The sequence below is a fragment of the Pseudomonas sp. MCal1 genome (assembly GCF_026341415.1).
Lineage (GTDB): Bacteria > Pseudomonadota > Gammaproteobacteria > Pseudomonadales > Pseudomonadaceae > Aquipseudomonas.
The window spans coordinates 223,694-281,064 of sequence record NZ_JAKUMP010000005.1 but is presented as its reverse complement, the minus strand read 5'-3'; the positions used below and the strand labels follow the sequence as shown (position 1 = coordinate 281,064).

Sequence of the window (57,371 nt, the reverse complement as noted above, 5' to 3'; positions counted from 1 at the left end):
TTCCAGCGCGCCGGCCTTTTTCAGCGCGGTTTCGATGGCAGGCAGGTTCGAGGCTTTCGAGACCAGGGTGCTGAACCACAACACCTTGTGCGCAAAGTTCGCACTTTCGGCGATCAGTTGCGTCACGAAGCGCGCCTCGCCACCTTCACACCACAGCTCGGCCGACTGACCGCCGAAGTTCAGCACCGGTAATTTGCGCTTCGGATCGGCCTTGCCCAGGGCCCGCCACTTACGCTCGCTGCCCTTGGTGGCTTCTTCCATCGACGCGTGGAATGGCGGGTTGCACATGGTCAGGTCAAAGCGCTCGCCGGGCTCCAGCAGGCCGATCAGGATGTGCTTGCGGTTTTCCTGCTGGCGCAGCTGGATGACCTTGTTCAGGTTGTTGGACTGGACGATGGCCCTGGCGGCGGCCACGGCGGTCGGATCGATCTCCGAGCCGAGGAAGTGCCAGCGGTATTCGCTATGACCGATCAGCGGATACACGCAGTTGGCGCCCATGCCGATATCCAGCACATTGACGATGGCTCCGCGCGGAACCACGCCATCGTTGTTGCTGGCCAGCAGGTCCGCCAAAAAGTGGATGTAGTCGGCACGGCCCGGCACCGGCGGGCACAGATAATCGGCCGGGATGTCCCAATGCTGGATACCGTAGAACGATTTGAGCAGCGCCCGGTTGAACACACGCACCGCATCGGGACTGGCGAAGTCGATGCTTTCCTTGCCGTACGGGTTGGTGATCACGAACTTCGCCAGTTCCGGCGTGGTCTTGATCAGCGCCGGGAAGTCGTAACGACCCTGATGGCGATTGCGCGGGTGCAGGCTGGCTTCTTTACGCGGTTCCACGGGCTTGGCCGGGGTGGCGGAGTCAGGCTTCTTGCGCGCAGGTTTCGGTGTACGTGGGGCGTTCATGGGCGTGGTCGATTCGGGTAGGGCTGAAAGTGGCGGCTATTGTCCCACAGGGCGCTGCGTTGTTGGCCGGAAAAGTGCCGGGCACAAAAAAGGGAGGCCGTTGCGGGCCTCCCTTTTTCAGTGCGATTTGCCGTTACAGGCTGGCAATCCGCGCGTGCTGCTCGGCCAGCTTGGCCAGAGCCTGTTCGGCTTCGGCCAGTTTGGCGCGTTCCTTCTCGATGACTTCGGCCGGGGCCTTGTCAACGAAACCGGCGTTGGACAGCTTGCCGCCAACGCGCTGGACTTCGCCCTGCAGACGCAGGATTTCCTTGTCCAGACGTGCAAGCTCGGCGTTCTTGTCGATCAGGCCGGCCATCGGCACCAGCACTTCCATCTCGCCAACCAGCGCGGTGGCAGACAGCGGCGCTTCTTCGCCGGCCGCCAGCACGGTGATCGATTCCAGACGCGCCAGCTTCTTCAGCAGCGCTTCGTTTTCGGTCAGGCGGCGCTGATCTTCGGCGGTGACGTTTTTCAGGTAGATCGGCAGCGGTTTGCCCGGGCCGATGTTCATTTCGCCACGGATGTTGCGCGTGCCGAGCATCAGGCCCTTGAGCCATTCGATGTCGTCTTCGGCCGCCGGATCGATGCGCTCTTCGTTGGCCACCGGCCAGGGTTGCAGCATGATCGTCTTGCCCTGAATGCCGGCCAGCGGCGCGATGCGCTGCCAGATTTCTTCAGTGATGAACGGCATGAACGGATGCGCCAGACGCAGCGCCACTTCCAGTACGCGAACCAGCGTGCGGCGGGTACCGCGCTGACGCTCGACCGGCGCGTTTTCGTCCCACAGCACAGGCTTGGACAGTTCCAGATACCAGTCGCAGTACTGGTTCCAGATGAACTCGTACAGCGCTTGCGCCGCCAGGTCGAAACGGAACTGATCCAGTTGACGGGTCACTTCGGCTTCGGTGCGTTGCAATTGCGAGATGATCCAGCGGTCTGCCAGCGACAGCTCGTAGGCTTCGCCGTTCTGGCCGCAGTCTTCGCCCTTGTCCAGAACATAACGCGCGGCGTTCCAGATCTTGTTGCAGAAGTTGCGATAGCCTTCGACGCGGCCCATATCGAACTTGATGTCGCGACCGGTGGAGGCCAGCGAGCAGAAGGTGAAGCGCAGGGCGTCGGTGCCATAGCTGGCGATGCCGTCGGCGAACTCTTCGCGGGTCTGCTTCTCGATCTTCTTCGCCAGCTTCGGCTGCATCAGGCCGGACGTGCGCTTCTGCACCAGGGTTTCCAGCTCGATGCCGTCGATGATGTCCAGCGGGTCCAGGACGTTGCCCTTGGACTTGGACATCTTCTGGCCCTGGCCATCACGCACCAGACCGTGTACGTAAACGGTCTTGAACGGAACCTGCGGCGTGCCGTCCTCGTTCTTGATCAGGTGCATCGTCAGCATGATCATCCGGGCGACCCAGAAGAAAATGATGTCGAAACCGGTGACCAGCACGTCGGTGGAGTGGAATTTTTTCAGGAACTCGGTCTTTTCCGGCCAGCCCAGGGTAGAGAAGGTCCACAGGCCCGAACTGAACCAGGTGTCGAGCACGTCGTTGTCCTGTTGCAGCGCAACGTCCGGGCCGAGGTTGTGCTTGGCGCGCACTTCGGCTTCGTCGCGACCAACGTAGACCTTGCCCGACTCGTCGTACCAGGCCGGAATCCGGTGGCCCCACCACAGCTGACGGCTGATGCACCAGTCCTGGATGTCGCGCATCCACGAGAAGTACATGTTTTCGTACTGCTTCGGCACGAACTGGATACGGCCGTCTTCAACGGCAGCAATCGCAGGCTCGGCCAGCGGTTTGGTGGACACGTACCACTGGTCGGTCAGCCACGGTTCGATGACGGTGCCGGAGCGGTCGCCTTTCGGCACTTTCAGGTTGTGATCGTCGACGCTGACCAGCAGGCCGGCCGCGTCGAACGCGGCCACGATCTGCTTGCGTGCCTCGAAACGTTCGAGGCCGGCGTACTCGGCCGGAATCTTGCCGTCGATGCTGTCGTTCAACGTACCGTCGAGGTTGAACACTTGCGCCGCCGGCAGCACGTTGGCGTTCTTGTCGAAGATGTTCAGCAGCGGCAGGTTGTGGCGCTTGCCGACTTCATAGTCGTTGAAATCGTGGGCCGGGGTGATTTTCACGCAGCCGGTGCCGAATTCAGGATCGCAGTAATCGTCGGCGATGATCGGAATGCGGCGGCCGACCAGCGGCAGCTCGACAAACTTGCCGATCAGGGCTTTGTAGCGCTCGTCGTTCGGGTTAACCGCGACGGCGGAGTCGCCGAGCATGGTTTCCGGACGGGTGGTCGCGACGATCAGGAAGTCGTTGCCTTCAGCGGTTTTCGCGCCGTCGGCCAGCGGGTACTTCAGGTTCCACAGGAAACCTTTCTCGTCATGGTTTTCCACTTCGAGGTCGGAAATCGCCGTGTGCAGCTTGGTGTCCCAGTTGACCAGGCGCTTGCCGCGGTAGATCAGACCGTCTTCGTGCAGGCGCACGAACGCTTCTTTAACGGCTTCGGAGAGGCCGTCATCCATGGTGAAGCGCTCGCGGCTCCAGTCCACGGACGAGCCGAGGCGGCGGATCTGACGGCTGATGTTGCCGCCGGACTGATCCTTCCACTCCCAGACTTTTTCGAGGAATTTCTCGCGGCCCAGATCGTGGCGATTCTGGCCCTGAGCTTCGAGTTGACGCTCCACCAGCATCTGCGTGGCGATACCGGCGTGGTCGGTGCCCGGCTGCCACAGGGTGTTGCGACCCTGCATGCGGCGGAAACGGATCAGGGCGTCCATGATCGCGTTGTTGAAACCGTGACCCATGTGCAGGCTGCCGGTGACGTTCGGCGGCGGGATCATGATGGTGTAGGAGTCGCCCGCGCCTTGCGGGGCGAAGTAGTTCTCGGACTCCCAGGTGTTGTACCAGGAAGTTTCAATGGCGTGCGGCTGGTAGGTCTTATCCATGCGCGGCGGGACCCTATTGGCATTTATTCAGGAAAAGCCGGGAAGTATAGCGGGGCATGGGGCGCAGGGCGAGCGGGGCGGGCCGGGTGGAGGGCTAAATGTGGGAGCTGGCTGACCAGCGATGGCGGCGCCGCGGTTTTTCAGGAAAGCCGCAGTGATGCTGTCGCTGGCCAGTCAGCTCCTACAGGAGATCGGGGGGATTATTCGTACTGGCCGAGAAGCCGTTCCATCCGCGCCTCGAGGCGACGTTTGATTTCGGTTTCGATGTGCGGTGCGAAATCGTCGATCACGTCCTGCATGATCAGTTGCGCGGCGGCGCGCAGTTCGCTGTCCAGGTGCAGGAGCGCGTCGGGACCTTTATCCACAGGTGCAGCGGCAGGCTGCGGGGCAGGCGTCGGCGGGGGTGCAGCTTCGGCGGCTTGCGGTGTGTTGTCGATCGAATCGAACAACATCGGAATCTGTTCCTGTTCGCCATCATCGACCGTGTCGGTCAGCAGCGGCGGTTGCAGGTTGTCATCACCGAGCAACTGGCGGATCGACTCGAGATCATCCAGCAGGTGCGCGGGTTTTTGCAGCGGTTTTGGAGTGTCCATCGGCGTACTCAGAGTCGCTGTAAACGGTGGTCTTGCAGAGGATAGCCCTGTTCGCGGTAGAAACGGAAACTCTCCCGCGCCGCAGTGCGAATCGTCGGATCTTCCACCACAACCTCCGCCACCCGGGCGAATTTGTTGGCGAAAGCCGGGACTTTCAGGTCGAGGTTGACCAGCAAGTCCGCGTACTGGCCGCAGTCATCGCCCCATCCCAACACGATCAAACCTTCCGGTTCGCTTTCAGCCGGGCCGTGAGGCACGAAGGTTTCGCCCTTGAACGCCCACAGCCGCGCATCGAGATCATCACGCTGGGCGGCATCGCTGCAATGCAGGTAGATGCGGTGGCCCATGCGCCACGCTTTCTCGGTGAGCTTGCAGGCAAAGTCCAGGCGAGCCGAAGGATCGGCGCTGGGCAGGATATAAAAGTCGACTTTGGTCATTGCGGTTCCTGAGCTGAAAGCGGCGCCTCTCAAGAAAGGCGCCGCCCGCAGTCATCGGTTTCAGGCTTTGGCGCGGTCCAGCAGGTATTGGGTCAGCAGTGGAACCGGACGGCCAGTGGCGCCCTTGTCCTTGCCGCCGCTGGTCCAGGCGGTGCCTGCAATGTCCAGGTGCGCCCAGTTCAGTTTTTTGGTGAAGCGCGACAGGAAGCAGGCGGCGGTGATGGTGCCGGCTTTCGGACCGCCGATGTTGGCGATGTCGGCGAACGGGCTGTCCAGTTGCTCCTGGTACTCATCGAACAGCGGCAGTTGCCAGGCGCGGTCGTCGGCAGCCTTGCCGGCGCTCAGCAGTTGCTCGATCAGCTCGTCGTTGTTGCCCAGCAGGCCTGACGTGTGGGCGCCCAGAGCAACGACGCAGGCACCGGTCAGGGTGGCGATGTCGATTACCGCTTGCGGCTTGAAGCGCTCGGAGTAGGTCAGGGCGTCGCACAGCACCAGACGGCCTTCGGCGTCGGTGTTGAGGATTTCCACGGTCTGGCCGCTCATGGTGGTGACGATGTCGCCCGGACGCGAAGCCGTGCCGCTCGGCATGTTCTCGGCGCAGGCGAGGATGCACACCAGGTTGATCGGCAGTTTCAGTTCCAGCACGGCGCGCAGGGTACCGAACACGCTGGCGGCGCCGCCCATGTCGTACTTCATCTCGTCCATGCCGGCGCCCGGCTTCAGGCTGATGCCGCCGGTGTCGAAGGTGATGCCTTTACCGACCAGCGCGTACGGCTTCTCGGATTTCTTGCCGCCGTTGTATTGCATGACGATCAGACGCGGCGGCTGGGCGCTGCCCTGGCCGACGGCGTAGAACGAACCCATGCCCAGCGCCTTGATCTTCTTCTCGTCGAGGACTTCGACTTTCAGATCCTTGAACTCTTTGCCGAGGTTCTTGGCCTGTTCGCCCAGGAAAGTCGGGTGGCAGATGTTCGGCGGCAGGTTGCCCAGGTTGCGGGTGAACGCCATGCCGTTGGCGATCGCAGTGGCGTGGTTCACGGCGCGCTGCACTTCGGCCTGAGCGGCCTTGATGGTCAGCAGGGTGATCTTCTTCAGGGCGCGCGGTTCGGCTTTCTGGCTCTTGAACTGGTCGAAGGTGTATTCGCCGTCGATCAGGGTTTCGGCCAGCAGTCGGGTCTTGCCGTAGCTGTCGCGGTTCTTGACGATGATTTCATCGAGCGCCAGCACGGCGTCGCTGCCACCCAGGCCTTTAAGCGTGTTGAGGATGCCGGCGACGATCTTGCGGAACGGACGGTCGCCCAGTTCTTCATCCTTGCCCACGCCGACCAGCAGCACGCGTTCGGCTTTCAGGTTCGGCAGGCTGTGCAGCAACAGGCTCTGACCGACCTTGCCGGCCAGGTCGCCACGCTTGAGCACGGCGCTGATGGCGCCGCCGCTCAGTTCGTCGACCTGCCTGGCGGCAACACCGAGTTTGCGGCCTTCGCCGATGGCAACCACCAGGGTGGCGGTTTTCAACGTTTCTGGGCTAACGCTTTTTACAACCAGTTCCATGTCCGGATCCCTGAATGAATGGTCAACACGCAGGCGTTCGACGTGTCCGCCGTCGCCTGCTTATAGAGAGAAGAGGCGCAGGCCAGTGCCTGCGACAGAGGCGGCAGTTTGAACCTCGCTCACCGCGCCTGACAACCCTCGGTTGTACGATCTTCAACGGATTGCATGCTTGCGTGAGTGTGTGCAGTGACAGGCGCCCTCAATCACAGGATAATGCCGCATCTTTTTTCGACGGCTCTGCCTTGCGGGCCCGTCGATACGTTTGCTTGTTTGGCCGCCTTAGCCTGACAACCCTGGAGTGTCTGGTTTGATCGTCTTCCGTTATCTGTCCCGCGAAGTCCTGTTGACCCTGAGTGCGGTAAGCGCCGTGCTGCTGGTCATCATCATGAGCGGTCGCTTCATCAAATACCTCGCCCAGGCCGCTGCGGGCCAGCTCGATCCGGGATCGCTGTTCCTGATCATGGGCTACCGTCTGCCGGGCTTCCTGCAACTGATCCTGCCGCTGGGCCTGTTTCTCGGGATCCTGCTGGCGTACGGCCGGTTGTACCTGGAAAGCGAAATGACCGTGCTCTCGGCCACCGGCATGAGTCAGCAGCGTCTGTTTCGCATGACCCTGTTCCCGGCCACCCTGGTGGCGCTGGTGGTGGCATGGCTGAGCCTGAGCCTGGCCCCGCAAGGCGCCAACCAGTTCCAGCTGCTGCTGAACAAGCAGGACGCCCTGACCGAGTTCGACACCCTCGAGCCCGGCCGTTTCCAGGCCCTGCGCGACGGTACGCGGGTGACCTACACCGAAACCCTGAGCGACGATCGGGTCAACCTCGGCAGCGTGTTCATCTCGCAGAAGAACCTCGGCGCCAACCAGAAGGATCGCGGCATTTCCGTGCTGGTGGCAGAAAAGGGCCGTCAGGAAGTGCGTCCCGACGGCAACCGCTACCTGATCCTCGACAACGGCTACCGCTACGACGGCAGCCCGGGTCAGGCCAACTACCGCGCCATCCACTACGAAACCTACGGCGTGCTGCTGCCCAAGCCGGATGTCAGCGAGGAAGTCACCGACCGTGACGCCATGCCGACCTCGTCTTTGCTGGGCAGCGACGACATCCGCTCGAAAACCGAATTGCAATGGCGCCTGTCGCTGCCGTTGCTGGTGTTCATCGTGACCCTGATGGCGGTGCCGCTGTCGCGGGTCAACCCGCGTCAGGGACGTTTCCTCAAGCTGCTGCCGGCGATTCTTCTTTATATGGCTTACCTGACCATCCTGATTGCCGCCCGCGGCGCCCTTGAAAAAGGCAAGATTCCACCGTCGCTCGGTTTGTGGTGGGTGCACGCGATCTTCCTGTTCATCGGCCTGGGCCTGTTGTACTGGGAACCTCTGCGCCTGAAGCTGGCCAGCCGTCGCAGCGCTGCGCTGGAGGTGGCCCGTGGTTAAACTCGACCGCTACATCGGCAGCAGCGTATTCATTGCGATCATCGCAGTGCTGGCGATCATTCTCGGCCTGGCGACCTTGTTCGCGTTCATCGACGAGATGGGCGACGTCAGTGACACCTACACCCTGGTCGATGTCCTGAGTTTCGTGCTCCTGACCGCGCCACGCCGCATGTACGACATGCTGCCGATGGCGGCGCTGATCGGCTGTCTGATCGGCCTCGGCAGTCTGGCGAGCAGCAGCGAACTGACGGTAATGCGCGCTGCCGGTGTGTCCATCGGGCGCATCGTCTGGGCGGTAATGAAACCGATGCTGGTGCTGATGCTGGCCGGTGTGCTGATCGGCGAGTACGTGGCGCCGGTCACCGAAAGCATGGCCCAGGCCAACCGTTCGCTGGCGCAAGGCAGCGGCGACGCGCAAAGCGCCAAGCACGGCATGTGGCACCGCCAGGGCGAGGAGTTCATTCACATCAACTCCGTACAGCCCAACGGTCGCCTGTATGGCGTGACTCGCTATCACTTTGACAAAGAGCGTCATCTGCTGAGCTCGAGCTTCGCCAAGCGCGCCGAGTTCGATACCGATCACTGGCAGCTGACCGACGTAACGACCACCAGATTCCACGAGCGCAGTACCGAAGTGGTCAATACACCGGTCGAGCGTTGGGATGTCTCGCTGAGCCCGCAATTGCTGAGCACTGTGGTGATGGCGCCGGAATCGCTGTCGATCACCGGCCTGTGGGGTTATATCCACTACCTGGCCGATCAGGGCCTGAGCAACGGTCGTTACTGGCTGGCATTTTGGGTCAAGGTGTTGCAGCCGCTGGTGACCGCTGCCCTGGTACTGATGGCGATCTCCTTCATCTTCGGTCCGTTGCGTTCGGTGACCCTCGGTCAGCGGGTATTCACCGGTGTGCTGGTGGGTTTCACCTTCCGCATCGTTCAGGATCTGCTGGGTCCATCCAGTCTGGTGTTCGGGTTCTCGCCGCTGTTCGCGGTGCTGGTGCCGGCTGGCGTATGTGCGCTGGCGGGTGTCTGGCTGTTGCGTCGAGCCGGTTGATGAACAAGGTTTCACCCGTGCTTTAGCCTTGGAAACGCCTCGGTCGTCAGATCGGGGCGTTTTTGCATGCAATCCGGGTGACAGGCGAACGTGACGCTTGCGCCGTGTATCAGGTACAATTCCCGGCTATTTTTCGGCGGGCCAAGCCTGCAGCCTTTTTGAGTGTTGATCCGTGAGTGATTTGAGTCATATCCGCAATTTCTCCATCATCGCCCACATTGACCATGGCAAGTCGACGCTGGCTGACCGTTTCATCCAGATGTGCGGCGGCCTGGCCGAGCGTGAAATGGAAGCCCAGGTCCTGGACTCCATGGAACTGGAGCGTGAGCGCGGGATCACCATCAAGGCCCACAGCGTCACCCTCTATTACAAGGCCAAAGACGGCATTACCTACCAGCTGAACTTCATTGACACCCCGGGCCACGTCGACTTCACCTACGAAGTCAGCCGTTCCCTGGCCGCGTGTGAAGGCGCGTTGCTGGTGGTCGATGCGGGGCAGGGTGTTGAAGCCCAGTCCGTGGCCAACTGCTACACCGCCATCGAGCAGGGCCTCGAGGTCATGCCGGTGCTGAACAAGATCGACCTGCCACAGGCCGAGCCCGACCGCGTCAAGGACGAGATCGAGAAGATCATCGGCATCGACGCCACCGACGCCGTCACCTGCAGCGCCAAGACCGGCCTGGGTGTCGACGAGGTTCTGGAGCGTCTGGTTACCACCATTCCTGCGCCGACCGGCAACATCGAAGATCCGCTGCAAGCGTTGATCATCGACTCCTGGTTCGACAACTACCTGGGCGTTGTCTCCCTGGTACGCGTGCGTCACGGCCGCGTGAAGAAGGGCGACAAGATCCTCGTCAAGTCCACCGGCAAGGTGCATCTGGTCGACAGCGTTGGCGTGTTCAACCCGAAACACACCGCCACCGCTGACCTGAAAGCCGGCGAAGTGGGCTTCATCATCGCCAGCATCAAGGACATTCACGGTGCGCCGGTCGGTGACACCCTGACCCTGAGCTCCACTCCGGACGTTCCGGTGCTGCCAGGCTTCAAACGTATCCAGCCGCAGGTTTACGCCGGTCTGTTCCCGGTCAGCTCCGACGACTTCGAGGACTTCCGCGAAGCGCTGCAGAAACTGACCCTGAACGACTCGTCGCTGCAATACACCCCGGAAAGCTCCGACGCACTGGGCTTCGGCTTCCGTTGCGGCTTCCTCGGCATGCTGCACATGGAGATCATCCAGGAGCGCCTGGAGCGCGAATACGACCTGGACCTGATCACCACGGCGCCAACCGTAATCTTCGAACTGGTGCTGAAAACCGGTGAAACGATTTACGTCGACAACCCGTCAAAGCTGCCGGATGTCTCGTCGATCGAAGACATGCGCGAGCCGATCGTGCGCGCCAACATCCTGGTACCGCAGGAGCACCTGGGCAACGTCATCACCCTGTGCATCGAAAAACGCGGCGTGCAGGTCGATATGCTGTTCCTCGGCAATCAGGTGCAGGTGACCTACGACCTGCCGATGAACGAAGTGGTCCTGGACTTCTTCGATCGTCTGAAATCCACCAGCCGCGGCTATGCTTCGCTGGACTACCATTTCGATCGCTACCAATCGGCTAATCTGGTGAAACTGGACGTGCTGATCAACGGCGACAAGGTCGACGCTCTGGCGCTGATCGTGCACCGTGACAATTCGCACTTCAAAGGTCGCCAGTTGACCGAGAAGATGAAAGAACTGATTCCTCGTCAGATGTTCGACGTGGCCATCCAGGCTGCCATTGGCGGTCAGATCGTCGCCCGGACAACCGTCAAGGCGCTCAGAAAGAACGTATTGGCCAAGTGCTACGGCGGCGACGTCAGCCGTAAGAAAAAACTGCTTGAGAAGCAGAAGGCCGGTAAGAAACGCATGAAACAGGTCGGCAACGTGGAAATCCCACAAGAAGCCTTCCTCGCCGTGCTCAGGTTGGAATAGTCAGGTCCTATGTCACTAAATTTCCCGCTGTTGCTGGTCATTGCCGTGTTCGTCTGCGGTCTGTTGGCGTTGCTCGATCTGTTGATCCTGGCACCGCGTCGGCGTGCTGCCATCGCCTCCTATCAGGGCAGCGTCAGCCAGCCTGATGTGATGGTGGTCGAGAAGCTGAACAAGGAACCGTTGCTGGTCGAGTACGGCAAGTCGTTCTTCCCGGTGCTGTTCATCGTGCTGGTGCTGCGTTCGTTTCTGGTGGAGCCGTTCCAGATTCCGTCCGGCTCGATGAAACCGACCCTGGACGTCGGCGACTTCATTCTGGTGAACAAGTTTTCCTACGGGATCCGTTTGCCGGTGATCGACAAGAAGATCATCGAAGTCGGTGATCCGCAGCGCGGCGATGTGATGGTATTCCGCTACCCGAGCGATCCGAACGTCAACTACATCAAGCGTGTAGTCGGCCTGCCGGGCGACACCGTGCGGTACACCGCCGACAAGCGTCTGTTCGTCAATGGCGAGTCGATTGCCGAGCAAATGGTCGGCTCCGAGCCGGGCACCCTCGGCAGTGCGGAACTCTACAAGGAAAAACTCGGCGCCGCCGAGCACCTGATCCGCAAGGAAATGAGCCGCTACCGCGCTACGCCGGACCATAGCTGGACCGTGCCGGCCGGGCACTACTTCATGATGGGCGACAACCGCGACAACTCGAACGACAGTCGCTACTGGGATGATCCAAACATTCCCAAGGATCTGCTGGGCATGGTTCCCGACCAGAACATCGTCGGCAAAGCCTTCGCGGTCTGGATGAGCTGGCCGGAACCGAAACTCAGCCACCTGCCGAACTTCTCGCGGGTCGGCCTGATCAAGTAAACAAACACGGCGCTGTTAACCACAGCGCCGAATGCATTTCTGGCGTCGGCACAACCGGCTCCAGGGCATGAAGCCACGATATTCAGGACGTCATTTTTGAACACAGCGTTAATTGTCCCAGGCCTGCACCGTATCCCGGCGATGGCGGTGGAATCCAGCCACGAACTCAGCGTGGGTAAACCGTGAGCGTTTCTCTAAGCCGTCTCGAGCGCCAGCTCGGTTACACCTTCAAGGACCAGGAACTGATGGTCCTGGCCCTCACGCACCGCAGCTTTGCCGGACGCAACAACGAGCGTCTGGAATTCCTCGGCGATGCGATCCTCAACTTTGTTGCCGGCGAAGCCCTGTTCGACCGTTTCCCGCTGGCTCGCGAAGGCCAGTTGTCGCGTTTGCGCGCACGGCTGGTAAAAGGTGAGACGCTGGCGGTGCTGGCCCGCGGTTTCGATCTGGGCGATTACCTGCGTCTGGGTTCCGGCGAGTTGAAGAGTGGCGGTTTCCGTCGCGAGTCGATTCTGGCCGACGCCCTGGAAGCACTGATCGGTGCAATCTACCTCGACGCCGGCATGGAAGTCGCCCGCGAGCGCGTACTGGCCTGGCTGGCCGGTGAGTTCGAAGGCCTGACGCTGGTCGATACCAACAAGGATCCGAAGACTCGCCTGCAGGAATTCCTGCAATCGCGCGGCTGTGAACTGCCGCGCTATGAAGTGGTGGATATCCAGGGCGAGCCGCACTGCCGTACCTTCTTCGTCGAGTGCGAAGTTGTCCTATTGAATGAAAAAAGCCGAGGTCAGGGTGTGAGCCGTCGTATTGCCGAACAGGTTGCGGCCGCCGCAGCACTGATTGCCCTGGGTGTGGAGAATGGCAATGACTGATACAAACGCAACGCGCTGTGGCTATGTTGCCATCGTCGGCCGTCCCAACGTGGGCAAGTCCACGCTGCTGAACCACATCCTCGGCCAGAAGCTGGCAATCACCTCGCGCAAGCCGCAGACCACTCGCCACAACATGCTCGGGATCAAGACCGAGGGCGACGTTCAGGCGATCTACGTCGACACCCCCGGCATGCACAAGGGTGGCGAAAAGGCCCTGAACCGCTACATGAACAAGACCGCTTCGGCGGCGTTGAAAGACGTCGACGTGGTGATCTTCGTAGTCGATCGCACCAAGTGGACCGAAGAAGATCAGATGGTTCTGGAGCGCGTGCAGTACGTGACCGGCCCGCTGATCGTCGCGCTGAACAAGACCGACCGCATCGAAGACAAGGCCGAGCTGATGCCGCATCTGTCGTGGTTGCAGGAACAGCTGCCGAACGCGCAGATCATTCCGATTTCGGCGCAACAAGGGCATAACCTCGATGCGCTGGAAAAGGTCATCGCCGACCATCTGCCGGAGAACGATCACTTCTTCCCGGAAGACCAGATCACCGACCGCAGCAGCCGCTTCCTCGCCGCCGAACTGGTGCGCGAGAAGATCATGCGCCAGCTCGGTGCCGAACTGCCGTACCAGATCACCGTGGAAATCGAAGAGTTCAAGCAGCAGGGCGCGACGCTGCACATCCATGCGTTGATTCTCGTCGAGCGTGACGGTCAGAAGAAAATCATCATTGGCGACAAGGGCGAGCGTATCAAGCGCATCGGCACCGAGGCGCGCAAGGACATGGAGCTGCTGTTCGACTCCAAGATCATGCTGAACCTGTGGGTCAAGGTGAAGGGCGGCTGGTCCGACGACGAGCGCGCGCTGCGTTCGCTGGGTTATGGCGATCTGTAAAGCAATACATCGATCCATTGTGGGAGCGAGCTTGCTCGCGAAGACGATGTAACATTCGGCATAGATGTTGACTGTTGCACCGCTTTCGCGAGCAAGCTCGCTCCCACATTGGTTTTGGGTGATGAGTAAACCGCGTTTCCCTCAACGAGAAGTCCATGTCTCAAGCGCCTCCCGCCCAACCCGCCTACGTCCTGCACTCCCGCGCCTACCGCGAAACCAGCGCCTTGGTGGACTTCCTCACGCCGCAAGGTCGGCTGCGGGCGGTATTGCGCAGTGCGCGGGGCAAGGCCGGAACACTGGCGCGGCCGTTCGTGCCGCTGGAAGTGGAGTTTCGCGGCAAGGGTGAGTTGAAGAACGTCGGGCGGATGGAAAGTGTCGGCAACGCAACGTGGATGGTCGGCGAGGCGTTATTCAGCGGCCTGTATCTCAACGAATTGTTGATTCGCCTGCTGCCCGCCGAAGACCCGCACCCGGCGGTGTTCGATCATTACGCTGCTACCTTGCTGGCTTTGGCTGAAGGCCGGCCACTGGAGCCACTGCTGCGATCCTTCGAATGGCGGCTGCTCGACGACCTTGGTTACGGTTTTTCCCTGAACACCGACATCAACGACCAACCCATCGCTGCGGATGGTCTCTACCGTTTGCAGGTGGATGCCGGACTCGAGCGGGTCTATCTGCTGCAACCCGGCCTGTTCAACGGCACCGAACTGCTGGCCATGGCCGAAGCCGACTGGTCGGCCCCCGGCGCGTTGTCCGCCGCCAAACGCTTGATGCGACAAGCGCTGGCCGTGCATCTGGGCGGTCGTCCTCTCGTCAGTCGCGAGCTGTTTCGCAAGCCCTGATATGCTGTGCGCCGAATCTTTCCATTCAGGAGCGCATCCGTGACCACCAGCAATCGCATTCTTCTTGGCGTGAACATCGACCACGTCGCCACCCTGCGTCAGGCCCGTGGTACGCGCTACCCGGATCCGGTCAAGGCTGCGCTGGACGCGGAAGAGGCGGGCGCCGACGGCATCACCGTGCACCTGCGCGAAGACCGTCGACACATTCAGGAGCGCGACGTCCTGCTGCTCAAGGACGTGCTGCAAACCCGCATGAACTTCGAAATGGGCGTCACCGAAGAAATGATGGCGTTCGCCGAACGCATTCGTCCGGCGCACATCTGCCTGGTGCCGGAAACTCGTCAGGAACTGACCACCGAAGGTGGTCTGGATGTGGCGGGGCAGGAGGAGCGAATCAGAGCGGCGGTCGAGCGTCTGTCGAAGATCGGCAGCGAAGTGTCGCTGTTCATCGACGCCGACGAGCGGCAGATCGCGGCGTCGAAGCGTGTCGGCGCACCGGCCATCGAACTGCACACCGGGCGGTATGCCGATGCTGAAACGCCAAGCGAAGTGGCGCAAGAACTCAAGCGTGTGGCGGATGGCGTGGCGTTCGGTCTGGCCCAGGGCCTGATCGTCAATGCCGGCCATGGCCTGCACTATCACAATGTCGAGGCCGTGGCCGCGATCAAGGGCATCAACGAGCTGAACATCGGCCATGCGTTGGTGGCACACGCGTTGTTCGTCGGCTTCAAGTCGGCGGTGTCGGAGATGAAAGCGCTGATTGTGGCGGCTGCCAAGCACTAAGTATCAACATAAATCCTGTGGGAGCGAGCTTGCTCGCGATAGCGGTGTATCAGGCAACGAATTTGTTGACTGACACTACGCATTCGCGAGCGAGCTCGCTCCCACTTTGGGTTCTTGGTGATGGTTAAAGCGGGGCGGGCTCTTGAGCGGGCTTCGACTTGTCGATCCCCGGCACATGCAGGTTGCCTTCGGCCACCTGATCGCCTTCAAGCTGCGGCTGGGTCACCCAGGTGAGGATGTCGTAGTAACGTCGGATGTTCGCCACGAAATGCACCGGTTCGCCGCCCCGGGCGTAGCCGTAGCGGGTCTTGCTGTACCACTGCTTCTGCGACAGTCGCGGCAGGATCTTTTTCACATCCAGCCACTTGTCCGGGTTCAACCCTTCCTTGGCCGCCAGTTTGCGCGCGTCATCCAGATGACCGCTGCCAACGTTGTAGGCCGCGAGGGCAAACCAGGTGCGATCCGGCTCCTGGATCGACTCGTCGAGCTGATCCTTCATGTAGGCCAGGTACTTGGCGCCACCCATGATGCTCTGCTTCGGATCGAGGCGGTTGGATACGCCCATGGCCTGGGCGGTGTTCTGGGTCAGCATCATCAGCCCGCGCACGCCGGTCTTCGACGTGACCGCCGGTTGCCACAGCGATTCCTGGTAACCGATGGCCGCGAGCAGGCGCCAGTCGACTTTTTCTTTCTTGGCGTAGGCCTTGAAGTGCTGTTCGTATTTGGGCAGCCGCTGCTGCAAATGTTGGGCGAAGGTGGTGGCACCCATGTAGCCGAGGACGTCGACGTGGCCGTAATAACGGTCTTTCAGACGTTGCAGGGTGCCGTTCTTCTGCACCTTGTCCAGATAACTGTTGATCTCGTTGAGCAGGCTGTTGTCTTCACCGGCGGCCACGGCCCAGCTCTGGCTGCGGGCGTCGCCGAGGTCGAAGGCCACGCGGATATTGGTGAAGTACACCTGGTTCATCGCCACTTCGTTGGAATCGACCAGGGTCAGGTCGATCTGACCTTCATCGACCATGCGCAGCAGGTCGACCACTTCAACGGCGTCGGATTCTTCGTATTGAATGGCAGGATATTTCTGTTTCAGCTCCGCCAGTTGTTCGGCGTGGGTGCTGCCCTTGAGCACCATGATCTTCTTGCCTACCAGATCGCTGGCGTCGGTGGGGCGCGACTGGCCGTTGCGGTAGATGATCTGCGGAGTGACTTCGAGGTAGGAGCGGGAGAAACGCACCTGTTTCTTGCGCTGTTCGCTGCTGACCAGACCGGCGGCCGCCAGCACCGGGCCGTTCGGCTTGCCGATCTGGTTGAACAGGTCGTCGAGGTTGTCGGCGGTTTCGATTTTAAGCTCTACCCCCAAATCGTCGGCGAAGCGCTTCACCAGCTCGTATTCGAAGCCGGTTTCACCGCTGCGATCCTGAAAGTAGGTGGCGGGGCTGTTTCGGGTGACCACCCGCAGCACGCCATCCTCCTTTACGCGCTCGAGTGTGTTGGGTTTATCAACACAGCCACTGAGCATCAGGAAGAGTCCGGTAGCGATCAGCCATTTGGCGTACCGCGGACGCAAAGCCGTTGGGGAAAACATGTGCGCAGTATACGCAAAGGACAACGGGCGCCATATCTCGACAGTTGCGGGGTTGTCTGCTAGGGATCACAAAACCGCTCGAAACCCCGCAGGGACGGGCCCGAAAGGCATTTTGTGACAGAAAAAATAACCGGCGTTCCTGCAGCCGTTAAATTTGACCCTCAAGGCAGGAACACCACTCGACATCCGAGTGCAACCGTGCGTAGCGTTTCGGGTGATGTTGAGGGCGGTTTAGGCTAGAATGCACGGCCTCAAAGCACACCCCTTCCCGAGGCTGTCCCGAAGATGTTGATCCTGCGCGGCGCTCCTGCCCTTTCTGCCTTTCGCCACAGCAAACTCCTTGAGCAACTGAGCCAGAAGGTTCCAGCTGTCAGTGGCCTGTATGCTGAATTCGCTCACTTCGCCGAAGTCACCGGCGTCCTGACCGGCGACGAACAGCAGGTGCTTGCGCGCCTTCTGAAGTACGGTCCAAGCGTTCCGGTACAAGAGCCGACCGGTCGTCTGTTCCTGGTGTTGCCGCGTTTCGGCACCATCTCGCCATGGTCGAGCAAGGCCAGCGATATCGCTCGCAACTGCGGCCTGAGCAAGATCCAGCGCCTGGAGCGCGGTATCGCGTTCTACGTGGCCGGTCAGTTCAGCGAAGCCGAAGCGCAGCAGATCGCCGACGTACTGCATGACCGCATGACCCAGATCGTTCTGGGCAACCTCGAACAGGCTGCCGGTCTGTTCAGCCACGCCGAGCCGAAGCCGCTGACCGCCATCGACATCCTCGGCGGTGGCCGCGCCGCGCTGGAAAAAGCCAACGTCGAGCTGGGCCTGGCCCTGGCCGAAGACGAGATCGACTACCTGGTCAACGCCTTCAACGGTCTCAAGCGCAATCCGCACGACATCGAACTGATGATGTTCGCCCAGGCCAACTCCGAGCACTGCCGCCACAAGATCTTCAACGCCAGTTGGGATATTGACGGCGAGAGCCAGGAAAAAAGCCTGTTCGGCATGATCAAGAACACCTATCAGATGCACAGCGAAGGCGTGCTGTCCGCTTACAAGGACAACGCTTCGGTGATCGTCGGCAACGTTGCCGGCCGCTTCTTCCCGGATCCGGAAACCCGCCAGTACGGCGCGGTGCAGGAGCCGGTGCACATCCTGATGAAGGTCGAAACCCACAACCACCCGACCGCGATCGCTCCGTTCCCGGGCGCGTCCACCGGTTCCGGTGGCGAGATCCGCGACGAAGGTGCAACCGGCCGTGGCGCCAAGCCGAAGGCCGGCCTGACCGGTTTCACCGTGTCGAACCTGCAGATCCCGGGCTTCGAACAGCCGTGGGAAGTGCCGTACGGCAAGCCTGAGCGCATCGTCAATGCGCTGGACATCATGATCGAAGGCCCGCTGGGTGGCGCTGCGTTCAACAACGAATTCGGTCGTCCGGCCCTGACCGGCTACTTCCGTACCTTCGAACAGTCGATCACCACTCCGCACGGTGATGAAGTGCGCGGTTACCACAAGCCGATCATGCTCGCTGGCGGCATGGGCAACATCCGTGAAGAGCACGTCAAGAAAGGCGAGATCGTCGTCGGATCCAAGCTGATCGTCCTCGGCGGCCCGGCGATGCTGATCGGTCTGGGCGGCGGCGCTGCGTCCTCCATGGCCACCGGCACCAGCTCGGCGGATCTGGATTTCGCTTCGGTTCAGCGTGAAAACCCTGAAATGGAACGTCGCTGCCAGGAAGTCATCGACCGTTGCTGGCAGCTGGGCGACAAGAACCCGATCAGCTTCATCCACGACGTGGGGGCTGGCGGTCTGTCCAACGCCTTCCCGGAACTGGTCAACGACGGCGACCGCGGTGGCCGTTTCGAACTGCGCAACATTCCAAACGACGAGCCGGGCATGGCCCCGCACGAAATCTGGTCCAACGAATCCCAGGAGCGTTACGTTCTGGCAGTCGGCCCGGCCGACTTCGAGCGCTTCAAGGCGATCTGTGAACGTGAGCGTTGCCCGTTCGCCGTCGTCGGTGAAGCCACCGCCGAGCCGCAACTGACCGTGACCGACAGCCACTTCGGCAACAACCCGGTGGACATGCCACTGGAAGTGTTGCTGGGCAAGGCACCGCGCATGCACCGTTCGGTGGTTCGCGAAGCCGAGCTGGGCGATGACTTCGATCCGTCGAACCTCGACATCGCCGATTCCATCGAGCGCGTCCTGCACCACCCGGCCGTGGCGAGCAAAAGCTTCCTGATCACCATCGGCGACCGCACCATTACCGGCCTCGTGGCCCGTGACCAGATGGTCGGCCCATGGCAGGTTCCGGTGGCTGACGTTGCCGTTACCGCCACCAGTTTCGACGTCTACACCGGCGAAGCGATGGCGATGGGCGAGCGCACTCCGCTGGCGCTGCTGGACGCTCCGGCGTCGGGTCGCATGGCCATCGGCGAAACCCTGACCAACATTGCCGCCTCGCGCATCAACAAGCTCTCCGACATCAAACTGTCGGCGAACTGGATGTCCGCTGCCGGCCACCCGGGTGAAGACGCGCGTCTGTATGACACCGTGAAAGCGGTCGGCATGGAGCTGTGCCCCGAGCTGGGCCTGACCATTCCGGTGGGCAAGGACTCCATGTCCATGGCCACCCGCTGGAACGACAACGGCGAAGACAAGACCGTCACCTCGCCGATGTCCCTGATCGTGACCGGTTTCGCGCCAGTGGCTGACATCCGTCAGACCCTGACCCCGGAACTGCGCATGGACAAGGGCACCACCGACCTGATCCTGATCGACCTCGGTCGGGGCCAGAACCGCATGGGCGCCTCGATCCTCGCTCAGGTTCACGGCAAGCTCGGCAAGCAGGCCCCGGACGTCGACGACGCCGAAGACCTGAAAGCCTTCTTCGCGGTGATCCAGGGCCTCAACGCCGACGGTCACCTGCTGGCATACCACGACCGTTCCGACGGTGGTCTGCTGACCTCCGTAGTGGAAATGGCCTTCGCCGGCCACTGCGGTCTGAGCCTGAACCTCGACAGCGTTGCTGAATCCTCGGCAGAAATCGCCGCCATCCTGTTCAACGAAGAACTGGGTGCCGTGATCCAGGTTCGCCAGGACGCCACTCCGAGCATCCTTGCGCAATTCAGCGCTGCCGGTCTGGGCGAATGCGTTTCCGTGATCGGTCAACCGATCAACAACGGCCAGATCAACATCACCTTCAACGGTGACACCGTGTTCGAAGGCCAGCGTCGTCTGCTGCAACGTCAGTGGGCCGAGACCAGCTACCAGATCCAGCGTCTGCGCGACAACGCCGACTGCGCCGAGCAAGAGTTCGATGCGCTGCTGGAAGAAGACAACCCGGGCCTGAGCGTCAAGCTGAGCTACGACGTCAACCAGGACATCGCCGCGCCTTACATCAAGAAAGGCATCCGCCCACAGGTCGCCGTACTGCGTGAGCAGGGCGTCAACGGTCAGGTGGAAATGGCAGCCGCGTTCGACCGCGCCGGTTTCAACGCGATCGACGTGCACATGAGCGACATTCTGGCCGGTCGCGTCGACCTGAACGAGTTCAAAGGTCTGGTGGCCTGCGGTGGCTTCTCCTACGGCGACGTTCTCGGCGCCGGTGAAGGCTGGGCCAAATCCGCGCTGTTCAACAGCCGTGCCCGCGATGCGTTCCAGGGCTTCTTCGAACGTAACGACAGCTTCACCCTCGGCGTGTGCAACGGTTGCCAGATGATGTCCAACCTGCACGAGCTGATCCCGGGCAGCGAGTTCTGGCCGCACTTCGTGCGCAACCGCTCCGAGCAGTTCGAAGCGCGCGTGGCGATGGTGCAAATCCAGGAATCGAACTCGATCTTCCTGCAGGGCATGGCCGGTTCGCGCATGCCGATCGCTATCGCTCACGGTGAAGGCCATGCCGAATTCGAAAGCGAAGAGGCCCTGCTTGAATCCGATCTGTCCGGTTGCGTGGCGATGCGTTTCGTCGACAACCACGGCAAGGTCACCGAAGCCTACCCGGCCAACCCGAACGGTTCGCCGCGCGGGATCACCGGCCTCACCAGCCGCGACGGTCGCGTGACGATCATGATGCCGCACCCGGAGCGTGTGTTCCGCGCCGTGCAGAACTCATGGCGTTCGGAAGACTGGAACGAAGACGCTCCTTGGATGCGCATGTTCCGTAACGCTCGTGTGTGGGTGAACTAAGGCCTGTGTACAAGCTTGCGTTTTTTGTTCCCGACAGCCATGTCGAGGTGGTCAAGGACGCCGTATTCGCGGCCGGTGGCGGGCGGATCGGTGACTATGACCACTGTGCCTGGCAGGTGCTTGGATCTGGTCAGTTTCGGCCTCTGGACGGCAGTCAGCCGTTCATTGGCGAGGCGGGGCAGGTTGAGCGGGTCGAGGAGTGGAAGGTTGAGCTTGTTGTTGGCGATGAGTTGATTCGCTCGGTAGTGGCGGCTCTTAAGTTGAGCCATCCCTACGAGACGCCGGCTTATGAAGTGTGGCGACTGGAGGATTTTTGATCCTCCTTGGCTGCTGAAACGGGAAACCCGCTGAGAGTGATTTCAGCGGGTTTTTTGGTTTTTTGGGTTTGGGTTTGGGGTTGGGGTTGGGATTGAGTGAATATCCGTTGCTGCGGTGACGGCTTCTTATGGTTTCGCCCTTACGGCGAGTCACTTTTTTCAAACGCCAAAAAAGTAACCAAAAACGCTGGGCCCCTGCGTTCGGCGCCTCGCTGTGGCTCGGCGTTCCTTCGTTCCGGGATTCATCCGGGGGCATCGCCTACGGTTTGCTTCGCTGCACCTCCTCTCGATGCATGCGGCTGCGCCGCACGGTCGCTGCGCTCCCACCCCCGGATAAATCCCTCCACTCAGCCTGCCGATGGGGCCAAAAGATCAAGAGCCTTACTCGAGCTAACGCTCATCGTGTTGAGTGGTGGACCTAAACCTTCGCACTCACCTCACTCCGATTAACCAACCCCTCCAACGCCGCACTCAAACTCTGCGCCCGCTCACCCACCAGCAAGTGCCATACGCCATCTTCCAGTGCGCTCACACCCAGACATCCAAGCTCTTTCAATCGGCTTTCCGACAGCGCCTTGCCATCGGCCAGTTGCAGGCGAATCCGGCTCATGGCGATGCAGTCCAGTTGCAGCACGTTGTCGCTGCCGCCCAGAGCAGTCAGCCATTGCTGGGCCTGGGGTGTGGAGACTGTGACGGGCTCGCTGGTTTCAACGACGTCGACAGGGGCAGTCATTACGGTTCGGCCCAATGCGGGCATTGCCAGACGGATTTCGTCGGCAATGCTGTCGGCCATCGGCCCGACAACCACCTGCAAGCTCCCGCCCTTGCCCGGACGCACAACGGCCATCGCGCCCAGCGCTTTCAGATCGGCGTCCGAGGCTTTGTTGCGATCCACCATTTCCAGGCGCAGCCGCGTGGTGCATGCGCCGACAGTCACCAGATTCTCCGCGCCACCGAGTGCCTTGATGTAAGCGCCGGCGCGTTCGTTTTCGGTCAGGACCGCTTTGTCTGCGGTGGCGACGTCTTCGCGTCCCGGGGTTTTCAGGTTGAAGCGGCGAATGCAGACGTCGAACACCGCGTAGTACATGACCGCATAAACCAGGCCCACCGGCACCACCAGCCAGCCGTTGGTCGAGCGTCCCCAGCCCAGCACCATGTCGATGAAACCGCCGGAGAAGGTGAAGCCCAAGTGGATGTTCAGCGCATTGGTGATTGCCATCGACAGGCCGGTCAGCAGCGCATGCAGCAGAAACAGCAGTGGTGCGAGGAACATGAAGGCGAATTCGATGGGTTCGGTGACGCCGGTGAGGAACGCGGTCAGGGCCATCGACAGGAAGATCCCGCCCATGACTTTGCGCCGCTCCGGCAGGGCGTTGCGGTACATCGCCAGGCAGGCGGCGGGGAGGCCGAAGATCATGACCGGGAACATGCCGGTCATGAACTGGCCGCCTTTCGGGTCGCCGGCGAAATAGCGGGACAAGTCACCGGTGACCAGTGCGCCGGTAGTCGGGTCGGTAAAGTTGCCGAACACGAACCACGCCATGTTGTTGAGGATATGGTGCAGGCCGGTGACGATCAGCAGGCGGTTGAACACGCCAAAGACGAAGGCGCCGAAGCTGCCGCTTTCCATCAGCAGGGTGCCGAAGCTGTTGATGCCGTGCTGGATCGGCGGCCAGATGTAGCCGAACAGCACGCCCAGGCCGACCGCGCTGAAACCGGTGACGATGGGGACGAAGCGCCGGCCGCCGAAGAACGCCAGGTACTCCGGCAGCTTGATGTCCTTGAAACGGTTGTACAGCGCGCCGGCCATCAGGCCGCTGACGATCCCGGCGAGCATGCCCATGTTGATGCTCGCGTCGAGCACCTTGAGGGTGGAGATCATCACCAGGTAACCGATCACCCCGGCGAGGCCGGCGGTGCCGTTGTTGTCCTTGGCAAACCCGACCGCGATGCCGATGGCGAAGATCATTGCCAGGTTGGCGAAGATCACCTGACCGGCGTCGTGGATGATCGCGATGTTCAGGAGGTCGGTGTCGCCCAGGCGCAGCAGCAGGCCGGCGATCGGCAGGATCGCGATTGGCAGCATCAGCGCCCGGCCGAGGCGTTGCAGGCCTTCGATGAAGAGTTGGTACATGGCGTTTGTCCTTGTTGTTTTTGTTAGCGCAGAGGCCAGTGTTGATGACAGGCATGCCGCACCGCGGCGGCGCTGCTCAGCTTGAGCAAGTCCCGGGCGAGGCGTTGGCATTCGGCTTCGTGCAACTGGCGCACGCGGTCCTTGATTTCGCCGATCTGTACCGGGCTCACCGACAGTTCGGTCACGCCCAGGCCGATCAACACCGGCGTCGCCAGCGGATCCGAGGCGAGGGCGCCGCACACGCCGACCCAGCGTTTATGCAGCGCCGCGCCGTCGCAGGTCATGGCGATCAGGCGCAGCAGCGCCGGGTGCAAGGCATCGACCCGTGCGGCGAGGCCGGCGTGGTCGCGGTCCATGGCCAGGGTGTATTGCGACAGGTCGTTGGTGCCGATGGACAGGAAGTCCGCGTGCTCGGCCAGTTGTTCAGCCTGCAGCGCAGCGGCCGGAACTTCGATCATCACGCCGATTTCCGGACGTTGATTGATGCCCAGCTCCAGACACAGCGCATCGACCCGCTGGCGGATGTGCAGCAGTTCGTCGACTTCGGTCACCATCGGCAACAGGATCCGGCAGCGCTGCAACGGGCTGACTTGCAGCAGGGCGCGCAGTTGCTGATCGAGGATTTCCGGGCGGGCCTGGGCCAGACGAATACCGCGCAGACCGAGCACCGGGTTGGCTTCGACCGGCAGTGGCAGGTAGTCGAGTTGTTTGTCGCCGCCGACGTCGATGGTGCGGATGATTACCGACTTGTCGCCCATGGCATCGATCACGGCTTGATAGGCGGCGCGTTGCTCTTCGACATCCGGTGCAGTGTGGCGGTCGACGAACAGGAACTCGGTACGCAGCAGGCCGACGCCATCGGCGCCGTTGGCAAATGCATCCGCCGCTTCATGGCTGGAGGCGACGTTGGCGACCACTTCGATAGCGACGCCGTTGCGGGTTTCGGCGGGCAGATGGGCTTTGGCTTGCTGGGCATTGCGCCGTTGCTGTCGGTCGATTTGCGCTTGTTGGACCTCGGCCAGACGCTCGGCATTCGGCGTCAGTTCGAGGCGACCGCCGTCGGCGTCGAGGACCACCGATTGGCCTTGTGCTTGGTCGAGCAGCGCCGAGCCCAGTGCAACCATGCACGGCAGGCCTTTGCCTCGGGCCAGAATCGCCACGTGGGAAGTCGCACCACCTTCAGCCATGCACAAGCCCGCTACACCTTGCGCGCTCAGTTGCAGCAAGTCCGACGGCGTCAGTTCGTGGGCGGCGACAATGGCGCCGGCCGGCACGTCGTAGTGCCAGGCTTCGCCAAGCAGCGCGCGCAGCACCCGTTGCCTGAGGTCGCGCAGATCGTTGGCGCGCTCGGCCAGCAGCGGGCTGCCGGTGTTTTGCAGTACCTCGCATTGCGCGTCGATGGATTGGCTCCAGGCGTGGGTCGCCGCCGTGCCGGTTTCAATTGATTGCTGCGCAGCGTCGAGCAGGGCCGGGTCTTCCAGCAAGGCCAGGTGCGCGGCGAAAATCGCTTCTTCGTCGGCATTACGCTGTTTTTTCGCCTGGGCGAGGGTGCTGTTGATTTCGCTGCGAACCTGATTCAGCGCGGTGTCGAGAATCTGCAACTGTTGCTCGGGCTGATGATTGCCGCTGTCGGCTGGCAGGCTGATCGCGTTCAAGCGAAACAGCGGCCCGCCGACCAGGCCCGGTGCGGCGCAAACACCGTGCAACACGCCAGCCTCGGCCGGACGATTGCGTGGGGCGGAGGCAACCGGCGCGGCGGCATGATGATCTTCGGGCAGGGCGGTGGCCAATGCGGTGAGCAAGGCTTGCAACGCCGCCTGTGCGTCGGGGCCCTGGCAACTGACCTGCACTTCGTCCTGCTCGCCAATCGCCAGGCCCATCAAACCGATGAGGCTGTTGCACGGCGCCGATTTGCCGGCGAAATGCAGCTGCGACTGGCTCTTGAAACCTTGCGCTGTCTGGCGGATCAACGCCGCCGGGCGTGCATGCAGACCACCGCGATGGGCGATCCGCACGTGACCGTGAACTTCCGGGCCGCCAGGTTCTTCGATGTTCGCCGCAACGCTGCGACGAGCGACGATGTGCAGCAGCGGTTCACCGACCTTCACCGTTTTCAGCGTAATGGGGCGCGCCTGGAAATCCTGGCTGTTGGTCAGGATTAACAGGCTGACCAGGCTTTTGCACTGGCGGCCGACCTTGTCCAGGTCATAGCGCAACAACGGCTGGCCACTGCTGACCCGCGCGCCTTCCTTGACCAGCATCGAGAACCCTTCGCCCTGCAACTCCACCGTGTCCAGGCCGAGGTGCAACAACAGCTCGGCGCCGTTGTCAGCGCGCACGGTCAGTGCGTGGCCGGTGCGGGCGACGTGGATCACCACGCCGGCGCAGGGCGAATACAAGGTATCGTTCAGCGGATCGATGGCAATGCCGTCGCCCATCGCGCCGCTGGCGAACACCGCGTCCGGGACTTTGGCGAGCGTGAGCACCGGGCCGCTGAGCGGGGCGCTTAAAGTCAGCTCTTTATTGTTGTTGTGCATGGCTCGGTCTCATCAGGAAAACGTTCGGTTCGGACTCAGTGCGTACGGGTGACTTTGCTCAGGTGTCGCGGCTGATCCGGGTCCATGCCACGGGCCACGGCCAGACCGGCCGCCATCACGTAGAAACTCTGGATCGCCAGGATCGGATCGAGCGCCGGGTGCTCGGCACGGCTCAAGGTCAGGTCGCGTTCGCTGACATCATCCGGCGCGGCCAACAGCACGCGGGCGCCGCGCTGGCGCATTTCGGCCGCCAGGCTCAGCAGGCCGGCCTGTTCGGCACCACGCGGGGCGAACACCAGCAGCGGGTAATGTTCGTCGATCAGGGCCATCGGGCCGTGACGGACTTCGGCGCTGCTGAAGGCTTCGGCCTGGATCGCCGAGGTTTCCTTGAATTTCAGTGCGGCTTCCTGAGCGATGGCGAAACCGGCGCCACGGCCGATCACCATCAACCGCTCGCAATCGCGCAGGGCGTCGATGGCCAGGCTCCAGTTCTGTTGCGCGGCTTCGCGCAGGCCTTCGGGCAGGGCGTTGTGCGCTTCCAGCAATTCGCTGTCTTCTTTCCAGTGCGCGATCAGACGGGCGCTGGCGCTGAGGGTAGCGATGAAGCTCTTGGTCGCGGCGACGCTGCTTTCGGTGCCGGCCAGCAACGGCAGGCTGAATTCACAGGCAGCTTCCAGCGGCGAATCGGCGGCGTTGACCATCGACACGCTCAGGGCACCGCGCTTGCGCAGCAGGCGCAGGCTGTTGACCAGGTCCGGGCTCTGGCCCGACTGGGAAAACGCGAACGCGACCTGACCGCTGACCTTCAGCGGCGCCTGCTGCATGGTCACCACCGACATCGGCAACGACGCCACCGGTACGCCAAGTTGCTGCATGGTCAGGTAGGCGAAGTAGCTCGCCGCATGGTCGGAACTGCCACGGGCAACGGTCATTGCCACTTGCGGCGGCTGACGACGCAGGCGCCCGGCGATCTCGATCATGTGCGGATCGAGTTGTTGCAGTTGGGCTTGCACGGCCTCGAACGAGGACAGCGCCTCCTCAAGCATTTTTGAAGTCAATGTCTTCTCCTTCGACCATGACGGCGGTCAGTGTGAGTGAGCGATCCAGCCGCACGCAGTCGGCCCAGGCGCCGGGTTGCAGGCGTCCGCGTTCGGTGATGCCGAGGTAGTCGGCGGGGAATTGCGAAAGACGTTGCGAGGCCTCGGCGATCGGCAGACCGATCTTCACCAGATTGCGCAGGGCCTGATCCATGGTCAGGGTGCTGCCGGCCAAGGTGCCGTCGGGCAGGCGCACGCCGCCCAGGCATTTGGTGACGGTGTGGCTGCCGAGCTTGTACTCGCCGTCGGGCATGCCGGCGGCGGCGGTCGAATCGGTCACGCAGTACAGGCACGGAATCGAGCGCAGGGCGACGCGGATCGCGCCGGGGTGTACGTGCAGCAAGTCCGGAATCAGTTCGGCGAATTTGGCGTGGGCCAGTGCCGCGCCGACGATGCCCGGCTCGCGGTGGTGCAGCGGGCTCATGGCGTTGTACAAATGCGTGAAGCTGGTGGCGCCGGCTTCGAGCGCGGCGACGCCTTCCTCGTAACTGCCGAGGGTGTGGCCGATCTGCATGCGGATGCCACGGCTGCTCAACTCACGAATCAAACCGTCATGGCCGGCGATTTCCGGGGCGATAGTGATCACCCGAATCGGCGCGAGTGCCAGATACTCTTCAACTTCGGCCATCAACGCGGTGTGGGCGAAGTTCGGTTGGGCGCCGAGTTTGCCGGGATTGATGTACGGACCTTCAAGGTGAACGCCGAGCACCCGTGCGGCGCCTTTCGGACGCTGCTCGCAGAATTCGCCGACTTCCTTGAGCACACTGGCAATCTCGACACTCGGCGCGGTCATGGTAGTGGCCAACAGCGAGGTGGTACCGAAGCGCACGTGGGTCCTGGTGATGGTTTCGAACGCGCTGGCACCTTCCATGATGTCCTTGCCGCCACCGCCGTGGACGTGCAGATCGATGAAACCCGGCAGCAGATACGGCAAGTCATTGGTCGCCGGATCGCAAGGCTCGCCTTCGATCGACACGACTCTGCCGTGTTCGTGGATCAGCCGGCCGCGAACCCAGCCGTCAGCGGTGAGGATGTTGTCTTCAGACATTTCGCTTCTCTCGTTTGGCCTGGCTGCTGATCAGCGGCGAAGCTCTGCAACAAAGTCGTAGTAGTCGTTGCGGCAATAGGTGTCGGTGACTTCGATCGGCGTGTTGTCTTCCAGATAGCCGACCCGGGTCATCAGCAGCATCGCGGTGCCGGGAGCGATGCCGACCAGCGCGGCGAACTCGTCCGAGGCGTTGATCGCCTGGATGTGCTGCAACGCGCGCACGATCGGTTTGCCGATGCTGTCGAGGTGTTCGTAGAGGGAATCGCCCACCACCTGTGGCTTGGGCATGATCGAGGCGGGCAGGGTGCTCATCTCGATGGCCATCACCGTGTCATCGGCTTTGCGCAGGCGTTTCATGCGCGCGACCTTGTCGTTCGGCGACAGACCGAGTCGGATCAGTTCTTCGTGGGTGGGCAGGGAGATTTCCCGCTCAAGCCATTGCGAGCTGGGTACGAAGCCCTTGAGACGCAGCATCTCGCTGAAACCCGACAGGCGCGACAGCGGTTGTTCAAGGCGCGGTGTGATGAAGGTGCCGGAGCCTTGCAGGCGTCGGATCAAACCCTGATCGAGCAGGACTTCCAGCGCCTTGCGGGCGGTGACCCGGGAAATCCCCAGCATCTCGCTCAGATTGCGCTCCGAGGGCATTGCCTGTTCGGCTTTCCACTGGCCTGCATGGATCGCCGCTTCCAGGTTGCGCGCCAGTTGCAGGTACAGCGGCGTCGGCTGGGAGTCGTCTGGGCGTAGGGCGTGGAGGTCGTTCATGTAAGGCATTTCCGGCGCTGATATAGGATTGTTGTCGCTCGGTAGTGCGGCGAAAACTAATACCACTTGCATACCATGTCAACGCGTCGGAAACGCCTGTAGTCCTTTGGGTTCGGGTGTTTGAGGATGGGTGGTTTCAAGTGGTATTAGAGGTGGGGGCGGCAAAGCAAAAGATCGCAGTCTGCGGCAGTTCTGGCGGGTGAAAGTGGTATCACCGTTCAGACGTTGCCGCAGGCTGCGATCTTTTTGATTTATTTTTTGCGAGCGACCAATGGTCGGGAGATAGGGCCGCTTTGCGGCCCTCAGAGCGCAAGCGCTCCGGTCACAGACTCAAGGGCGGATTTCGATCATCGTGCCGTCCGGCACCAGGTTCCAGACTTCGCGCATGTCGACGTTGCGCATGGCGATGCAGCCGTCGGTCCAGTCCAGGGTGTGGAACAGTTGCTCGGGGTTGTCCTCGGAGTCCGGCGTACCGTGGATCATGATCATCCCGCCAGGCTCGACGCCTTCGCGACGGGCGCGGGCGGAGTCGCTGATGTTCGGGTAGGAGATGTGCATCGACAGGTTGAATTTGTCGCTGGTCTTGCGCCAGTCGATCCAATAGAAACCTTCCGGCGTGCGTTTGTCGCCCTCAATCAGCTTCGGACCCTTTTTCGCGCCTTTGCCCAGGGAAATGCGATAGCTCTTGAGTGGCTTGCCGTCGGCGATCAACTGCAGTTGATGGGCCGATTTGAGCACCAGTACTTTTTCGATGAGCGGGGTGTTTGAAGGCGTCACGGTGGTCACGAATGACGCTTGGGAGACGGTGACGAACGACAGGCAGAACAGGGCAAGCAACCAGCGCATTGAAACGATTCCCCAGATATGAAGCAGATACTTTATTTATAGAGAGTGTGCAGTCGCTGTCGCGGGCTGCGTTAGCCGGTTATCGGCCGGCCGCCGTCGAAATCAAGTGATGGCCGGTTGCGCGAGCGGCGGGATCGATTCGGAACGAACCGGATAGACCTCGACGCGCCGGTCGGCGAAGAAGCATTCCAGGGTACGGCCCACCGTGCGAAAAGCCAGCTCGTCCCAGGGAATGTCTTCCTCGTCGAACAGTTGCACTTCCAGGCTTTCAGGGCCGGCGGCGAAGTCCAGATCCGCCAGCTCGGCGCGGAAAAACACATGCACCTGACTGATGTGCGGCACGTCGATCAGGGTATAGATGCTCAGGTTGCGTACCCGGGCGCAGGCTTCCTCGGCGGTTTCGCGGATGGCGGCCTGCTCGATGGTTTCGCCGTTCTCCATGAACCCGGCGGGCAACGTCCAGTAACCGAGTCGTGGCTCGATGGCGCGGCGACACAGCAGGACTTTGCTGCCCCAGGTCGGCACGCAACCGGCCACGATATTGGGGTTCTGGTAGTGAATCGTCTGACAGCTGCCGCAGACAAATCGCAGCCGCGAGTCGCCTTCGGGAATGCGCTGGGTCACCGGGTTGCCGCACTGGCTGCAAAATTTCATGCTGGGGTTCCTGAATGCTGCGCCTATCTTGGCGTGCAGCGGTGTCAGTCGGCAAGTTGTCGTTTCGCGACATGACGCCCGTCCGGGGCTTGGGCGGTCGCAATGATTGGTGCATGATGCAGGGCAAGGCACCGATCGAGAACACTTATGCTGGACGAGCTACTGCACCGGGTAAGCAATCACACGCCGCGCACGCTGGAGACCGACACGCGTTTCCCCGAGGCCGCTGTCCTGGTGCCGATTACTCGCAGTGACGAACCCGAACTTGTCCTCACCCTGCGCGCCAGCGGGCTCTCGACCCACGGCGGCGAAGTCGCCTTCCCCGGTGGGCGACGGGATCCGGAAGACCCGGACCTGACGTTCACCGCCCTGCGCGAAGCCGAAGAGGAAATCGGCCTGCCACCGGGACTGGTCGAAGTGATCGGTCCGCTCAGCCCGCTGATTTCCCTGCACGGCATCAAGGTCACGCCGTATGTCGGGGTGATTCCCGACTTTGTCGAATACCAGGCCAATGATGCCGAGATTGCTGCGGTGTTCAGTGTGCCGCTGGAGTTCTTCCGCAAGGATCCGCGCGAACATACCCACCGCATCGACTATCAGGGTCGCAGTTGGTACGTGCCGAGCTATCGTTTCGGCGAATACAAGATCTGGGGGTTGACGGCGATCATGATTGTCGAGTTGATCAACCTGCTCTATGACGCCAGAATCAGCCTGCATGAGCCGCCAAAAAGCTTTATCAATACCTGAAGCCATCGTTCGAATGGCCAGCCATCGTGAGCCCTGAGGAAAACAAGATGAAATACCGCCTGGGCGACGCCCGTGTCGAAACCCATCCGCAGAGCTGGGTCGCCCCCAATGCCGTGCTGGTGGGCAAGGTCAGACTGGAAGAAGGCGCCAACGTCTGGTTCAACGCCGTGTTGCGCGGCGACAACGAACTGATCCTGATCGGCAAGAACAGCAACGTGCAGGACGGCACGGTGATGCACACCGACATGGGCTATCCGCTGACCATCGGCACCGGCGTGACCATCGGCCACAATGCCATGCTTCACGGTTGCACGGTCGGCGACTACAGCCTGATCGGCATCAACGCGGTCATCCTCAACGGCGCGAAAATCGGCAAGAACTGCATCATCGGCGCCAACGCGCTGATTGGCGAAGGCAAGGAAATTCCTGACGGTTCACTGGTGATGGGCTCGCCAGGCAAGGTGGTGCGCGAACTCACCGAGCCGCAGAAGAAGATGCTCGAGGCCAGCGCCGCGCACTATGTGCATAACTCACAGCGCTATGCGCGCGATCTGGTCGAGCAGGAAGAATGACAACCCCGGAAAGACCCGTCGCCTCGCCGTGCGTGAGCATTTGCGCGCTGGACGAAGACGACATTTGCACCGGTTGCCAGCGCACGGTCGAGGAGATCACCCGCTGGAGCCGGATGACCAACGACGAGCGGCGGGCGGTGCTGGGGTTGTGTCATGAGCGGGCGAAGGCGAGCGGGCTGGTCTGGATGATCGGCAAAACGCCAGGGCAATAATCGATTTGATTGGCGTCATCGAAGGGCTGAAGTAACCTGTGCGCCAATTTGACAGGTCACGCCCATGATTTTCCTCATCACCTACATCAGCAGCGTCGTGCTGATCAACTTTGCCTTCTCCACCGCACCGCACCTGGACATCATCTGGTCGGCATGGGGCGGGCTGGTTTTCGTCTTGCGCGACATGGTGCAGATCCGGTTCGGCCACGGCGCGATCCTGGCGATGCTGGCGGCGCTGGTGCTGTCCTATGTCACGTCCGATCCGTCGATCGCGTTGGCCAGTGCCACGGCATTCGCGGTCTCGGAGTGCATCGACTGGCTGGTATTCACCGTCACCAGGCGCCCGCTGCGTGACCGGTTGTGGATCAGCTCGGCGCTGAGCATTCCCCTCGACACCTTCATCTTCTTCGGCATGATCGACCTGCTGACACCGCCAGTGCTCATCACTGCATTGGCCTCGAAGTTCGCCGGTGTCACCGCCGTCTGGCTGATCATGGCCTGGCGTGAACGCAAACAGGCTGTCGCCGGCTGAAGCCAAACCCTCAGGTTCATGTAAAATGCCGCGCTTTCTCCCCATGGAAAGCGCGTCTGGCGTTGCTTTCCTCGATGATCCGCTTCTTTGAGGACCTGAGATGACCCGTATCGGAACTCCATTGTCGCCGACCGCGACCCGCGTATTGCTGTGTGGCTGTGGTGAGTTGGGCAAGGAAGTGGTGATCGAGCTGCAACGCCTGGGCGTTGAAGTGATTGCCGTCGACCGCTACGCCAATGCGCCGGCCATGCAGGTTGCCCATCGCAGCCACGTGATCAACATGCTCGACGGTGCCGCCCTGCGTGCAGTGATCGAAGCCGAGAAGCCGCACTTCATCGTGCCGGAAATCGAAGCTATCGCCACCGCCACCCTGGTGGAGCTGGAAGCCGAAGGCTTCACCGTGATCCCGACTGCTCGCGCCGCGCAACTGACCATGAACCGCGAAGGCATCCGTCGTCTGGCCGCCGAAGAACTGGATCTGCCGACTTCGCCATACCACTTCGCCGACACCTTCGAGGACTACAGCAAAGCCGTTCAGGACCTGGGTTTCCCGTGCGTCGTCAAACCGGTGATGAGTTCGTCGGGCAAGGGCCAGAGCCTGCTGCGCAGCGCCGATGACGTGCAGAAGGCCTGGGATTACGCACAAGAGGGCGGTCGCGCCGGTAAAGGTCGCGTGATCATCGAAGGCTTCATCGATTTCGACTACGAAATCACTCTGCTGACCGTGCGTCATGTCGGTGGCACCACGTTCTGTGCGCCGGTCGGCCACCGTCAGGAGAAGGGCGACTATCAGGAATCCTGGCAGCCACAGGCCATGAGCCCAATCGCACTGGCTGAATCCGAGCGCGTTGCCAAAGCCGTGACCGAAGCGTTGGGCGGCCGTGGCCTGTTCGGCGTCGAGTTGTTCATCAAGGGCGATCAAGTGTGGTTCAGCGAAGTCTCGCCGCGTCCACATGACACCGGTCTGGTGACCCTGATTTCCCAGGACCTGTCGCAGTTCGCCCTGCACGCCCGGGCGATCCTCGGTCTGCCGGTACCGCTGATCCGTCAGTTCGGCCCATCGGCTTCGGCAGTGATTCTGGTGGAAGGTCAGTCGACCCAGACCGCATTCGCCAACCTCGGCGCGGCACTGAGTGAACCGGATACCGCGCTGCGTCTGTTCGGCAAGCCTGAGGTCAACGGCCAGCGCCGCATGGGTGTTGCACTGGCCCGTGACGAGTCGATTGAAGCCGCTCGTGCCAAGGCGACCCGTGCTTCCCAGGCTGTTGTTGTAGAGCTGTAAACCGAGTCACATCCATCGCGAGCAAGCTCGCTCCCACAAGTTCGGCGGTACTCACAAATTATGTGTATGGCACGGACAATGTGGGAGCGAGCTTGCTCGCGAAGCTTTTGATCTAAGATCAGGCAACCTGATTCAAATCGTTATTGCGCGTTTCCTTCAGGCACAGCACAGCGATCAGGCTGAGCACCGCCGCCCCCGATACATACCCGCCGACGTAACTCAAACCACCCATCGCCACCAGTTTCTGCGCGAAGAACGGCGCCGCCGAGGCTCCGACGATACCGCCGAGGTTGTAGGCCGCCGATGCGCCGGTGTACCGCACGTGCGTCGGAAACAGCTCCGGCAGCAGCGCGCCCATCGGGGCGAATGTCACGCCCATCAGGAACAGCTCGATGCACAGGAACAGCGCCACGCCCCAGGTCGAGCCCTGAGTCAGCAACGGCTCCATCAGAAAACCGGACAGAATCGCCAGCACACCACCGATGATCAGCACCGGCTTGCGCCCGTAGCGGTCACTGGCCCACGCCGACAACGGCGTCGCGGCCGCCATGAACAGCACCGCGAAGCACAGCAGTCCGAGGAAGGTCTCGCGGCTGTAACCCAGCGTGGATACGCCGTAACTCAGGGAAAACACCGTCGAGATGTAGAACAGTGCGTAACACACCACCATGGCGGCGGCGCCCAGCAGGGTGGGTGCCCAGTACTGGCTGAACAGCTCGACCAGCGGCACTTTCACTCGCTCCTGGCGGGCGATGGCATTGGCGAACACCGGAGTTTCGTGGAGCTTGAGGCGCACGTACAGCCCGACCATCACCAGCACGGCGCTCAGCAGAAACGGAATCCGCCAGCCCCAGCTGCGAAACTGTTCGTCATTGAGCGTCATGGCCAGCGTCAGGAACAGGCCGTTGGCGGCCAGAAAGCCAATCGAAGGCCCGAGTTGCGGGAACATGCCGAACCACGCCCGCTTGCCTTTCGGGGCATTCTCGGTCGCCAGCAGCGCCGCGCCGCCCCATTCACCACCCAATCCCAGGCCTTGGCCGAAGCGCAGCACACAAAGCAGGATCGGCGCCCAGGCCCCGATGCTGTCGTAGCCCGGCAGAACGCCGATCAGCGTGGTGCAGACGCCCATCAGCAGCAGCGAAGCGACCAAGGTCGATTTGCGCCCGATCCGGTCACCGAAATGGCCGAACAGCGCCGAGCCCAAAGGTCGGGCGAGGAAGGCGATGCCGAAGGTCAGGAATGCCGAGAGCATCTGCGCCGTGCCGGAAGTCTGAGGGAAAAATACCGGCCCGATCACCAGCGCAGCGGCGGTGGCGTAGACGTAGAAATCGTAGAACTCGATGGCCGTGCCGATGAAGCTCGCGGTGGCCACGCGGGTGGCGGAGTTGGCCGGTTGGGTCGGCGCGGTGTCGCTGTAAGCAGTACTGGTCGTCATGCGGTGATCCCTGACAGTCATGAGCTCCGTTGGAGCGAATTATTATGGTCGAGCACCCAGGGATGTGGGATGAGGCGCGATCGCTGCTTCAGGTAGGAGCAGTCGTCGGTGTGATGCGGATATTGCCGGTGAACCGGCCGGAACGGGTCGGGTGCGGGGTAAGCACGCGGTTCGGCGGGGCTTGGGTAAGCCTCGCGATTATAGGAAGGTGGCTAACGATTGAACAAGGGGCTGGCTAGCGGGCCGTGGCCAGCGCCGGTGCCGAAGTGGTGTGCCAGATCAGGACCTTGCTCACCCGGTTCTCCTCGGTTTCGAGAATCTCCAGGCGATAGCGGCCGATCTTCAGGCACACCGCGCTTTCCGGAATGGTTTCCAGCGCCTCGGTCACCAGACCGTTGAGGGTCCGGGGGCCGTCGCTGGGCAGGTGCCAGCCCAGGCATTTGTTCAGTTCGCGGATCGACGCCGCCCCATCGATCACCATGCGGCCATCGGCTTGCGGGTGGATGTGCGGGTTGTCGAGGCTGTGCTCGCTTTCAAATTCGCCGACGATCTCTTCGAGAATGTCTTCCAGGGTGACAATCCCCAGCACTTCGCCGTACTCGTCCACCACCATGCCCAGGCGCCGCTGCTGCTTGTGGAAGTTCAGCAGTTGCAGTTGCAGCGGGGTGCTTTCGGGAACGAAGTACGGCTCGTAACTGGCCGCCAGCAACGCTTCGCGGGTCAGGCTGCCGTTGTCGAGCAGGTGACGGATCTGCCGGGTGTTGAGTACGGCTTCGACCTGATTGATATCGCTGTGAAACACCGGCAGGCGAGTGCGCCGGTTCTTGCGCAATTGCTCGATTATTTCTTCAAGCGGATCGTCGAGGTTGATGCCGTCGACATCGCTGCGCGGTACCAGAATGTCGTTGACCGTGATGTTGTCCAGCGCATGGATGCCTGAGATCGGATGCGGGCGTACCGGATGATCCGGATCGTCATGATGCTCAGTCGGCACATCGTCTTCGCTCTGTTGCACCATCTGGGCCTTGCGGATGAACGGGCGCATCAGCAAGCCACTGATGCGGCCGAGCAGCCACGCAAGCGGGTAAACCCCCTTCAGCGGTACTGCCAGCAGCGTATTGCCAAACGACAACACCGCGTCGGGGTATCGTTGGGCGAGCGCGCGGGGGAAATAATCGGCAAAGACCAACAGCAGGGCGCCGGCGCCAAGGCAAGCCGCCCAGGGGCCGTTTTCTTCACAGAGAAAGATTGCCAGCAGTGTGGCAAGAATGACGGCGAGGGCGCGGCACAGGGTGTTGCAGAGGATCAGGCTGTCGAGCGGGAAGCTGAGCTTTGCCAGCGGCTTGTCGCTGGCGCGGGATGCGGTGCGTTGCGCAAGCAGGTGCTGCTGCGCCGCTTCGACGGCGGTAAACAGCCCCGACCAGAGAATCAGCAGGACAAATACCGCGAGCATCGGCCCTATGGGCAAACCGTCCATTTATACCGCCCGTCAGATGTGCAGGATGTATTCACGAACCAGTTTGCTGCCGAAATACGCGAGCATCAGCAGGCAGAAACCGGCGAGGGTCCAGCGGATTGCCTTGTGGCCGCGCCAGCCGAGGCGGTTACGGCCCCAGAGCAGGACGCTGAACACGATCCAGGCCAGGCAGGCCAGCAAGGTTTTATGCACCAGGTGTTGCGCAAACAGATTCTCGACGAACAGCCAGCCGGAGATCAGCGACAGCGACAGCAATGTCCAGCCTGCCCAGAGGAAGCCGAACAGCAGGCTTTCCATGGTTTGCAGTGGCGGGAAGTTCTTGATCAGCCCGGACGGATGTTTGTGCTTGAGCTGATGATCCTGCACCAGCAGCAACAAGGCTTGAAAAACCGCGATGGTGAACATGCCGTAGGCGAGGATCGACAACAGAATGTGCGCGAGGATGCCTGGCTCTTCATCAATGATCTGTACCGTGCCAGTCGGCGCGAACTGCGCCAGCAGCACCGTGATCGCACCCAGCGGGAACAGCAGCACCAGCAGGTTTTCCACTGGAATCCGCGAGCAGGCCAGCAGGGTCAGGGCGATGACAGCGGCGGCGATAAGGCTTGAGGCGCTGAAGAAATCCAGGCCCAGACCGATCGGCGTCAATAAATGCGTGAGCAGGCTTGCGCTGTGGGCCAGCACGGCGAGGACGCCGAGCGAGACCAGCAGGCGCTTGTTGGCCTTGGCGCCAGTGGCCAGGCGGGTGCCCTGGTAGAGGGTCGCAGCGGCGTAGAGAAGTGCGGCGGCGAGGGTGGTCAGCAAACTCGGTGACAAGGGGAGCATAAATCCTGTTAGGCAAGCCCGAAAGGCGCTGAGTTTGGCATAGAACCGCCGTCGCACGAAAGACCGGCAAGCTGACAGCGAGGTGTCCGCCAGACGCAGTCTTCGCTATAATCCGCGACCTGCCCACGCCGCAGGCTCGCCGAGCACATGTTGATTCCGGTCTGGGCCGCCATTATCCCGGTCTACACAGGGCCTGAAAGGATCGCGCAATGTTTGAAAACTTAACCGACCGTCTCTCGCAGACGCTGCGCCATGTCACCGGCAAGGCGAAACTGACCGAGGACAACATCAAAGACACCCTGCGCGAAGTGCGCATGGCGTTGCTCGAGGCTGACGTCGCCCTGCCGGTGGTCAAGGACTTCGTCAATTCGGTCAAGGAACGCGCTGTCGGCACCGAGGTGTCGCGCAGCCTGACGCCGGGCCAGGCGTTCGTGAAGATCGTCCAGGCCGAGCTCGAAACCCTGATGGGTGCGGCCAACGAAGACTTGAACCTGAGCGCCGTGCCGCCTGCCGTCATTCTGATGGCCGGTCTGCAGGGCGCGGGTAAAACCACCACCGCCGGCAAACTGGCGCGCTTCCTTAAAGAGCGCAAGAAGAAGTCGGTCATGGTCGTGTCGGCGGACATCTACCGTCCTGCTGCTATTAAACAGCTGGAAACCCTGGCCAACGACATCGGCGTGACGTTCTTCCCGTCCGACCTGAGCCAGAAGCCGGTCGACATCGCCAACGCGGCTATTAAAGAAGCAAAACTGAAATTCATCGACGTGGTCATCGTCGACACCGCCGGTCGTCTGCACATCGATGAAGAGATGATGGGCGAGATCAAGGCGCTGCATGCCGCGATCAATCCGGTTGAAACCCTGTTCGTGGTCGACGCCATGACCGGTCAGGACGCGGCCAACACGGCCAAGGCCTTCGGTGATGCGCTGCCGCTGACCGGCGTGATCCTGACCAAGGTCGACGGTGATGCCCGTGGCGGTGCCGCGCTGTCCGTTCGCGCGATCACCGGCAAGCCGATCAAGTTCATCGGTATGGGCGAGAAGAGCGAAGCGCTCGATCCGTTCCACCCTGAGCGTATCGCTTCGCGGATCCTCGGCATGGGCGACGTGCTCAGCCTGATCGAACAGGCCGAAGCGACCCTCGACAAGGACAAGGCCGACAAGCTTGCTAAAAAGCTGAAGAAGGGCAAGGGCTTCGATCTCGAAGACTTCCGCGATCAGTTGCAACAGATGAAGAACATGGGCGGCCTCGGCGGGCTCATGGACAAACTGCCGAGCATCGGCGGCGTCAATCTCTCGCAAATGGGCAACGCCCAGAACGCCGCAGAGAAGCAGTTCAAACAGATGGAAGCCATCATCAACTCCATGACCCCGGCCGAGCGCCGCGACCCTGAGCTGATCAGCGGTTCGCGCAAGCGTCGGATCGCCATGGGTTCCGGCACCCAGGTGCAGGACATCGGTCGCTTGATCAAGCAGCACAAGCAGATGCAGAAGATGATGAAGAAATTCTCCGCCAAGGGCGGAATGGCGAAAATGATGCGCGGCATGGGCGGTATGTTGCCCGGCGGCGGCATGCCGAAAATGTAAGGTGTCCCGCCTCACCCATTTCGCTCACTTGTGGCGGCAACCGTCACTCGCCAAAAGTGAGCGAAATGGCTGAGACGGGACACTGGATTCTCGCCGGTCGTCGCGCCGGCGCAGACCCTGCAAGGACGCAGGATCAACAGCAAACCCGCACTCGGCGGGAGCTGACCGGCCGTTTTGAATGACGGCCCCATATGCAAATCTGCACGGCATGCCACAGGCGCCGGAAAAAGTCATTTGCAAAAGTCCGGATATTCCTTAGAATATGCGGCCTTTCGGGCACCCATGCCCGCTGTGCATTTAGATTTGCAGCACCGACTACAGGAACGATGTTCACATGCTAACAATCCGTCTTGCCCTTGGCGGCTCCAAAAAGCGCCCGTTTTACCACCTGACCGTAACCGACTCCCGCAACCCGCGTGACGGTTCCCACAAAGAACAGGTTGGTTTCTTCAACCCTGTTGCCCGTGGTCAGGAAGTTCGTCTGTCCGTGAACCAAGAGCGCGTTGCCTACTGGCTGAGCGTTGGTGCACAGCCTTCTGAGCGTGTTGCTCAGTTGCTGAAGGAATCTGCCAAGGCTGCAGCCTGAGCAGTATGAGCGCGACGCCAGAAAAAGCTGATGACCTGATCGTTGTCGGCAAGATTTTTTCGGTTCACGGCGTTCGCGGCGAGGTGAAGGTCTTTTCCTTTACCGATCCGATTGAAAACCTGTTGAACTACCGCAACTGGACGCTTCGGCGCGAAGGCGTGGTAAAGCAGGTCGAGCTGGTCAGCGGTCGATCCACTCAAAAGGATCTGGTTGCCAAGCTCAAAGGCCTCGACGATCGTGATGAAGCTCGTCTTCTGAGCGGTTACGAGATTTGCATCTCACGAAGCCTTTTGCCCGACCTGACTGGCGACGAGTACTACTGGTACCAGTTGCAGGGTCTGAGTGTCATCAACCAGGACGAACAACTGTTCGGCAAGGTTGATCACCTGTTGGAGACCGGCGCGAACGATGTATTGGTGGTCAAGCCCTGCGTCGGCAGCCTGGATGATCGCGAGCGGTTGTTGCCCTATACGGAGCAATGCGTGCTGGCAATCGACCTGGAAGCAGGCGTGATGAGGGTGGAATGGGACGCGGACTTCTAAGCAATGGCCAGCCTGCGCGTAGACGTCATTACGCTGTTCCCCGAGATGTTCTCGGCCATCAGTGAGTACGGCATTACCAGTCGTGCGGTCAAACAGGGGCTGTTGCAGCTGACCTGTTGGAATCCGCGGGATTACACGACGGATCGGCATCACACTGTGGACGATCGCCCGTTTGGCGGTGGTCCGGGCATGGTGATGAAGATCAAGCCCCTGGAAGATGCTCTGGTTCAGGCCAAGGCAGCAGCCGGGGAGGCGGCGAAGGTGATTTACCTGTCCCCCCAAGGCCGTCAACTGACTCAGTCGGCGGTACGCGAACTGGCGAAATCGGATGCATTGATCCTGATTGCCGGTCGCTATGAAGGCATTGACGAGCGTTTTATTGATGCTCATGTCGATGAAGAGTGGTCGATTGGTGACTATGTGTTGTCTGGCGGCGAGCTGCCGGCCATGGTCATGATCGATGCGGTTACACGACTGCTGCCCGGAGCTTTAGGGCATGCGGATTCCGCTGAGGAAGATTCCTTTACGGATGGTCTGCTGGATTGCCCGCACTACACCCGACCTGAGGTGTATGCGGATCAGCGTGTTCCCGACGTGTTGCTGAGTGGCAATCACGCGCATATCCGGCGTTGGCGTTTACAGCAGTCCCTCGGCAGGACCTATGAACGACGCGCCGATCTTCTGGAAAGCCGCTCGCTTTCTGGAGAAGAGAAGAAGCTGCTCGAGGAATACATCCGCGAGCGGGACGATAGTTAACAACGTATCGATGGTAGATCAGACGATTTACCTTAGGAGCACAGCATGACCAACAAAATCATCCTTGCACTCGAAGCAGAGCAGATGACCAAAGAAGTCCCTACCTTTGCCCCAGGCGACACCATCGTCGTTCAGGTGAAAGTGAAGGAAGGCGATCGTTCCCGTCTGCAAGCGTTCGAAGGCGTTGTAATCGCCAAGCGTAACCGCGGCGTGAACAGTGCGTTCACCGTTCGTAAAATCTCCAACGGTGTTGGCGTAGAACGTACTTTCCAGACCTACTCCCCGCAGATCGACAGCATGGCTGTCAAGCGTCGCGGTGACGTACGTAAAGCCAAGCTGTACTACCTGCGCGACCTGTCGGGTAAAGCAGCTCGCATCAAGGAAAAACTGGCTTAAGTCCAGCTTCCGATGCAGAAGAAAGCAGCCTGCGGGCTGCTTTTTTGTTGCCCGCAATTTATCCACAGCATTCCGTTTCAGGCCTGACCCATGACCCCTCGCGAGCAAGAAATCGAACGCCGCACCGAACTCTCGGTGACCCGCGTGACCAAGGCGGTTTTCCCGCCGACCACCAATCACCACAACACCCTGTTCGGTGGCACCGCGCTGGCCTGGATGGACGAAGTGTCGTTCATCACTGCCACGCGCTTCTGCCGTTTGCCGCTGGTGACCGTGTCGACCGATCGCATCGACTTCAATCACGCGATTCCGGCAGGTTCCATCGTCGAACTGGTTGGACGGGTGATCAAGGTCGGCAACACCAGTCTCAAGGTCGAGGTGGAAGTGTTCGTGGAAAGCATGAGCTGCGACGGGCGTGAGAAAGCGATTCACGGGCAGTTCAGCTTTGTCGCCATCGATGATGACAAGCGTCCGGTGCCCGTGCTGCCAGGTTTCTCAGCCTGACCCTGCACCGAGCCGAAGCATTCGCGGGCAAGCCCGCTCCCACAGTGTCGGTGCCGAGCACAATATCAGCGGACCAAACAAAACCTGTGGGAACGGGCTTGCCCGCGATCCGGTCTGTCAGGCGCTGACACTCTCCGGCTGAATCAGCGCCAGCAACGTCCACCCCGGCCCCGGCTTCAGCACGGTTTCCGGCGACACGACATGCACCCAGCCACTGTCATCACGCATGAACAGCAGCGTCGCACGATTGCCATGCAACGCCTGGTAATCCTCCCAGCCAAACCCATCCGTCAACGTTGTGCTGTACAACTCGGCCCCTTGGCCCATCTGGCTGGCCAACTTCGCGTAGGTGAACGCCTCGCTACCCAGTTGATTGCCGCGATGCTCAAGACTTGCGCGATGTTTGTCGCTGCGCCGGCTCTCCTGCCCGCTGGCGAGTCCGAACAGACGTTGATGGCCGAAGTCATGGCGAAAGCGCATGGCCGCCAGCGTATTGAGTTCGCCCGACGGTGACAGCGCCAGCAAATGCCCCAGTCCGACCAGGTCCAGATGCGCATCGGCATGCTGCGAGGCCGGATTGCCGAAGTAGGTCGGCAAGCCATCCATGCGCGCCGCCCGGATGTTTTCCCAGCTCGAATCCGTCAGCAGCACCCGGCTGCCCAACTGCTGTAGCGATTTGCCAAGCAGGCGCGCAGGGCCGTTCGCCCCGACGATAAGAAAGCCGCTCGGCGCAGGCTCCGCAACCTTTAACAGGCGCGCCAAGGGTCGGGCAGTCGCACTTTGCAGCACAACGGTGCCGATAATCACGGCGAAGGTCAGCGGCACCAGCAACAGCGCGCCTTCATGGCCCGCTTCATCCAGGCGAATCGCAAAGATCGCCGAGACCGCCGCGGCGACGATACCGCGCGGGGCAATCCAGCACAGCAATGCACGTTCACGCCAGCTCAAGCTGGAGCCGGCGGTACTCAGCATTACATTCAAAGGCCGGGCGATCAGCTGGATGACCAGCAGCAGAATCAATACCAGCGGCCCGAGGCCGATCAGCGCATTCAGATCCAGGCGTGCCGCCAGCAGAATGAACAGCCCGGAAATCAGCAGCACGCTGAGATTTTCCTTGAAGTGCAGAATATGCCGCACATCCACACCCTTCATATTGGCCAGCCACATGCCCATCAGCGTTACCGCCAGCAGTCCCGATTCGTGCATCACCTCGTTGGCTGCAATGAAGATCCCCAGCACCGCCGCCAACGACGCGAGGTTGTGCAGGTATTCCGGTAGCCACTGACGACGGATGATGGTGCCCAGCAGCCAGCCGCCGGCCACACCGAACAGACTTCCGCACAGAATCACTCCGCCGAAGGTCAACAGGCTCTGCTTGAGACCTTGGCCCTCGGCACTGGCGATGATGAAGCTGTAGACCACCACCGCGAGCAGCGCCCCGATCGGGTCGATCACAATCCCTTCCCAGCGCAGGATGTTGGCGATCGATGCCTTGGGACGTACCACGCGCAGCATGGGCACGATCACGGTCGGGCCGGTGACCAGGGTCAGGCTGCCGAACAGGATGGCGAGCAGCCAGTCGAAGCCCAGCAGCCAGTGAGTCGCGACCGCAATCACTGTCCAGGTCGAGAGCGCTCCGATTGTGACCAGGCGATGCACGACGCTGCCGATCTCGCGCCACTCCGACAGGTGCAGGGTCAGGCTGCCTTCAAACAGAATCAGCGCCACCGCCAGCGACACCAGAGGCATCAGCAACGGACCGAACATTTCCTGCGGGTCGAGCCAGCCCAGCACGGGGCCTGCCAGGATGCCGGTCAGCAGCAGAAACAGAATCGCCGGCAGCTTCAGGCGCCAGGCGAGCCATTGACAGCCCAGCGCGGCGGCACCGATACCGCCGAAAGCCAACAGAATTTGCTGCTCGTTCATTGAAGCTCCCTGTTCCTTGAAATAGCGGGCTATGAAAGACTAGCGGCCATTTCAACCGTTCACTCTTTATTTGCGCGCAGTGCCAAGCCTGCGTGACTTGAGCGCCCATGCCTGCCATCGACCACCCACTGATCGACCAGTTTCTCGACGCCATCTGGCTGGAAAAAGGTCTCTCCGACAACACTCGCAACGCCTATCGCAGTGATCTCGCGCTGTTCAACGGCTGGTTGCAGGACAAAGGTCTCGAGCTGATCAATGCCGGTCGCGAACTGATCCTCGATCACCTGGCCTGGCGTCTGGAGCAGAACTACAAACCTCGCTCCACCGCGCGATTCCTCTCGGGTGTGCGTGGCTTTTATCGCTATCTGTTGCGGGAAAAACTGATTTCGGTCGATCCGACCTTGCGCGTGGATATGCCGCAGCTCGGTCGGCCATTGCCAAAGTCCCTGTCGGAAGCCGACGTTGAAGCGCTGCTCAAGGCGCCGGATTTGAGTGAAGCCATCGGTCAGCGCGACCGCGCCATGCTCGAAGTGCTTTACGCCTGTGGACTGCGGGTGACCGAGTTGATCAGCCTGACCCTGGAGCAGGTCAACCTGCGTCAGGGCGTGTTGCGGGTGATGGGCAAGGGCAGCAAGGAGCGGTTGGTGCCGATGGGCGAGGAAGCGATTGTCTGGGTCGAGCGCTACCTGCGCGACGGCCGCAGCGAACTGCTGGGCGGGCGCCCCAGTGATGTGCTGTTTCCCAGCCAGCGCGGCGAGCAGATGACTCGGCAGACCTTCTGGCACCGCATCAAGCATCAGGCCAAGGTCGCCGGGATCGGAAAATCACTGTCGCCGCACACCCTGCGTCACGCGTTTGCCACCCACTTGCTCAACCATGGCGCGGACTTGCGGGTGGTGCAGATGCTGTTGGGCCACAGCGACCTGTCGACCACGCAGATCTACACTCACGTCGCCCGGGCGCGTTTGCAGGATCTGCATGCCAAACATCACCCGCGCGGCTGAGCCCGTTTGTCTTGCGACAGGCGCATTCGGCCACGGGAGCCTTATGTGGTAGGCTTTGCCGGTTTGCACGATGGGCGGTTATGACCCGGTGTTCCGGCACGGGCGTTCTGATCGTTCCATTTGTCCGCCTTCAGGAGTTCTCATGCGTCTGACCCAGATTTTCGCCGCCGCAGCCATTGCGTTGGTCAGCACCTTTGCCGTCGCCGATGACGCGGCCGACAAAGCGATTCGCCAAAGCCTGGAAAACCTCCAGCTCGACGTGCCGGTGGACACCATCACCGCCAGCCCGCTGCCGGGCCTGTACGAAGTCAAGCTCAAGGGCAGCCGCGTGCTCTACGCCAGCGCCGACGGCCAGTACATCGTTCAGGGCTACATGTTCCAGCTCAAGGACGGCAAACCGGTCAACCTGACCGAGAAGACCGAGCGCCTGGGCATTTCCAAACTGATCAATGCGATCCCGGTGGCCGAGACCGTGGTTTACCCGGCCGTGGGCGAAACCAAGTCGCACATCACCGTGTTCACCGACACCACCTGCCCGTACTGCCACAAGCTGCACGCTGAAGTGCCCGAGCTGAACAAGCGTGGCATCGAAGTGCGTTACGTGGCGTTCCCGCGTCAGGGCCTTGGCTCGCCGGGCGACGAACAGCTGCAAGCCGTTTGGTGCTCGAAAGACAAGAAAGCGGCCATGGACAAAATGGTCGATGGCAAGGAAATCAAGGCCGCCAAGTGCGAGAACCCGGTGTCCAGGCAGTTCGCCCTCGGTCAGTCGATCGGCGTGAACGGCACACCGGCCATCGTTTTGGCCGACGGACAAGTCATTCCGGGCTACCAGCCTGCGCCACAAGTCGCCAAACTGGCGCTGGGCGCGAAGTAATTCGCATCGTCACGCTCAGGCGTTGACGAGCGTGGTCCGGCGGCTGGATTGCCGGGCCATCAACAGAGAGCCGCGAACCTGCGGTTGTTTTCACGGCCGGCCTCGTGTCGGCCGTTTTATGGGGAGTTCACAGTGAAACCGGTCAAAGTAGGCATCTGTGGGTTAGGGACCGTCGGTGGCGGAACCTTCAACGTACTTCAGCGCAACGCCGAGGAAATTGCTCGTCGTGCCGGGCGTGGAATCGAAGTGGCACAAATTGCCATGCGCACGCCAAAGCCTCAGTTCCAGACGACCGGTATTGCGATTACCAACGATGTCTTCGAAGTGGCCACGAACCCTGAGATCGACATCGTCATAGAGCTGATGGGCGGCTACACCGTTGCCCGCGAGCTGGTACTCAAGGCCATCGAGAATGGCAAGCATGTGGTCACCGCGAACAAGGCTCTGATTGCCGTTCACGGTAATGAAATTTTCGCCAAGGCACGCGAGAAAGGCGTGATCGTGGCATTCGAAGCGGCGGTCGCCGGCGGCATTCCAGTGATCAAGGCGATCCGGGAAGGCCTGTCCGCCAACCGTATCAACTGGGTCGCCGGGATTATCAACGGCACCGGCAACTTCATCCTCACCGAAATGCGCGAGAAGGGTCGTACCTTCGAAGACGTGCTGGCCGAGGCGCAAGCGCTGGGTTACGCCGAAGCCGATCCGACCTTCGACGTCGAGGGCATTGACGCCGCGCACAAGCTGACGATCCTGGCATCGATCGCATTCGGTATTCCGCTGCAGTTCGACAAGGCTTACACCGAAGGCATCACCAAGCTGACCACCGCCGACGTGAACTACGCCGAAGCGCTGGGCTACCGCATCAAGCACCTGGGCGTTGCACGCAGCACCGCCGCGGGTATCGAGTTGCGCGTACACCCGACGCTGATCCCGGCCGATCGTCTGATCGCCAACGTCAACGGCGTGATGAACGCGGTGATGGTCAATGGCGACGCTGCCGGTTCGACCCTGTTCTACGGCGCCGGCGCCGGCATGGAGCCGACCGCTTCGTCGGTGATCGCGGATCTGGTGGACGTGGTTCGCGCCATGACCTCCGACCCGGAAAACCGCGTGCCGCACCTGGCCTTCCAGCCGGACTCGCTGTCGGCTCATCCGATCCTGCCGATCGAGGCCTGCGAAAGTGCCTACTACCTGCGCATCCAGGCCAAGGATCACCCGGGCGTACTCGCTCAGGTGGCGAGCATCCTCTCGGAGCGCGGCATCAACATCGAGTCGATCATGCAGAAGGAAGTCGAGGAACACGACGGCCTGGTGCCGATGATCCTGCTGACCCACCGCGTGCTGGAACAGCACATCAACGATGCGATCGCCGCCCTTGAAGCGCTGGCGGGCGTGGTCGGTCCGGTTGTGCGGATCCGTGTCGAGCACCTGAACTAAGCCGATCTCCTTCACCGGTCCCGCCAGCGGGGCCGGTGTCGTGAACACTGTCCATTGGAGTCAGTCATGCGTTACATCAGTACCCGCGGCCAGGCACCGGCCCTGAATTTCGAAGACGTCCTGCTGGCCGGTCTTGCCACCGACGGCGGTCTGTACGTCCCGGAAAACCTGCCACGTTTCACCCAGGAAGAAATCGCTTCCTGGGCCGGCCTGCCGTATCACGAGCTGGCTTTCCGGGTCATGCGCCCGTTCGTCACCGGCAGCATTCCGGACGCCGATTTCAAAAAGATTCTTGAAGAAACCTACGGTGTGTTCGCCCACAACGCCGTTGCGCCGCTGCGTCAGCTGAACGGCAACGAATGGGTGCTGGAGCTGTTCCACGGTCCGACCCTGGCGTTCAAGGACTTCGCCCTGCAACTGCTCGGTCGCTTGCTCGACTACGTACTGGAAAAGCGCGGCGAGCGCGTGGTCATCGTCGGCGCCACCTCCGGTGACACCGGTTCGGCCGCCATCGAAGGCTGCAAGCACTGCGAAAACGTCGACATCTTCATCCTGCACCCGCACAACCGTGTGTCTGAAGTGCAGCGTCGGCAGATGACCACCATCCTCGGTGAAAACATCCACAACATCGCCATCGAAGGCAACTTCGATGACTGCCAGGAAATGGTCAAGGCCAGCTTCGCCGACCAGAGCTTCCTCAAGGGCACGCGCCTGGTGGCGGTGAACTCGATCAACTGGGCGCGGATCATGGCCCAGATCGTTTACTACTTCCATGCAGCCCTGCAATTGGGCGGCCCGGCGCGTTCGGTGTCGTTCTCGGTGCCGACGGGCAACTTCGGCGACATCTTCGCCGGCTATCTGGCGCGCAACATGGGCCTGCCGATCAACCAGTTGGTGGTTGCCACCAACCGCAACGACATCCTGCACCGCTTCATGAGCGGCAACCAGTATGTCAAGGAAACCCTGCACGCCACGCTGTCGCCGTCGATGGACATCATGGTCTCGTCGAACTTCGAACGCCTGCTGTTCGACCTGCACGGTCGCAATGGCGCGGCGATCGCCGGCCTGATGGACTCGTTCAAGCAGGGCGGCGGTTTCAGCGTCGAACAGGAACGCTGGACCGAGGCACGCAAACTGTTCGACTCGCTGGCCGTGGACGATGCGCAAACCTGCGAGACCATCGCCGAAGTCTACGAGCAGACCGGTGAAGTGCTCGACCCGCACACCGCCATCGGCGTGAAAGCCGCTCGCGAATGCCGTCGCAGCCTGGACATCCCGATGGTGATTCTGGGCACGGCGCATCCGGTCAAGTTCCCGGACGCAGTGGAGAAAGCAGGCGTAGGAAAAGCACTCGAGCTACCTACACATCTTTCTGATTTGTTTGAGAGAGAAGAGCGCTGCACTGTCCTGCCGAACGAGCTCAAAGCCGTGCAGGCCTTTGTAAGTCAGCATGGCAACCGCGGCAAGCCTCTTTAAGCCCGCAGAGCTGTCACATTTTGAAGCCCGTCTCCTGACGGGCTTTCTTGTTTTTGCATGCCACACTGCGCGCGTTTCGCCCACCAAGGACGGGCGAGTCGATGACGAAGGATGTGGCAATGCGGTTTTTTTCAGGATTGAAACCAGCCCTGTGCTGGTTGTTTTTATTGGGCTGCTTCGGGCTGTCACCGTGGGCTGAAGCAGGCCATCTGGCGAAGCATTCCGTTGCGCTGGAGGATGTTCAGCCGATCGAGCTCGATGAGCACGAGCGTCAGTGGATTCGAGATAACCCCCGAGTGACCGTCGCCTCGGTGCAGTACCCGTTGTATCTGTTTCAGGATGAGCATGGCCAGTGGAGCGGCTTGAACAACGATGTCCTGTCGCACATCAGTGCCTTGACCGGCCTGCAGTTTGTGCATCAGGAGTCATTCTCCACCGATCACCTGCTTGAACGGCTCCAGAGTGGTGTGGCCGATATGAGCACAACGCTGGCGATGAACGACGAGCGCAAGGCGTTTCTGGATTTCAGTCACGCGTTCGGCGGTGCCGGCTGGGTGTTCGTCGGGCACGCTGACGAGCCCGCGATACAGTCGCTTGCGGCGCTGGCCAAGCGGGTGCTGGTGCTGCCGGCCCGGCATGCGCTGGAGGACAGCATTCGACGCGACTACCCGGCAATCGAGATCCGCTCGGTCAAGACGTATGCCGAGGCGCGGGCCCTGGTCGAGAGTGGCGAGGCCTACGCGACCATCGAAAACGAGATCGGCGCTCAGCTGTTTCCCTCTGGCCTGCTCAGGGTCGGCGGTCTCGTGGAGGGCAAGTGGGAGGCTGACCATCTGGCAGTACGCAAAGGGCTGCCCGAACTGGTGAGCATCCTCAACAAGGCCTTGGGCGCTTTCTCTGCGGCCGAACTGCGCGCCATGCGCATGAAATGGCTGGATGGCATTGCTCCCGCGCCGACACCCTCGATCACGTCGCAACTGATCAAGGGGGGATGCTGGGCGATAGGCGGACTCGGAGTGTTCGGACTCCTGTCGTTGTTGTGGAACCGTCGACTGGCGGCCGAGATAAAACAGAGACGTGCGGCCGAAAAGGATCTGCGAGATCAATTGGCCTTTCAACATGCGCTGATCGATGCGATGCCCGATCCCGTGTTCGTGCGCGATCTGCAGGGTCGGTTGATCATGTGCAACCGCAGTTATGAAGATGCGCTGTCGGTCCGTCAGGAGCAGGTCCAGGGGCGGATGCTGTTCGAGTTCGACGCACTTCCACAGGCGACGGCACTGATGCTGCACGACGAATTCATGGCGCAACTGGGCACGCGTAAAACGCGCTTCAGCAAACGGCAACTGATGTTCAAGAGCGGCCCTCGTCAGATCTATCAGTGGACGGTGCCGTTTTACTGTGCCGACGGAAAACTGCGCGGTCTGCTTGGCGGCTGGACGGACATCACCGAGCGTCGAAAGGAGAGCGGGTGTCGATGTCTGCATTAAAGATGGGAAAAGTCCTATAAACCGCGATTCCTTTTCTGATGGGAGGCTTAGGACGACTGCCCTAGAGTGACAGGCCACTGCGGCGTGAATCCGCGATTGTCGCTCCAGAGGTCGTCCCATGCGCTCGCTCAAGATCCTGATTCTAGAACCCAATCCGTTCCAGCTGATGGCGTTGCACCAGATGCTCAACGCCATCGGTATCTACGATGTCCTGACCGCGCCGTCGCTGGGTTCGGCCAAGCGCTCACTGGAGCGCCGCGGAGCCGTCGACATCACCCTGTGCAATCCGCGATTGCAGAACGGTGACGGGTTGGCGCTGATCCGGCATCTGGCCGACCGGAAGGGCGCGCGGGCGATGATCCTGCTGGGCACCGTGGCCCCCAGCCTGCTGGACGAACTGGAAACGTTGCTGGGCGAGCACGGGATCACCTTGCTGGGCCGCCTGCACACACCGGTCTCTGCGGTGTTGATGAGGAGTCTGCTGGACACCTACATGGCGACCCCCCGGCATTCCGTCGACGCTTGAGCCCCATGGTTATTTTTCTGTCATCTTCGCCATGCATGCTCCGATAGGCCGGTGACGCTCCGGGAGAGGCCGGCGGCAGGCAGAACTTTCCTCTCGGGCCGGTGGTCATTTACTGTGAACACGCCCCAGACACTGTGTTTTCGGACTATTGAGTGGAGATCGAGATGGAAAGTATCAGTCTATTGCTCGGTGAGGCTCTGAGCCCGTATCAGGTGACGTTGACCCCTCGGGGTCGCCACGGCGAATGCCTGGTGACCTTGAAGAACGGCAACGGCGCGATCGTGGTGGAGCGCGAATTCAATCAGGCGCAATTGAGCGACAAGCGCCAGCTGACCGATGTGGTCGACGGCCTGCACCGTGACATCCTGATTGCCGAAGGCCGGCTGGAGCCCTGTGTCATCGCCGCGTTGCGAAACGCAGCCCTCGACAAGCACCCGACCCTCTGAAACTGATTTTTCTTTTGTGGGAACCTTCCTGCATCCAAGTCAGTCAGACCCCGTAACAGCAGGATCAAGCATTGTGCTCCGGTGCTTGTGGCTTGCTGCTACGGGTCTTTGATTCAGACCACGTTTAACCCCGAGTCGTCTCCCCACTTCTCGGGGTTTCTTTTTGCCCGGATTTCACTGCGCGGCTTGTTGCTGGAAGAAAATCCGCGCCTGCTCCAGATAGTCCTGGCGACTCTCGGGGTCGAGCCAATCGGCATAGAGCTGGTCGAGATGTTCGTGGGGCAGGGTGCGCAACAGCTGATTGATCTCGGTGATCGCCTGTCGACCCGCCGTGGTGTCGGTGCAGCCGACATGGCCTGACAGATACTTGTCCGTGCCGCGAATCGGAAAGAACAGCAATTCATTCTCGGCGATCTCGGCCTGCCGTGCCTGATAGCGGATTTCAGGCCAGTAACCCAGCACCACCTGCAAACGCCCCAGACGCTGCATCGACAGCAGGCTGCTGAGCGCATCGTTGCCGTAATGCGGCGTCAACGCGCCGCCCGGTGCCTGATGCAGCAATGTATCGATGTACTCGCCATAACTGCGTTCCGCGACCACCCCGACTTTTCGCTCGCCGTTGGCCAAAAATGCCGAAAGGTCGGCTTCGCCCTCGACCAGAAATGGCTCGAGTACTTCGCGATCTCTCTGACGCACCACCAAACCATTGCTGACCGCGCGAAACGCGGGGATGGAGAAGGCGATCCATTGCGCCCGCTCCTTGTTCCAGACCAGCGACGGGTCGCAGGCGAAGGGGTGTTCATGGAGCATTTGATTGCCGCGGGCGCGATTGACCCGCATCAAGGTGTGTTCGTATTGCGGCATGCCGGCAATCAGCATCGGCATCAATTGATCGATAACGCCCTGGCCCTTTTTCGGGCCTTCTAAGATCGTCAGCGGCGGCAGGTCGCGCAGCAGCCAGATCAACGTCGGTTTGGCCTGCGCCCACGCCGGCAGTACCAGCAGCAATAGCAGGCCGAACAACCGCCAGGTCCACCAATGGTGGGCGCGGTTCGAGGCCGAGGGCATCAGGCGCTTCAGCTCAGATGGCTCCGTCTTCGCGCAGCCGGGCGACCTGCTTCTCGTCGTAGCCAAGATCGTGAAGTACCTGCGCATTGTGTTCACCGAGCTGCGGTCCGACCCATTCGGACGTGCCGGGTGTCTCAGAGAGTTTCGGCACGATGCCTGGCATCTTGAAGGGTTTGCCGTCCGGCAGTTTGGCGTGCAGGAACATTTCCCGGGCCATGTACTGCGGATCGTTGAACATGTCTTCGGCGCTGAAGATCCGGCTGGCCGGCACTTCGGCCTGGTTCAGCAGGTCCAGTACCGTTTGCAGCGGCAGCGAGTTGACCCAGCGGTCGATCACCCCATACAACTCGTCACGACGGCTGTCGCGTCCGTCGTTGCTGGCCAGCGCCGGGTCATTGGCCAGATCTTCGCGGCCGATGATCAGCATGAAGCGCTTGAAGATCGCATCGCCATTGGCACCGATCTGCACATGTTTGCCGTCGGCACTGGTGTGGATCGACGACGGCGTGATGCCCGGCATGATGTTGCCGGTGCGTTCACGGATAAAACCGAACACATCGAATTCCGGCACCATGCTTTCCATCATGGCGAAGATCGCTTCGTACAGCGCCACATCGACCACCTGACCGAGCCCGCCGTTGACCTCGCGATGACGCAAAGCCATCAACGCGCCGATCACGCCCCACAGGGCGGCAATCGAGTCGCCGATGGAAATGCCGGTGCGTACTGGCGGGCGGTCTTCGAAACCGGTGATGTAGCGCAGGCCGCCCATGGATTCACCAACGGCACCGAAACCTGGCTGGTCTTTCATTGGCCCGGTCTGGCCGAAACCCGACAGACGCACCATCACCAGTTTCGGGTTCAGCGCATGCAGGGTTTCCCAGCTCAGGCCGAGTTTTTCCAGCACGCCGGGGCGAAAGTTCTCGATCAGGATGTCGGCTTCGCCCAGCAGTTTTTTCAGGATCGCCAGGCCATCGGGGTGTTTCAGGTTCAGGGTCAGTGACTTTTTGTTGCGTGCCTGGACGAACCACCACAGCGACGTGCCTTCGTACAACTTGCGCCATTTGCGCAGCGGATCACCGCCGTCCGGCGACTCGATCTTGATCACTTCGGCGCCGAACTCGCCGCAGATGCGCGAGGCAAACGGCCCGGCAATCAAAGTACCCAATTCAATGACTTTCAGACCGCTGAGCGGTTTGTTGGCGAACGGCATGCGAGATCCTGTAGGACAAGGCTGAGCAGATAGAGCGTTTTAACATAGCCGGCTGTCAGTCGCGCAAGGTTGATCGCCATCAATTCGTGGATTGCCTACAGCATCGGTTAGACTTGCCGACTTTCCTCGTATCAAGAAGCCCGTTCATGGCCCAGCCGTCCACTACCTACAAATTCGAACTGAACCTCACCGATCTCGACCGCAGCGTCTACGAGAACGTGAAGCAGACCATCGCCCGTCACCCTTCGGAAACCGAAGAACGCATGACCGTGCGCCTGTTGGCCTACGCGCTCTGGTACAACGAGCAACTGTCGTTCGGTCGTGGTCTGTCGGACGTGGATGAACCTGCGCTGTGGGAAAAGAGCCTGGACGATCGTGTCCTGCACTGGATCGAAGTCGGCCAGCCTGATGCGGATCGTCTGACCTGGTGCTCCCGTCGCACCGAGCGCACCAGTCTGCTGGCCTACGGCAGCCTGCGCGTCTGGGAAGGCAAGGTAATCCCGGCAATCAAGAACCTGAAGAACGTCAACATCGCAGCCGTTCCGCAGGAAGTGCTGGAAACCCTGGCCCAGGACATGCCCCGCGTCATCAAGTGGGACGTGATGATCAGCGAAGGCACGATCTTCGTGACTGACGACCGTGGTCAACACGAAGTCCAGCTCACCTGGCTGCAAGGCGAGCGCGGTTAAGTCCGCGCTATTCCCGAAAAATCCCACGTATTCAAGAGAAGCTTCTGTTAGCCCATGCGTATCGATCCTCGCCCGTTGCCCGCCACTCTGCCGTTTCTCGGTGAACTGCCACCCCTGTTGACCCGCCTGTACGCGGCGCGGGGCGTGCAGTCCGAGGCGGAGCTGGACAAGAGCCTGGCGCAGCTGATCCCGTTCCAGCAGCTCAAAGGGATCGATGCGGCGGTGGACCTGTTGGTGACGGCGCTGGAGCAGCGTCAGCGGATCCTGATCGTCGGCGACTTCGACGCCGACGGCGCGACGGCCAGTACCGTCGGCGTGCTCGGTTTGCGCCTGCTGGGCGCGGCGCACGTCGATTATCTGGTGCCGAACCGCTTCGAATACGGCTACGGCCTGACGCCGGAAATCGTCGAAGTCGCGATGACCCGCGAGCCGCAACTGTTGATCACCGTTGATAACGGTATTTCCAGCGTTGAAGGTGTGGCGGCCGCGAAACGTCACGGTCTGAAGGTCTTGATCACCGACCACCACTTGCCCGGCGACGAACTGCCGCTGGCCGATGCACTGGTCAATCCGAACCAGCCCGGCTGCGAGTTCCCGAGCAAGGCGCTGGCCGGTGTCGGGGTGATTTTTTATGTGTTGATGGCCTTGCGTGCGCGCCTGCGCAGCCTTGGCTGGTACGAGAGCAAACCACAACCGAACATCGGCGAACTGCTGGATCTGGTGGCGTTGGGCAGCGTGGCCGACGTGGTGCCGCTGGATGCCAACAACCGGATTCTGGTGCATCAGGGCCTGGAGCGGATTCGCGCCGGGCGTGCGCGGCCGGGAATCAAGGCCATCCTGGAAGTGGCCAAGCGTGAAGCCTCGCGCATCACGTCGACCGACCTCGGTTTCATCGTCGGCCCGCGCCTGAACGCAGCAGGGCGTCTGGATGACATGAGCCTGGGCATCGAGTGCCTGCTGACCCACGACGCTGCGCTGGCCCGTGAGATGGCTGCGCAACTGGACGGCATGAACCAGGATCGCAAATCCATCGAGCAAGGCATGCAGCGCGAGGCGCTGGCCCAGCTCAAGGACTTGCCGGTCGAGTCGATGCCTTTCGGTCTTTGCCTGTTCGATCCGGAATGGCACCAGGGTGTCATCGGCATTCTGGCGTCGCGGATGAAAGAGCGGTATTTCCGCCCGACCATCGCCTTCGCCGATGCAGGCGATGGTTTGCTCAAGGGCTCGGGGCGCTCGGTGCAGGGTTTCCATATCCGTGATGCGCTGAGCGTGGTTGCGGCGCAACATCCGGACCTGATCGCGAAGTACGGTGGCCACGCGATGGCGGCGGGCTTGACCTTGCGGCAGGAGAATTTTCCGTTGTTTGCCGAGGCATTCGACGCCGAAGTGCGTAGGCAACTTCGCGAAGAAGACCTGACCGGGCGCCTGCTGTCAGATGGCACATTGGCGGTCGAGGAGTTTCATCTGGAACTGGCCCGCGCCCTGCGCCACGCCGGGCCGTGGGGCCAGCATTTCCCGGAGCCGCTGTTCCACGGCGTGTTTCAGTTGGTCGAGCAGCGGGTGGTCGGCGAGCGGCATCTCAAAGTGGTGCTGAAAACCGAATGCGGGTCGGTGAAGCTTGATGGCATCGCGTTCGGCATTGATCGCGATATCTGGCCGAACCCGACGATCAAATGGGTCGAACTGGCCTACAAACTCGATCTCAACGAGTTTCGCGGCAATGAAACCGTGCAGTTGATGATTGCCCACATCGAGCCGCGCTAAAGCTCATTGCGCCCATTACTGAAGGGGCGCAGGCAATCTTCAATTGTGCTGTTTCATTTCTGAACCCTCCCTCATCCCCGGATGTCGACTAGGCTCTAAGCACTGCTTGATTGGCCTTGTGACGTCTTGTCGAATTTTTTGCCCGCGGGGGCGGGTGCTGCACCTTTTTCCTGTCACTCGTCGACTTTTCAAACAGAACCCTGGAGCCTGCCCACTGAATTGAGAGGTGCCCCATGAGTCTGCTGCTTGAACCCTTTACCCTTCGCCAACTGACCCTGTCCAACCGCATCGCCGTGTCGCCCATGTGCCAGTATTCCAGCGTTGATGGCCTGGCCAACGACTGGCATCTGGTGCACCTCGGCAGCCGTGCCGTGGGGGGCGCTGGCCTGGTATTTACCGAAGCCACGGCGATCACGGCCGACGGGCGGATCACCGCCGAAGACCTGGGCCTGTGGAACGACGAACAGATCGCACCGCTGCAACGCATCACCCGTTTCATCAACGCCCAGGGCGCAGTGGCCGGCATTCAACTGGCCCACGCCGGGCGCAAGGCCAGCACCCATCGGCCATGGATCGGCAAGCATGGCAGCGTCAAACCGGAGGATGGTGGCTGGACGCCGGTCGGGCCGTCGCCGATTGCCTTTGATCCGCAACACACCCAGCCGAAACAACTGGATGAAGGGCAGATCGCCCAGGTCATTCAGGACTTTGTGGCAGCGGCCAAACGCGCGCTGACCGCCGGTTTCAGTGTGGTCGAAGTGCATGCGGCGCACGGTTATCTGCTGCACCAGTTCCTTTCACCATTGAGTAACCAGCGCCGCGATCAGTACGGAGGGTCGTTCGAAAACCGCATTCGTCTGGTGCTGCAAGTGACCGAAGCGGTGCGTGGGGTGTGGCCGGAGGAACTGCCGGTGTTTGTGCGTCTGTCGGCTACCGACTGGGTCGAGGACGGCTGGAACCCGGATGAAACCGTGGAGCTGGCTCGCCGCCTGAAAGCCTTGGGGGCTGACCTGATCGACGTGTCATCGGGCGGCACGGCGGCCAACGCCGAAATCCCCGTGGGGCCGGGTTATCAGACGCGCTTCGCCGAGCGGGTACGCAAGGAGTCAGGTATCGCCACCGGCACCGTGGGAATGATTACCGAGCCTGCGCAAGCCGAGCACATTTTGCGAACCTGTCAGGCCGACATCATCTTCCTCGCCCGTGAGTTGCTGCGTGATCCGTACTGGCCACTGCATGCCGACGATGACCTGGGCGGACGCAAAGCGGTGTGGCCGGCGCAGTATCAACGTGCGACCCATCGGGATCAGCCGATTCACGAGTCTGATCTGCGGGATTGATTCCGGCCTGTCGCAAAGCCTATAAAACCCGCCATTGAACCGGCGGGTTTTTTCTTGTCTGTCGTTTGGAATTGCAAAGGAATGGATCGCAATGTTGATCGAACGAGCGCTGACTGAATCGGACTTGTCGCGGCTGGCGCTGATCGACCGCAGCGAGTTAGTCGAGGAATGCTATCGCGTGGAAAACGGTGAGTTGATTCTGTATCCGGCGCGTTTCGACATGCGCGGCTGGCCCGAAGGCGAGGCGGAGGAGAATGCGCGGGTATTGGAAAGGTGCTGGCGCAGCGGCGGTTGGCTACACGGGATTTTCGATGGCGAAACATTGG

The 57,371-nt window shown here is 61.3% G+C and carries 51 protein-coding genes (2 of these 51 running past the window's edge); 32 read left to right on the top strand and 19 right to left on the bottom strand.

Features of this window, described 5'->3' with window-relative positions; translation table 11 throughout:
- The 5 genes from rlmF to MKZ87_RS11215 form a co-directional block, all read right to left on the bottom strand.
- Positions 1-909, bottom strand: the 5' portion of a protein-coding gene (gene rlmF, locus MKZ87_RS11235; RefSeq protein ID WP_085698561.1) for a 23S rRNA (adenine(1618)-N(6))-methyltransferase RlmF. 114 nt of this gene lie to the left of the window's left edge; 909 of the gene's 1,023 nt are visible here — the first part of the coding sequence; its start codon is at positions 907-909; its stop codon lies beyond the left edge, outside the window.
- 133 nt (positions 910-1,042) lie between these two features.
- A complete protein-coding gene (locus MKZ87_RS11230) occupies positions 1,043-3,889 on the bottom strand; it encodes a valine--tRNA ligase (RefSeq protein WP_085697239.1) in 2,847 nt (948 codons plus the stop codon).
- Between the two features lie 200 nt (positions 3,890-4,089).
- Complete coding sequence (locus tag MKZ87_RS11225; protein ID WP_085697240.1) at positions 4,090-4,482, bottom strand: DNA polymerase III subunit chi; 393 nt, start codon at positions 4,480-4,482, stop codon at positions 4,090-4,092.
- Positions 4,483-4,490: 8 nt separating this feature from the next.
- Positions 4,491-4,919 carry a DNA polymerase III subunit chi gene (locus tag MKZ87_RS11220; protein WP_266200891.1) on the bottom strand — a complete coding sequence of 143 codons (429 nt, stop codon included), beginning with the start codon at positions 4,917-4,919 and terminating at the stop codon, positions 4,491-4,493.
- A 60-nt stretch (positions 4,920-4,979) separates the two neighbouring features.
- Complete coding sequence (locus MKZ87_RS11215) at positions 4,980-6,470, bottom strand: leucyl aminopeptidase (RefSeq protein ID WP_085702535.1); 1,491 nt, start codon at positions 6,468-6,470, stop codon at positions 4,980-4,982.
- Between the two features lie 307 nt (positions 6,471-6,777).
- On the opposite strand from MKZ87_RS11215, the gene lptF reads away from it, so the two are divergent.
- The 8 genes from lptF to pdxJ all read left to right on the top strand — a co-directional run bounded on the left by lptF (position 6,778) and on the right by pdxJ (position 15,178).
- Positions 6,778-7,899: an LPS export ABC transporter permease LptF gene (gene lptF, locus MKZ87_RS11210; RefSeq protein ID WP_085697243.1), complete on the top strand. Its 1,122-nt coding sequence runs from the start codon at positions 6,778-6,780 to the stop codon at positions 7,897-7,899.
- Positions 7,892-8,953 (top strand): LPS export ABC transporter permease LptG, encoded by a 1,062-nt coding sequence (lptG, locus tag MKZ87_RS11205; RefSeq protein WP_085697244.1) that lies wholly within the window; start codon positions 7,892-7,894, stop codon positions 8,951-8,953. Before lptF ends, lptG begins: the two co-directional genes overlap by 8 nt.
- 172 nt (positions 8,954-9,125) lie before the next feature.
- Entirely contained in the window at positions 9,126-10,922 is a 1,797-nt protein-coding gene (gene lepA / locus MKZ87_RS11200) for a translation elongation factor 4 (protein ID WP_085697245.1), read from the top strand.
- A gap of 9 nt (positions 10,923-10,931) precedes the next feature.
- Positions 10,932-11,786: a signal peptidase I gene (lepB, locus tag MKZ87_RS11195; protein WP_085697246.1), complete on the top strand. Its 855-nt coding sequence runs from the start codon at positions 10,932-10,934 to the stop codon at positions 11,784-11,786.
- Positions 11,787-11,968: 182 nt separating this feature from the next.
- A complete protein-coding gene (rnc, locus tag MKZ87_RS11190) occupies positions 11,969-12,658 on the top strand; it encodes a ribonuclease III (protein WP_011332589.1) in 690 nt (229 codons plus the stop codon).
- Positions 12,651-13,553, top strand: a complete 903-nt coding sequence (gene era / locus MKZ87_RS11185; protein ID WP_011332590.1) for a GTPase Era — start codon at positions 12,651-12,653, stop codon at positions 13,551-13,553. Before rnc ends, era begins: the two co-directional genes overlap by 8 nt.
- 155 nt (positions 13,554-13,708) lie before the next feature.
- Positions 13,709-14,395 (top strand): DNA repair protein RecO, encoded by a 687-nt coding sequence (recO, locus tag MKZ87_RS11180; RefSeq protein ID WP_085702536.1) that lies wholly within the window; start codon positions 13,709-13,711, stop codon positions 14,393-14,395.
- Positions 14,396-14,434: 39 nt separating this feature from the next.
- Positions 14,435-15,178, top strand: coding sequence for a pyridoxine 5'-phosphate synthase (gene pdxJ, locus MKZ87_RS11175; protein ID WP_227234539.1), 744 nt, complete (start codon positions 14,435-14,437; stop codon positions 15,176-15,178).
- Between the two features lie 124 nt (positions 15,179-15,302).
- Here the strand turns inward: pdxJ and mltF are convergent, their stop codons facing one another.
- Positions 15,303-16,763, bottom strand: a complete 1,461-nt coding sequence (gene mltF / locus MKZ87_RS11170) for a membrane-bound lytic murein transglycosylase MltF (protein ID WP_085697248.1) — start codon at positions 16,761-16,763, stop codon at positions 15,303-15,305.
- A 285-nt stretch (positions 16,764-17,048) separates the two neighbouring features.
- Here mltF and purL point away from each other — a divergent pair, with 285 nt between their 5' ends.
- A complete protein-coding gene (gene purL, locus MKZ87_RS11165; protein WP_266200889.1) occupies positions 17,049-20,945 on the top strand; it encodes a phosphoribosylformylglycinamidine synthase in 3,897 nt (1,298 codons plus the stop codon).
- Between the two features lie 5 nt (positions 20,946-20,950).
- Entirely contained in the window at positions 20,951-21,262 is a 312-nt protein-coding gene (locus tag MKZ87_RS11160; RefSeq protein ID WP_266200888.1) for a YqfO family protein, read from the top strand.
- Positions 21,263-21,680: 418 nt separating this feature from the next.
- Here MKZ87_RS11160 and nagE read toward each other — a convergent pair whose 3' ends face one another.
- From nagE to MKZ87_RS11125, 7 genes are all read right to left on the bottom strand, one after another.
- Positions 21,681-23,396: an N-acetylglucosamine-specific PTS transporter subunit IIBC gene (gene nagE / locus MKZ87_RS11155; RefSeq protein ID WP_266200887.1), complete on the bottom strand. Its 1,716-nt coding sequence runs from the start codon at positions 23,394-23,396 to the stop codon at positions 21,681-21,683.
- Between the two features lie 23 nt (positions 23,397-23,419).
- The gene (gene ptsP / locus MKZ87_RS11150; protein WP_266200885.1) at positions 23,420-25,933 is read right to left on the bottom strand and encodes a phosphoenolpyruvate--protein phosphotransferase; all 2,514 of its coding nucleotides are present in this window, start codon (positions 25,931-25,933) and stop codon (positions 23,420-23,422) included.
- Between the two features lie 35 nt (positions 25,934-25,968).
- The gene (locus MKZ87_RS11145) at positions 25,969-26,979 is read right to left on the bottom strand and encodes an SIS domain-containing protein (protein WP_266200915.1); all 1,011 of its coding nucleotides are present in this window, start codon (positions 26,977-26,979) and stop codon (positions 25,969-25,971) included.
- Complete coding sequence (gene nagA / locus MKZ87_RS11140) at positions 26,972-28,078, bottom strand: N-acetylglucosamine-6-phosphate deacetylase (protein WP_085697254.1); 1,107 nt, start codon at positions 28,076-28,078, stop codon at positions 26,972-26,974. The genes MKZ87_RS11145 and nagA overlap by 8 nt, the downstream gene beginning before the upstream one ends.
- A 30-nt stretch (positions 28,079-28,108) precedes the next feature.
- Positions 28,109-28,840, bottom strand: coding sequence for a GntR family transcriptional regulator (locus tag MKZ87_RS11135; protein ID WP_085697255.1), 732 nt, complete (start codon positions 28,838-28,840; stop codon positions 28,109-28,111).
- A gap of 330 nt (positions 28,841-29,170) precedes the next feature.
- Positions 29,171-29,686 (bottom strand): L,D-transpeptidase family protein, encoded by a 516-nt coding sequence (locus MKZ87_RS11130; protein WP_007954614.1) that lies wholly within the window; start codon positions 29,684-29,686, stop codon positions 29,171-29,173.
- A gap of 102 nt (positions 29,687-29,788) precedes the next feature.
- Entirely contained in the window at positions 29,789-30,340 is a 552-nt protein-coding gene (locus MKZ87_RS11125) for an NUDIX hydrolase (protein ID WP_085697256.1), read from the bottom strand.
- Between the two features lie 147 nt (positions 30,341-30,487).
- Between MKZ87_RS11125 and MKZ87_RS11120 the strand changes: the two genes are divergently transcribed.
- The 5 genes from MKZ87_RS11120 to purT all read left to right on the top strand — a co-directional run bounded on the left by MKZ87_RS11120 (position 30,488) and on the right by purT (position 33,685).
- Positions 30,488-31,087: a CoA pyrophosphatase gene (locus tag MKZ87_RS11120; RefSeq protein WP_085697257.1), complete on the top strand. Its 600-nt coding sequence runs from the start codon at positions 30,488-30,490 to the stop codon at positions 31,085-31,087.
- A 47-nt stretch (positions 31,088-31,134) separates the two neighbouring features.
- Positions 31,135-31,659, top strand: a complete 525-nt coding sequence (locus MKZ87_RS11115; RefSeq protein ID WP_085702543.1) for a gamma carbonic anhydrase family protein — start codon at positions 31,135-31,137, stop codon at positions 31,657-31,659.
- A complete protein-coding gene (locus MKZ87_RS11110) occupies positions 31,656-31,871 on the top strand; it encodes a DUF1289 domain-containing protein (RefSeq protein WP_085697259.1) in 216 nt (71 codons plus the stop codon). Before MKZ87_RS11115 ends, MKZ87_RS11110 begins: the two co-directional genes overlap by 4 nt.
- A gap of 64 nt (positions 31,872-31,935) precedes the next feature.
- Positions 31,936-32,403, top strand: a complete 468-nt coding sequence (locus MKZ87_RS11105) for a preQ0 transporter (protein WP_234204537.1) — start codon at positions 31,936-31,938, stop codon at positions 32,401-32,403.
- A 100-nt stretch (positions 32,404-32,503) separates the two neighbouring features.
- Positions 32,504-33,685: a formate-dependent phosphoribosylglycinamide formyltransferase gene (gene purT / locus MKZ87_RS11100; RefSeq protein WP_085697261.1), complete on the top strand. Its 1,182-nt coding sequence runs from the start codon at positions 32,504-32,506 to the stop codon at positions 33,683-33,685.
- A gap of 118 nt (positions 33,686-33,803) precedes the next feature.
- Here the strand turns inward: purT and MKZ87_RS11095 are convergent, their stop codons facing one another.
- The 3 genes from MKZ87_RS11095 to MKZ87_RS11085 all read right to left on the bottom strand — a co-directional run bounded on the left by MKZ87_RS11095 (position 33,804) and on the right by MKZ87_RS11085 (position 37,422).
- The gene (locus tag MKZ87_RS11095) at positions 33,804-35,120 is read right to left on the bottom strand and encodes an MFS transporter (protein ID WP_085697262.1); all 1,317 of its coding nucleotides are present in this window, start codon (positions 35,118-35,120) and stop codon (positions 33,804-33,806) included.
- Positions 35,121-35,355: 235 nt separating this feature from the next.
- Entirely contained in the window at positions 35,356-36,597 is a 1,242-nt protein-coding gene (locus tag MKZ87_RS11090; protein ID WP_234204538.1) for a transporter associated domain-containing protein, read from the bottom strand.
- 12 nt (positions 36,598-36,609) lie between these two features.
- Positions 36,610-37,422: a cytochrome C assembly family protein gene (locus MKZ87_RS11085; protein ID WP_085697265.1), complete on the bottom strand. Its 813-nt coding sequence runs from the start codon at positions 37,420-37,422 to the stop codon at positions 36,610-36,612.
- 209 nt (positions 37,423-37,631) lie between these two features.
- On the opposite strand from MKZ87_RS11085, the gene ffh reads away from it, so the two are divergent.
- From ffh to MKZ87_RS11055, 6 genes are all read left to right on the top strand, one after another.
- Complete coding sequence (ffh, locus tag MKZ87_RS11080; protein WP_085702546.1) at positions 37,632-39,008, top strand: signal recognition particle protein; 1,377 nt, start codon at positions 37,632-37,634, stop codon at positions 39,006-39,008.
- A 334-nt stretch (positions 39,009-39,342) separates the two neighbouring features.
- A complete protein-coding gene (gene rpsP, locus MKZ87_RS11075) occupies positions 39,343-39,594 on the top strand; it encodes a 30S ribosomal protein S16 (RefSeq protein WP_003198088.1) in 252 nt (83 codons plus the stop codon).
- A 5-nt stretch (positions 39,595-39,599) separates the two neighbouring features.
- On the top strand, positions 39,600-40,136 hold the full coding sequence (rimM, locus tag MKZ87_RS11070; RefSeq protein WP_085697267.1) for a ribosome maturation factor RimM: 537 nt from the start codon (positions 39,600-39,602) through the stop codon (positions 40,134-40,136).
- Between the two features lie 3 nt (positions 40,137-40,139).
- Positions 40,140-40,892 (top strand): tRNA (guanosine(37)-N1)-methyltransferase TrmD, encoded by a 753-nt coding sequence (gene trmD, locus MKZ87_RS11065; RefSeq protein WP_007954629.1) that lies wholly within the window; start codon positions 40,140-40,142, stop codon positions 40,890-40,892.
- Positions 40,893-40,937: 45 nt separating this feature from the next.
- Complete coding sequence (gene rplS, locus MKZ87_RS11060) at positions 40,938-41,288, top strand: 50S ribosomal protein L19 (RefSeq protein ID WP_085697268.1); 351 nt, start codon at positions 40,938-40,940, stop codon at positions 41,286-41,288.
- A 90-nt stretch (positions 41,289-41,378) separates the two neighbouring features.
- Positions 41,379-41,792 (top strand): acyl-CoA thioesterase, encoded by a 414-nt coding sequence (locus MKZ87_RS11055; protein ID WP_085611435.1) that lies wholly within the window; start codon positions 41,379-41,381, stop codon positions 41,790-41,792.
- A gap of 117 nt (positions 41,793-41,909) precedes the next feature.
- On the opposite strand, the gene MKZ87_RS11050 is transcribed toward MKZ87_RS11055, so the two are convergent.
- Positions 41,910-43,718 carry a cation:proton antiporter gene (locus MKZ87_RS11050; RefSeq protein WP_234204540.1) on the bottom strand — a complete coding sequence of 603 codons (1,809 nt, stop codon included), beginning with the start codon at positions 43,716-43,718 and terminating at the stop codon, positions 41,910-41,912.
- A gap of 107 nt (positions 43,719-43,825) precedes the next feature.
- On the opposite strand from MKZ87_RS11050, the gene xerD reads away from it, so the two are divergent.
- The 7 genes from xerD (at position 43,826) to MKZ87_RS11015 (ending at position 50,971) form a co-directional block, all read left to right on the top strand.
- Complete coding sequence (gene xerD / locus MKZ87_RS11045; protein ID WP_234204542.1) at positions 43,826-44,722, top strand: site-specific tyrosine recombinase XerD; 897 nt, start codon at positions 43,826-43,828, stop codon at positions 44,720-44,722.
- Positions 44,723-44,864: 142 nt separating this feature from the next.
- A complete protein-coding gene (gene dsbC / locus MKZ87_RS11040; RefSeq protein WP_227234550.1) occupies positions 44,865-45,596 on the top strand; it encodes a bifunctional protein-disulfide isomerase/oxidoreductase DsbC in 732 nt (243 codons plus the stop codon).
- 132 nt (positions 45,597-45,728) lie between these two features.
- Positions 45,729-47,033, top strand: a complete 1,305-nt coding sequence (locus MKZ87_RS11035) for a homoserine dehydrogenase (RefSeq protein ID WP_018926703.1) — start codon at positions 45,729-45,731, stop codon at positions 47,031-47,033.
- 66 nt (positions 47,034-47,099) lie between these two features.
- Positions 47,100-48,509 (top strand): threonine synthase, encoded by a 1,410-nt coding sequence (thrC, locus tag MKZ87_RS11030; RefSeq protein ID WP_085697272.1) that lies wholly within the window; start codon positions 47,100-47,102, stop codon positions 48,507-48,509.
- 119 nt (positions 48,510-48,628) lie between these two features.
- Positions 48,629-49,999, top strand: a complete 1,371-nt coding sequence (locus MKZ87_RS11025) for a transporter substrate-binding domain-containing protein (RefSeq protein WP_266200914.1) — start codon at positions 48,629-48,631, stop codon at positions 49,997-49,999.
- A 118-nt stretch (positions 50,000-50,117) separates the two neighbouring features.
- Entirely contained in the window at positions 50,118-50,525 is a 408-nt protein-coding gene (locus tag MKZ87_RS11020) for a response regulator (RefSeq protein ID WP_085697274.1), read from the top strand.
- A 164-nt stretch (positions 50,526-50,689) separates the two neighbouring features.
- Positions 50,690-50,971: a DUF3509 domain-containing protein gene (locus tag MKZ87_RS11015; protein WP_085697275.1), complete on the top strand. Its 282-nt coding sequence runs from the start codon at positions 50,690-50,692 to the stop codon at positions 50,969-50,971.
- Positions 50,972-51,145: 174 nt separating this feature from the next.
- Here MKZ87_RS11015 and MKZ87_RS11010 read toward each other — a convergent pair whose 3' ends face one another.
- Entirely contained in the window at positions 51,146-52,039 is an 894-nt protein-coding gene (locus MKZ87_RS11010; RefSeq protein WP_227234553.1) for a TIGR02285 family protein, read from the bottom strand.
- A gap of 13 nt (positions 52,040-52,052) precedes the next feature.
- Positions 52,053-53,252, bottom strand: a complete 1,200-nt coding sequence (locus MKZ87_RS11005) for a CaiB/BaiF CoA transferase family protein (RefSeq protein ID WP_266200882.1) — start codon at positions 53,250-53,252, stop codon at positions 52,053-52,055.
- A gap of 146 nt (positions 53,253-53,398) precedes the next feature.
- Between MKZ87_RS11005 and MKZ87_RS11000 the strand changes: the two genes are divergently transcribed.
- The 4 genes from MKZ87_RS11000 to MKZ87_RS10985 form a co-directional block, all read left to right on the top strand.
- On the top strand, positions 53,399-53,941 hold the full coding sequence (locus MKZ87_RS11000; RefSeq protein ID WP_007954646.1) for a YaeQ family protein: 543 nt from the start codon (positions 53,399-53,401) through the stop codon (positions 53,939-53,941).
- 54 nt (positions 53,942-53,995) lie between these two features.
- Positions 53,996-55,705: a single-stranded-DNA-specific exonuclease RecJ gene (gene recJ / locus MKZ87_RS10995; RefSeq protein WP_266200881.1), complete on the top strand. Its 1,710-nt coding sequence runs from the start codon at positions 53,996-53,998 to the stop codon at positions 55,703-55,705.
- A 233-nt stretch (positions 55,706-55,938) separates the two neighbouring features.
- The gene (locus tag MKZ87_RS10990) at positions 55,939-57,045 is read left to right on the top strand and encodes an NADH:flavin oxidoreductase/NADH oxidase (protein WP_085702552.1); all 1,107 of its coding nucleotides are present in this window, start codon (positions 55,939-55,941) and stop codon (positions 57,043-57,045) included.
- A 91-nt stretch (positions 57,046-57,136) separates the two neighbouring features.
- Positions 57,137-57,371 carry the 5' end (the start) of a GNAT family N-acetyltransferase gene (locus MKZ87_RS10985; RefSeq protein ID WP_266200880.1) on the top strand. Its footprint extends 299 nt past the window's final position, so 235 of the gene's 534 nt are visible here — the first part of the coding sequence; it begins with the start codon at positions 57,137-57,139; the stop codon falls past the right edge of the window.

What these genes read in the sequence shown, in the direction of transcription:
- MKZ87_RS11230 (WP_085697239.1), bottom strand. Translation starts at nt 3,889, where the DNA reads ATGGATAAGACCTACCAGCCGCACGCCATTGAAACTTCCTGGTACAAC.
- MKZ87_RS11225 (WP_085697240.1), bottom strand. Translation starts at nt 4,482, where the DNA reads ATGGACACTCCAAAACCGCTGCAAAAACCCGCGCACCTGCTGGATGAT.
- MKZ87_RS11220 (WP_266200891.1), bottom strand. Translation starts at nt 4,919, where the DNA reads ATGACCAAAGTCGACTTTTATATCCTGCCCAGCGCCGATCCTTCGGCT.
- MKZ87_RS11215 (WP_085702535.1), bottom strand. Translation starts at nt 6,470, where the DNA reads ATGGAACTGGTTGTAAAAAGCGTTAGCCCAGAAACGTTGAAAACCGCC.
- lepB (WP_085697246.1), top strand. Translation starts at nt 10,932, where the DNA reads ATGTCACTAAATTTCCCGCTGTTGCTGGTCATTGCCGTGTTCGTCTGC.
- era (WP_011332590.1), top strand. Translation starts at nt 12,651, where the DNA reads ATGACTGATACAAACGCAACGCGCTGTGGCTATGTTGCCATCGTCGGC.
- recO (WP_085702536.1), top strand. Translation starts at nt 13,709, where the DNA reads ATGTCTCAAGCGCCTCCCGCCCAACCCGCCTACGTCCTGCACTCCCGC.
- mltF (WP_085697248.1), bottom strand. Translation starts at nt 16,763, where the DNA reads ATGTTTTCCCCAACGGCTTTGCGTCCGCGGTACGCCAAATGGCTGATC.
- purL (WP_266200889.1), top strand. Translation starts at nt 17,049, where the DNA reads ATGTTGATCCTGCGCGGCGCTCCTGCCCTTTCTGCCTTTCGCCACAGC.
- nagE (WP_266200887.1), bottom strand. Translation starts at nt 23,396, where the DNA reads ATGTACCAACTCTTCATCGAAGGCCTGCAACGCCTCGGCCGGGCGCTG.
- ptsP (WP_266200885.1), bottom strand. Translation starts at nt 25,933, where the DNA reads ATGCACAACAACAATAAAGAGCTGACTTTAAGCGCCCCGCTCAGCGGC.
- MKZ87_RS11145 (WP_266200915.1), bottom strand. Translation starts at nt 26,979, where the DNA reads ATGCTTGAGGAGGCGCTGTCCTCGTTCGAGGCCGTGCAAGCCCAACTG.
- nagA (WP_085697254.1), bottom strand. Translation starts at nt 28,078, where the DNA reads ATGTCTGAAGACAACATCCTCACCGCTGACGGCTGGGTTCGCGGCCGG.
- MKZ87_RS11135 (WP_085697255.1), bottom strand. Translation starts at nt 28,840, where the DNA reads ATGAACGACCTCCACGCCCTACGCCCAGACGACTCCCAGCCGACGCCG.
- MKZ87_RS11130 (WP_007954614.1), bottom strand. Translation starts at nt 29,686, where the DNA reads ATGCGCTGGTTGCTTGCCCTGTTCTGCCTGTCGTTCGTCACCGTCTCC.
- MKZ87_RS11125 (WP_085697256.1), bottom strand. Translation starts at nt 30,340, where the DNA reads ATGAAATTTTGCAGCCAGTGCGGCAACCCGGTGACCCAGCGCATTCCC.
- MKZ87_RS11120 (WP_085697257.1), top strand. Translation starts at nt 30,488, where the DNA reads ATGCTGGACGAGCTACTGCACCGGGTAAGCAATCACACGCCGCGCACG.
- MKZ87_RS11115 (WP_085702543.1), top strand. Translation starts at nt 31,135, where the DNA reads ATGAAATACCGCCTGGGCGACGCCCGTGTCGAAACCCATCCGCAGAGC.
- MKZ87_RS11110 (WP_085697259.1), top strand. Translation starts at nt 31,656, where the DNA reads ATGACAACCCCGGAAAGACCCGTCGCCTCGCCGTGCGTGAGCATTTGC.
- MKZ87_RS11105 (WP_234204537.1), top strand. Translation starts at nt 31,936, where the DNA reads ATGATTTTCCTCATCACCTACATCAGCAGCGTCGTGCTGATCAACTTT.
- purT (WP_085697261.1), top strand. Translation starts at nt 32,504, where the DNA reads ATGACCCGTATCGGAACTCCATTGTCGCCGACCGCGACCCGCGTATTG.
- MKZ87_RS11095 (WP_085697262.1), bottom strand. Translation starts at nt 35,120, where the DNA reads ATGACGACCAGTACTGCTTACAGCGACACCGCGCCGACCCAACCGGCC.
- MKZ87_RS11090 (WP_234204538.1), bottom strand. Translation starts at nt 36,597, where the DNA reads ATGGACGGTTTGCCCATAGGGCCGATGCTCGCGGTATTTGTCCTGCTG.
- MKZ87_RS11085 (WP_085697265.1), bottom strand. Translation starts at nt 37,422, where the DNA reads ATGCTCCCCTTGTCACCGAGTTTGCTGACCACCCTCGCCGCCGCACTT.
- ffh (WP_085702546.1), top strand. Translation starts at nt 37,632, where the DNA reads ATGTTTGAAAACTTAACCGACCGTCTCTCGCAGACGCTGCGCCATGTC.
- rpsP (WP_003198088.1), top strand. Translation starts at nt 39,343, where the DNA reads ATGCTAACAATCCGTCTTGCCCTTGGCGGCTCCAAAAAGCGCCCGTTT.
- rimM (WP_085697267.1), top strand. Translation starts at nt 39,600, where the DNA reads ATGAGCGCGACGCCAGAAAAAGCTGATGACCTGATCGTTGTCGGCAAG.
- trmD (WP_007954629.1), top strand. Translation starts at nt 40,140, where the DNA reads ATGGCCAGCCTGCGCGTAGACGTCATTACGCTGTTCCCCGAGATGTTC.
- rplS (WP_085697268.1), top strand. Translation starts at nt 40,938, where the DNA reads ATGACCAACAAAATCATCCTTGCACTCGAAGCAGAGCAGATGACCAAA.
- MKZ87_RS11055 (WP_085611435.1), top strand. Translation starts at nt 41,379, where the DNA reads ATGACCCCTCGCGAGCAAGAAATCGAACGCCGCACCGAACTCTCGGTG.
- MKZ87_RS11050 (WP_234204540.1), bottom strand. Translation starts at nt 43,718, where the DNA reads ATGAACGAGCAGCAAATTCTGTTGGCTTTCGGCGGTATCGGTGCCGCC.
- xerD (WP_234204542.1), top strand. Translation starts at nt 43,826, where the DNA reads ATGCCTGCCATCGACCACCCACTGATCGACCAGTTTCTCGACGCCATC.
- dsbC (WP_227234550.1), top strand. Translation starts at nt 44,865, where the DNA reads ATGCGTCTGACCCAGATTTTCGCCGCCGCAGCCATTGCGTTGGTCAGC.
- thrC (WP_085697272.1), top strand. Translation starts at nt 47,100, where the DNA reads ATGCGTTACATCAGTACCCGCGGCCAGGCACCGGCCCTGAATTTCGAA.
- MKZ87_RS11025 (WP_266200914.1), top strand. Translation starts at nt 48,629, where the DNA reads ATGCGGTTTTTTTCAGGATTGAAACCAGCCCTGTGCTGGTTGTTTTTA.
- MKZ87_RS11020 (WP_085697274.1), top strand. Translation starts at nt 50,118, where the DNA reads ATGCGCTCGCTCAAGATCCTGATTCTAGAACCCAATCCGTTCCAGCTG.
- MKZ87_RS11015 (WP_085697275.1), top strand. Translation starts at nt 50,690, where the DNA reads ATGGAAAGTATCAGTCTATTGCTCGGTGAGGCTCTGAGCCCGTATCAG.
- MKZ87_RS11010 (WP_227234553.1), bottom strand. Translation starts at nt 52,039, where the DNA reads ATGCCCTCGGCCTCGAACCGCGCCCACCATTGGTGGACCTGGCGGTTG.
- MKZ87_RS11005 (WP_266200882.1), bottom strand. Translation starts at nt 53,252, where the DNA reads ATGCCGTTCGCCAACAAACCGCTCAGCGGTCTGAAAGTCATTGAATTG.
- MKZ87_RS11000 (WP_007954646.1), top strand. Translation starts at nt 53,399, where the DNA reads ATGGCCCAGCCGTCCACTACCTACAAATTCGAACTGAACCTCACCGAT.
- recJ (WP_266200881.1), top strand. Translation starts at nt 53,996, where the DNA reads ATGCGTATCGATCCTCGCCCGTTGCCCGCCACTCTGCCGTTTCTCGGT.
- MKZ87_RS10990 (WP_085702552.1), top strand. Translation starts at nt 55,939, where the DNA reads ATGAGTCTGCTGCTTGAACCCTTTACCCTTCGCCAACTGACCCTGTCC.